This is a genomic window from Marinomonas piezotolerans (genome assembly GCF_003362755.1).
Lineage (GTDB): Bacteria > Pseudomonadota > Gammaproteobacteria > Pseudomonadales > Marinomonadaceae > Marinomonas > Marinomonas piezotolerans.
This window is the reverse complement of sequence record NZ_QKRA01000001.1, coordinates 461,372-519,042: the sequence shown is the minus strand read 5'-3', so window position 1 is coordinate 519,042 and position 57,671 is coordinate 461,372. Positions and strand designations below refer to the sequence as shown.

Sequence of the window (57,671 nt, the reverse complement as noted above, 5' to 3'; positions counted from 1 at the left end):
TGATCGAAGCTGCCACAAGTTTATACTCTTTACTACCCTCGCTTAGATTCAATATTAGTGATTTATCGATTTTGAGTGCAGTGAATGGTAGTTCGCGCAAATAATTGATCGATGTATAACCAGTGCCGAAATCGTCTAATGCGATGCTAGCGCCAAGCTCCGCTAACTTTGATAATATCACCTTTGGAAGCCTCGCGTCGCCCATAAAGGCCGTTTCTGTGACTTCGAACTCTAGCTCCCCTACATTCACGCCCGTTCGCTTTGTTACGTTCTCAAGTGCCTTAAGCACGGTTTCATCCTGAAGATTTTTTACTGACAGATTAACAGAGACTTTAAAAGTCGAAGCAAAGTTCTCTTTAAACGCTACTAAGAAATCGCATGCACGATTAATGACATAGTCTGTCAACGGAGAAATAAGACTGGACTGCTCAACTAACGGAATAAAAATATCGGGGGGTTGCCATTTTTCTAGCTCGGTATCGTACCATCTAATCAGCGCTTCAACTCCTATGATACTTCCGGTATTTAGACAAACTTGTGGCTGAAAATGCATGTCTAGCGCATTACTTTCAAGTGCACTTTTAAATCTTTCGAGTAGCCAGTAAGAATGTTCGGGATCGATACCTTCGCGGTCATTGTAGCGTAGATTATGAATGTTCCTACGGTGAGCCTCATTCGCCGCGACTTGCGCCTTACGTATTAGACCAATTATGTCGGTCTTTGTACTAGATGCGCACAGTCCAATTACCAGCTCAATATCAAGCGCCACATCTTTATAAGTGACAGGCTTACTTAATTCAGAAAAGACGCTTTGAATAAAAGCATCAGGCAACTCTGGTGACCTAGTTGATGTGACAAAACAAAGGTCTAAGGTGTCTAGAGCAATGACACGTTCATCGTCCCATTGAGAGTCAATGGAGCATATGAAGTCATATCGTTTTGCTAGAGCGCTAGTGCGCACATGTATGGTTTTTAACATGTGTTCAGCCGCATCATGCCCAAATGTAGCGATTTGCTTATAGTAGCCAGTAATATGAATGACCACCATGGTCACATGTTGGTTCGGGAGTAAGGAATGTTGCAAACGCCCCCACTCGTGAGTGAGGATTTCCTTTTTCGGTAGCAGTGATAACGGATGATGCGTCGCTTGAAATACCAAATGCCGTTCTGCTTGTTCTCGTTTTCGGGACTCTTCAAGTCCTTGAGAAATCGCTTCTAGTCGCTGACTGCGATCTTTTTGGTTTCTTTCAAACAGCGCCGCTAGCAAAAAGAAAACTTCAAGCGATGATGCTATCACCGCCGCATTGTTAATTGCAGAGCTCGAAGGCAGTACCCCTGAAACACCCAGCGCACTAACAACAATGCCAATCAACATGCAGGACCAGCCAGTTAAAAAGAACCAATCACTTGCATCACGATTTTGATCCACCCAAATGCGACGTGTTGCCAAAATCACAGCGATAACATTGCTGCTTATAATGGTTAGTACTCCAAGCAGTGATAGATATCGGTAGAGCCCAGGAATAAAACTCAATGAGGATAATATCAAGCAATAAGCGACAAATAGGCGCATGTATCGACCAATACGGTCGTTGTACAATTTAAGGTAAAAAGCAATAAAGACAATTTGAGAAGCGGCGGTTAGGAAAATAATGCTCGCAGTGATTGATGCATTGAAACTCGGTGCGTTCGACCACAGCCATTGGAATAAGACTCCCGCTAGCTGTAAATTAAAGCATGCCATAGCGCCTACATACGCAGCATAGAATAAATAGTTTCGATCACGGTAAATGGTACTGACCATGACGCTTATCAAAAACATAAGCATCATAAAACCGGAATAGCCCCCCATCAAAATCGCGGTATATTGTGCGCGCTGATCCTCGACAAAGTGGTTGGACAAATAGAGTGGTACTTTAAGTGTGCCTTCCGATTGGACTCGGATAAGCAATTCAGTCTGCTGGTTACTGAATACAAGTGGGAAAACAAAGCGATCACTGAGATAAGGGCGCTGGTCGAACGGCAACATATCTCCTGTTTCCCATGTTGCAATGAGACGCTCGCCTTCGAATTGGCTAACTGTGACGTGATCCAGTAACCCGTAATCGATAATTAATAGTGGCGAATCTTCAGGGAATGAATCGAAAGATACTTTTAGCCATAATGGTTTGGATTTGTAGCCAAACGCTAAACTGCTGCTGTTTGTTTCATGCCATTGTTTGGGCTGGTCATCTTCTGAAAAAGCATACAACAGAGAACCACTCGATTGCTCTATTGTTTCTAAGGAAGGATAAGAAGATATGGTATTCCAGGCGTAGACAAGTGCCAAAAATAAAATAAAAGCCAATGAACAAATGACACTTTTAGGCGACAACATAATTCCCTTTCCATATTTGTGGCTGCCTTTGCACGCAGCCACATAAGCCTAAGTCAGATTAGATCATAGTAGATTAAACTGAGGTGTCATCATATCATTTACATTTAATCCCAGCATCTGGAATACGCCTTCGACAATCGGCAGCAATTGCTTGTCGATATAGTGCTGATAATCAATTTGCACTAGATCTGACTCATCACGATATGGAACAACACCGGACAGTTGATATAAATAAGCTACCCGTTTTCTACCACGGTTATACTCCGGCGGCAACCCTTGCTTGTGTCGCTCTTCGTCCACCATTTTCGCCGCTCTTACATGTGGCGGTAGTGTTTTGGTGTACTTCGATAATGGGCGCGTCAATTGTTTGGTATATACTAATTCTTGGTCATATTGGCCATCTAACAATGATTGGATAAATTCTGTTACGTACTGCTCTGCATTCCTATCATTGAAGAGGTGCTCAAAAAGTTCAACCTGAAAGCGTTTTGCTAAAGGAGTCCAATCACTCCGTGCAGCTTCGAGGCCTTTAAATACAATCCTACCGTCACTCAAACCAGCATAGCGTTTTTTGGACCCTTCTTCTTGGCCGCGGATGGTAGGCATATAAAACCGCGTATATAAGGTTTCAAACTCGAGCTCTAGGTATGAATGTAATTGTGCATAGTCTCCACACCATTCCTTCAAACATTGGTTGATAACTGTACACAGCTCACTTCCAGAGTCTTTTGCCTGTTGTTCTGATAAGTTATCGTCTAGCGTGATAAATAAGGAATCTGTGTCTCCATATATCACTTTTGCACCTCTTTCCTCCATCCAATCTTTAGTTCGCCCGAGAAGCTCGTGGCCTCGCATGGTGATGGAGCTCGCTAACTCCGAATGATAAAAGCGGCATACTGAGGAACCCAACACGCCATAAAATGAATTCATAATAATTTTAATGGCGTAACTTAGTATTGAATTACCTTCTTTCTTAGCTATTTCACGCGATTGAGCAAGCTCAGTCACTAATTCTGGTAAAATTGCGTATTGTCTTTCAAACGCTGCGCCTCGGTAGCCCGGCACAGATGTATCGTGTTTTAAGGCCTGTGCCACAACGCGGGCTAAAGGGTCAACATAGAATGTTCGTATGATGCTTGGATAAAGGCTTTTGAAATCAAATACTAGTACGTTTTTGTACAGACCAGGGACAGAGGACATAACAAAGCCGCCTGGGCTTGGGACAAACTTCTCGTCTCGCCATGCAGGAGCCACCCACCCTTTTCGATGTAGTCTTGGCAAATAAAGGTTTTCAAACGATGCGACCGACCCTCCGGTTTGCGACAAGGGAATACCGGTTAAGTCCACTCGGGTCTGTTGCAACTCAATGAGCTGGAGCTTTTCAAATATCCGTTCTACGAGAACACAGTCTTGTAGGTTATACGCTACAAATTTGTCTAAGGCTGTTCGATGCATGTGCTCTATTTCTTGCCACCTGTCACCCCCTTCAAGTAACTTGCGCTCGTTGAGCAGTTCACTACTGACGTTATTAAGACTGTAAGAGCTAAAGTGATATCCACCGACTTTTAGCATCGTGATGCCATCAAGAATGACGCGCCCCGCAATATTAGCAAATACTTTCCCAGACTCTTTTGCTTCGCGAATACGCCAAGGCTCGCCTCCTACTCCAATTGCTGGAGAAATTCCGAGCGCCCTAAAGCGTTGATCAAGGAACATAAAATCAAAGCCAATGACATTCCAACCAATAATTATGTCAGGAGCGTGGCGTCGAACAAACTTTATAAAGGCAAGCAGTAGTCGTCGCTCATCTGGGAATGGGTAGACATTCTCAATTGCTACGTCTTGAGGTGTCACAACCAAAACAACACGGCGGTCGCCACTTGTTATTCCGATTGAAAGTAACTCATTTTTAGAGACAGACGTTTCAATATCGAGAGACCATACTTGCCAAGAAGGTCGGTAGTCACTCGGTTTTATTCGCGCATCGGAGAAAATAAGAGAGTCGCCATTACGTATTGCAATAAATTCGACGCTTCCTCGAATCGACCGCTCCATTAAATAACGATCTTCAGGTTTGATATCTTCTTCATAGACATCAAAGCCCTGTTTCTTTACCAGTGCAATCATTTGTCGTTGCAACAAAAGACTCTGACACCGAACGACAGTAACCGGGGAATGAGAAAATGATTTGAGTTGGCTTTCTTCACAGACGACGCCTGTCACATTCGGCTCTATGGCCTCCACAGGTGCATCGGTAAAAAATAGAGTATCTGGATTAGTAATACAGACTTTCGCTGTCCCTAGGTCAGTCTTCACATAATAATGAATGCTTAAGCGACCGGATTCATCATTACTGTGACGACTGACAATGTAACCTTTATGAGTTTCAAACATGTATAGATGTACTTAAATAGACCGTAATAACCGAATGGGCGGCACTTTTAGCACAGCTCGGCTCGCAAATACACCTATAATTGTGACAATTAGCCATCCAGAGAGCGGCCCAAGTAGCCAGAGCATAGGGTGGAAGGTGACCTCCATCTCGAACACAAAGTGCTGCAGGCCGATCAAAGATAACTCTGCTCCAGCAGCGCCTACAATCCCAGAGAACAGCCCAAGTGAACCGAATTCGACCAGTAGAGCTTGTCGAACGATTCCCTTTGTTGCTCCAAGTGTTCTCAAGAGAGCCCCCTCTTCTAAACGTTCATCTAACGTCGAGCGCACACTAGCGATAAGCACGAGCGCCCCAGCTCCTAATATAAACAGTAAGACAATCTGAAGTGCACTTGCGAGCTGCGCAATGATGGCCTGCACTTGTTTCAGCAACTCGCCGATATTAAGCATCGAAACAGTGGGATAATTAGCCATGAACTTGTAAAACTTAGAAGCTGTTTGATCTGTCAGAAATACGCTACTCACGTAATTTGCTTGATAGTCTGATAAAACAGATGAAGGCAAAATAAGGTAGAAGTTTGGCTGCATGCTTTGCCAATTTACTGACCGGATGGAGGTAATCGGTAACGAATAATCAAGACCTCCAATATTGATTGTCAGTTTGTCTCCAAGACCGACATTTGCTTCCTTCGCCGCCTCTTGCTCTATCGACACACCCTCAGCAGAAAAGTCACCGTCTATGAGCTCTGTTCCTTCACCAAGCGTGTCGGCCCAGGTTAGATTTAACTCACGCTCGACGATTTCAGGTTCATTTTGACGGTCTGGAAACAACTCTTCAGATGCGACACCATTGATATGAGTCACGCGGCCTCGTACCATAGGGTACCACTCGGACGCCACAATATTTGAAGTTGATGTAAATTCAGAAATATCGCCTACCTGTGACTCTTGGACATTAAACAGATAATGATTTGGGGTATCGCTAGGGATTTGTGCTTGCCAATCCTTAATCAGGTTGCTTTGAACACCGACTAGCACAAGGCTCAGCATAATAATAAGAGTAAACACCAAAAGCTGAAATAAATTCGCAATAAGCCTGCGATGCAAAGCAGCGAGCCCTAATTGCCAACCGGTGGTGGTTTGCCGAGAGAGCAATCTACTCATTCTAAATAAGCCCCACCCAAGTACAAGTACCAATAATGTAACAGCGCCAAGCGCCACCATCATGATGCTAGGGAGCATCCACCCACCGGCATATACAACCATTAACAAGTACATGCCAATTAAGCCAAATATAAACAACAACGCTGCACTGCCTTTTAGCTCAGCGTTTGGTTGTAGAACTCTGAGTGGTGGCACCTGAATAAGCCTAGCTAACAAGGGCGTGCAGAACGCTAAAACAGATATAACTGCGGTGGCACCGCCAAGCCAAAGTTTCGATAAACTCGGTGCTGGCAGTCCCGATGTCATCAGTGATGCTAGTACTCCAGCGATGGCCTCTTGAACAGCAAGGCCAAGTAAGGAACCAAGAACAATACCTATGAAAGTGATCATTGACACTTGAAATGTCATGAGCCGCACAAGCCTTTTGGGTGTCGCTCCCATCGTTTTCATGACAGCGAACTGTGTTAAATGACGTTTTACGTAACGAGAGGATGCAAGCGCCATCGCTACTCCTGACATGACAACCGCCAAAGTACCGGCTAAAAGCAAAAAAGACTCCGCCCGATTTACGGTATTGCCTATCCGCTCTCCTCGCTCAATTGGCGTGCGAATTCGCTCAGATTCATTTAGCTTTGGCTTGAGCAGCGAATCAAATGCCTCCAGACGCTCGGGTGTGCCGGCATACAGAAATGCATACCGTACTCGAGACCCAGGTATAATGACTTCCGTCGCAGCAAGGTCCGCCTCATTCATGACCGCTCTGGGCGCAATAGAAAACGCTGAGGTAGCACTGCCGGGGTCACGAACCAAATAATTAGACACCGTCAGAGACGCTTCGCCGACACGGACTTGCTGCCCAATACTCACAGATAAAAGACTTGCCAAACGGGAAGACAACCATATCTCTCCTGGCTTTGGGGGAGTAACCGTACTCATGCCACCACCGAACATTGAGTCATCAACTAGGTAGCTTCCTCGCAATGGGTAGTTAGACGTAACAGCAGTAATTTGAGCCAGCTGCAGGCCATCTCCTCCAAATACCATCGAAGAAAATGATGCCGTCTGAGCTACCTCTAGGTCGTCGCTTTTAGCTGCTTCTATCCATTCTGTTGGAATAGGGTCATCGCGACGAACGCTTCTATCGGCGCCAAGTAGATTAGCGGATTGAACCTCAAAAGATTGTTGTAGCCGATCGACGAACAGCCCGATACCCGTGACGGTCGACACTGATACGACGAGTGCGACCAACAATGTGAGGACATCACCCGTTTTAAACTCTCTGAAAAGAAGCCTCCAAGCAAACATCTAAGACTCCTTTATTTCGCCATCGGTGATTTCGATTTGACGGTCGCAGCGCTCTGCGAGTTTGGGATCATGCGTGACGACAACTAAAGTCGTTCCTTCCTCTTTGTTTAAATCAAATAGCAAATCTTCAACCAAACCACCATTTTTACTATCTAGGTTACCCGTAGGCTCATCAGCGAACAGTATTTTAGGAGCTGACGCAAAAGCACGAGCAATTGCTACACGCTGTTGCTCACCACCCGATAGTTGACGCGGGTAGTGACTAAGACGATGCTGCAATCCAACTGCTTCTAACAATTGGTGAGCGCGATCATTGGCAGACCCTTCTCCCTTTAGCTCATTGGGAAGCATCACATTTTCTAATGCTGTGAGACTCGGTAGCAGATGAAAGGACTGGAAGATGAATCCAACAAATTTACCGCGTAAAATCGCTCTGCCTTCTTCGTCTAATGTTTCGAGTTTTTCCCCATAAAGCTCAATGCTGCCGCGAGTGTGCTGATCTAACCCAGCCATCAAGCCTAGCAGTGTAGATTTACCAGAACCTGACGAACCAATAATGGCGACAGACTCGCCATCCTTGATTTCGATGTTAATTCCTTTCAGTATGTCGAGCGTGCCGTTACTTGTCTCAACTGAGTGATCAAGGCCCTTGATGGTTAAAGCTGACTTCATTTCCATATCTTGCATAAATAGGACGCCTATAATGTCAAAAGTATTTATTACATTCGTATTGCTTGCTATGTCATTTGGTCTTCAGGCCAAAACATTGCTTGTACTGGGTGATAGCTTGAGTGCAGCGCATAATCTAAGACAACAAGATGGTTGGGTTAGTTTACTGGCCGAGCAATTAAAAACCTCGCATCCTGCTATTACAGTGGTTAATGCCAGTGCGAGTGGCGAGACGACTCAGGGTGGATTAGCTAGACTCCCTAAACTACTTGAGACCTACTCGCCCGACTGGGTAATACTTGAATTAGGCGCAAATGATGGGCTTCGTGGCTACCCGCTTGACCAAGCCAAGCAGAACCTTGCTCGAATGATCGATCTAACCCAAAAAATCAATGCTGATATACTGCTAATCGGTAACCGACTTCCCAGTAACTATGGTCGTCAATACACCACTCAATTTTTCAATATGTATCAAGAGCTTGCCGAATCTAAAAAACTATCATATGTGCCATTTATGCTCGAAAATATCGCACTTGATGATTCACTCATGCAACGCGATGGTTTACACCCCAATGCTCTTGGTCAACCTATTATCTTAGACAACATTACCCCAACACTTCTGCCGATGTTGCAATAACAAAAGGAAATACGATGAAAGCTGTGTTTTTGGATCGTGGTTCTTTCCCAGAATCTGCGAAGATTTCATTACCAGATTGGATAACGGTCACTGAAAGCTACCATAACTCTACCGAAGAAGAGGTCTATGATCGTATCGCAGACGCAGATATCGTTATGACCAATAAAGTGCCTCTTACAAGAAGGCATTTAGAAAGTGCGCAAAAATTAAAGCTTGTTCAAGTACTTGCAACGGGCGTAAACAACGTAGATGTCTCGGCCTGTAAAGCACTAGATATCGGAGTACGTAATGTAGCAGGATATTCGACTGAGTCTGTGCCAGAACATACCTTCGCATTGATCCTAGAACTTCGTCGTAACATCTCGCGCTACCGTGAAGATGTTAAATTGGGGCGGTGGAGTGAATCGGAGTTTTTTTGTTTCATGGATCACTCTATTGATGACATCGCACACAATACGATCACAATCATTGGAAAAGGCTCCCTTGGAAACCGTGTGGCGAAGATTGCCGAGGCATTTGGCATGTCAGTTTTATATGCCGAACATAAAGGTATTTCAGAGGTACGCACTGGATACACTGAGTTTGAAGAGGCAATTCAACGTGCTGACATTATTTCACTACACTGCCCGCTTACCGACACAACAAAAAACACCATCGATTCATATGAGTTTGAACTTATGAAGCGTACCGCTTTGCTTATCAATACTGGCCGAGGAGGCCTTGTGAATGAGATGGCATTATGTAACGCGCTCACAACAGGACAAATTGCGGGAGCCGGATTTGACGTCGCCTCAATAGAACCTATGCCTATTGATCATCCGTTACAAGAACTAACTCGCTTGCCCAATTTCATTCTAACACCACATGTTGCTTGGGCGAGCAGTAATGCCATTAGTCGTCTTCTTGATCTCGCGAATCAGAGCATTCAAGCTTTTTTTGAGCATGATAATAAATGAAACTAGAGATACTTTATCAAGACGACGCGCTAGTAGTCGTTAATAAGCCCAGTGGCCTGCTCGTTCATAGAACTGACTTGGCAAAGAATGAGCAAGACGCTGTCGTGCAAAGGCTTAATGAACAATTGGGTAAATGGGTATATCCGATTCACCGACTCGATCGAGCAACTTCTGGCGCATTAGTTATGGCCTTTGACAGCGAATCAGCTCAAAAGCTAGGTATTCAGTTTATGGACCGATCTGTTAACAAAGAATACAGAGCGTTAGTGAGAGGGTTTACGGATGCACAAGGTGTCATTGATTACCCGCTTGCCAAACTCAACGAAGAAAAAGGCCGTTCAAGATTCAAGATCGAAGGCACAGAAAAAGACGCAATCAGTCACTACAAAACCTTAGAACAGTATGAACTTCCGATTGCAGTCAGTCGTTACCCGTCTATGCGCTTAAGTCTAGTCAGTGTGGCCCCCGAGCATGGCCGAACACATCAGATTCGTCGGCACTTTAAGCATATTTTCCACCCGCTGATGGGTGATACTCGCTATGGTTGCCGGCATCATAATCAATCGCTACGCGCTAGTGGTTTTGAAGACCTTCGGTTAATGCTTCACTCACACACTCTAACCTTCTCACATCCTGTCAATTTTGAGTCGATAACTGTTTCTGCTCCGCTACCACATGACTTCCAGCTCGTGTTAGATAAAATTAACGATCTTAAGGTTTAGCGACATTCCACCCAATGAGGCATCTATGAAAAACAGACTTGTGTATTCCACAGAGCAAGGACGAATTTGTCCAGATTGTAACCAACCTGTCGGCGATTGTGCATGTGACCAAAACAATGCACTCCTCGGCAGCGGCGACGTTAAAATTATGTTGGAGACAAAAGGCCGTAAAGGAAAAGGCGTCACTATTGTTAAAGATTTAGCAATGACGGCCGATGAGTTAAAAGTTTTAGGTAAAAAAATTAAGAGTCACTGTGGCGTTGGTGGTTCAGTCAAGGACGGAAATATTGAAATCCAAGGCGATCAACGCGATAAGGTTAAGGCATTTTTAGCGTCACTTGATATCAAGTCGAAATTGGCAGGCGGAAAGTAACATTCTGTTACACTACCTAAGCAGATTTTTTTGATACAACTCGAGGCTTTATATATATCTATATATATCAATTACTTTTAGTTTTGTTTTTCTTCAGTAACTGGTAAATTAAATTGAATCATCGTTCATAAATGAGGTTTGAATGCACGCCGATAGTCCACGTCAGGCAAACGCTATATTAAAGAAGGCTGTTCCGCTGATGCGCAAAATGGACGTCGCACCAACCCCTTATAACTATGGCATTTGGTATGAGTACGTACGACAAACCTCCCCGAAGTTGAACCAGTTGGTTGATGCAACAATAGGTCGCCTAGGGAGTTTGCCGAGCTTTGTATCGAAGGAGCTATTTCATCAATTTTTAGTGTCTGAAGAAGCGCGCTTTAACAGCGAACATAAAGACCGCCTCGAAGCGCTGGTACAAGACGTTTCTCTTAGCACCCAAGATATGAAGACTAACCTTCAGAGTTTAGAGTCCGTCGTGAGCAAGAGTAGAAAGGTTTTGTCACGTGCTGACCGAGATAAGCATTTAGATCGGGTTGTGTCTTTTCTAGATCAAGGAACCCAGAAAGCACTTCAAGACGCCGAGCAATTTACAAAAGACATATCACGAGTCAATCGAGAAGTTGCTCAACTTAAAGCAGAGCTTGAGGAAATAAGAAACAACGTCGATTTAGACCCGCTAACTCAGCTGTTTAATCAAAAGGGTCTAGAGCGACAGTTATATAGTCTTATCCCGTCGTCTGAGGACGACCTGTCTCTTTTGATACTCGATATTGATCATCTAAAGAGAATCAACATAAACCACAGTCGTCGAGCTGGTACTGCCCTAATTTGTTACGTTGCTAGAATTCTTCAAAACCGAAAATTAGAGAATGCAACAGTCGCAAGATTAAGTGGTGGAACATTTGCTATCGTTTTACAGGACGCCACTCTAGATTTTGCGATTGAGTATGCCGAGATATTGCGAACTCACCTAAATAAACAAAGACTTAAGAGTCGCAATGGCGCGGGTGTCATTGACAATATTCAGGTATCATTTGGCGTAGCCACGATTATTGGCCAAGAAACACCTGCAAACCTGATTGCTCGTGCAACAGGCTACTTAGATAATGCGAAGCGAGCAGGTCGTAATCGCATAGCAAGCCGCTAATTTACTCCGCAACTTAGAAAGAACTATCAAATGGAACACTTTCCTCACACTTTAGAGATAGACGTAAGAGACTACGAATGTGATATGCAAGGAATCGTTAATAACGCGGTTTACCAGAACTACCTTGAACATGCCCGTCACATGTTCATCAAAAGCAAGGGATTAGATTTTGCTGAGATTACTAATCAGGGAGTACACCTTGTTGTTATGAGAGCGGAACTAGACTACAAAGCCCCATTAAAAAGCGGAATGAAAGCTACCTTAACGACACGCTGCGAGCGAGTTAGCAAATTCAAGATCGCATTCCATCAGCAAATCTTTGTGGGCGACAAACTCTGCATTAACGGGCATTTTATCGTCGCATCAATCAGTGCAGCGGGTCGCCCTCTTGTTTATCAAGATGCTGATAAGCTATTTACATAATTTACGATGTCGAATAGCAGACATAAAAAAACCCGCCATAGGCAGGTTTTTTTATGTAATGGCGGTGAGCAAGAGATTCGAACTCTTGATGCCTTTCGACATACACGCTTTCCAGGCGTGCTCCTTCGGCCACTCGGACAGCTCACCAAAAAAATTTGAATGCTATAACGCAATTCGTGGCGCGTATATTAGTTATGAAGTTGTTGAATTGCAAGCATTTATTTATCAATAAACGTCATTCTTTCGTTGATACCGGTATCTTCTACTCGGGGCGGGATGGCTTTAGGTGTACCCACATATAATAACCCCACAACATGGTGATTTACTTGAAGGTCTAAAAGACTTTTTGCCTCATCGGTAAAGACCGCAGGACCAGTGCGCCAAATTCCACCATACCCTAACGCATCCAATCCTAGGAGTACCTGCTGGGCTGCTGCCGAGGTGGACATAAGTTGTTCAAAATCTGGCACCTTAGGATGGTCCACTATTTCTGCATAAATAAGTAAAATGGTTGGCGCTCGGTAAGCTTTCTTAATAAAGGACTCAGCTTTTTCTTCTGATAATTCAGGAACCTCAGATTTGGCGTGTTGCCAATACAGCTCACCTAATTTTCGACGCCCCTCTCCTTCATAGATTCGAAATCTCCATGGTTTTAGGCCGCCGTGATCTGCCGCTCGACTAGCAGCATCTAATATCTCTAACCACTCGTCTTTGCTTGGCGCTGGCTCTTCGAGTTGGTTTACGGATACACGATCGCGCATGAAACGTAAAAAATCTTTACTCATAAAAATGAATTTTCCGTTAGTATCAAATGTATGTTTAAACATATCGAAAGTGTCATCGAATGTAAATTGAAATGAATCTCATTTAACGGCGGTGAATATGGAAAAATGGATGCTGTGGCTTCTTTTGGAAGCGTCTACGTTGTTACTGTTCGCCTCATTCTTCATATTGTGGCGCATCAGAGTACTTAAAAAAAAGCAACACGATAAAGATGAGGTTGAAGTTGATGCACAGCCGAATAACCCTAACCCTCAATCGACAAAAGATGATGTTGCATCCAAAGCTCAAACACCGAATGAAACACCTTTTAAATCATTCGCGAGCAAATTAGAACAACAAGCCCAATCGGCGGCCGACAAACTGATTGCTTTACGATCAGAAGATGACTTAGAAGAAGTCACTCAATATAAGCTATGGGGAACATTACTCAAAGCTGAGCGAGCCATAGTTCTTAATGATTCATCTGACAGGCCAAAAACCATCTTGAACCGATTCATGGCGAACATTATTGGCACATTGGAAAGTGTTCAAAACAAACGATTAACCCAATCTCAGCTGAGTAAAAGCTTAGAAGAAGTTGATTTAGAATTTCAGCAAGCAAGTGAGATTTTGATTTCTAAAGAAGCCCTTATAGAAAATCAAAAAACACTCCATGATGAGCTACAGCGTAACATTGATGACAGTGCAGCAAAGCTTCTGAAATTAGACCTTAAAAACCGAGAGCTCATCCGCCTGCATAATGAACTTAGTTCGTTAAAAGCCGAAATTCAAAAATTAGAAACTGAACACAACTCCACCTACAAAGTGGAATCCCCCTCCTCTGAAGGCTCCACAGACAAACACCATTCAAGTCGCCATCTGATTCAGCTACAACGATTATCAGAGCGCCAGCAAGCCATCATTGAGCACTTGCAGGAGCAATTAGAGGATAAAGATGGTGATGACATTGAGACAAAAGAGAAGGCTAGAGAAGCGGCGATTTCTCGCATGGAAAGGATGTCCAATGAATCGAACGCCCTAATTGGCCAACTTCAAGCTGAGCTTGAGAATACTAGCCTTACAATTAACGCGTTAAAAGCAGATATTAATACTAAAAATCAGCAGCTTATAGCGCTCGATGAAGAAATAAAAGCTCGTGACGGGGGGGCTTTGGGGGGCTTTATGGCATTACACTCTAATAAACAAAATGCGCTTGAATCGCTAATTGGAAACTTAGCTAATATAAAATCAGATAATGCCATCGACCATGATTTTGAAAGCCAAGAGCAAGAGATAAATAACCTAGAACGCATGCTAAAAGAATCTGAGACCTGTGTGCAATTACTTGCTCAAGAGTTAGAAAGTGCGGAGTTAGAAAACGAGAACTTAAAAGCGGAAGCAGAAGAATTAATCAAAAATAGAGTAACCAGTGCCTCCAGTACAAAAGATCACTACTCCCCTAACTCTCTGGAAGAGCTGAATGCTCAAAGAGAAATTAATAGAAGCCTAGTGGCTGCGGTCAGTGAGATTAAAGAACAGTTGCTCAGCAACCTTTCGAATAATGATGAACGACAATTGCGCAATGAGTACAACCGTAAGAGCCTTGAGCTGGACCGATTACAGTTGGCGTATTCAGACCTTGAACGAAAATACTTGGGGACACTCCGCCAAGACACGTCATCCTAGCGGAGTAGAAATGATTTATTGACGAGTCAGACGATCATTCCCCAATACGATTTCATGAGTCGAACGATATGGGTTGATATCTAATCCGCCGCGACGCACATACCGTGCGTAAACAACCAAGCTTTCAGGTTTGCACTGGGTCATAATATCAATGAAGATGCGTTCAACGCATTGCTCGTGGAAGTCAGTATGCTCGCGAAATGATGCTACATACTTGAGCAAACCCTCATGGCTGATTTGACTACCTCGATAATCAATAAATATAGACCCCCAATCAGGTTGATTAGTAACAGGGCAATTAGACTTAAGTAAATGACTCACTAAACGCTCTTCTACTACAGCCCCCTCTTCAATAGTTAGCAACTGTGCGTTGGGGTGATACTCGTCTACAACGACATCTAGCTCATCAATACAATAGTCAGGTGTCAGGACAACCAATGACTCCATCGCGTCTACGTTTCGTATGATGACTGTAACGGGAGCTCCGGCAGCTTGAGATAGATCCGCTTCCAAAAGCGCCTGAACTTCGTAGGCGTCTTTGTAACGCATTTGGTTGAGCGAATTCAAATATAATTTGAAGGATTTAGACTCTATTATATTTGGAGACGAACAAGGTAAGCGGAATTCAGCCATGGCCACAATTGGCTTACCTTTTTCGTTTAACCAAGACAGTTCATAAGCATTCCAAATATCCTCTCCATGGAAGGGCAAACGCTCAGATTCTATTCCCATATCTTGCCATTTATCCAATCTAGCAATAGGGAAAAGCAACCCTGGATCGTACTCAGAAACATAATCCGTTTTCTGACCTAAGGGTAAAGCACCCATACCACCTACCTTAATTTCTAATACCTCTGCCGCGATTCAGCAGAGTAATTCCTACGTAAGACAACACAACAATGAATACCGAAATAATCACTAGCGCCCAAGTAATATTTATATCCGATACACCTAAAATTCCGTATCTAAAAGCGTTCACCATATACAACACTGGATTTAGCATTGATACGCCCTGCCAAAGATCCGGCAATAAAGAGATTGAATAGAAGACACCACCCAAATAGGTTAACGGGGTCAAGATAAACGTTGGGACAATGGACACATCATCGAACGATCTTGCAAACAAGGCGTTCACAAACCCACCGAGCGAAAACATGATAGCAGTCAGAATTACAACCAATACTGTTAAAAACAGGTTATGAAGATGCAATTTTGTAAAAAACAGCGACAAGATGGTGACCGTTAAACCTACACATAAACCGCGAGCAACACCCCCCAGAACGTAACCCGCCAATATTACCCAATTCGGTGTGGGAGATACCAATAGTTCTTGAATACTGTGCTGAAATTTTGCAGAGAAAAATGACGACGCTACATTCGAGTATGAATTGGTGATAACGGACATCATGATCAAGCCAGGTACGATATACTGCATGTATGAAAAACCGCCCATTTCACCTATTCTGCTACCGATTAAATTACCAAAGATAGCGAAATACAGCGACATAGTAATCGCTGGCGGTAGCAGTGTTTGAGGCCAAATACGCATAAAACGGCGAATCTCTCTACGAAGAATCGTATAAAAGGCTATCCAGATTTCACCTGTAGACATTCTAGTTCCCCTTAATCAGTTTAACGAATAGCTCTTCAAGGCGATTCGATTTATTCCGCATACTCACTACACGAGCATTTTTCGATTCGAGATACGTGAATATGTCATTTAACGCTTGCCCTTTATTGACAGCTACTTCGATAGACGCGCCGTCACTTGCTAGCTTGGTCTCAAATCCATCGATATCTATTTCTGTAACTGGACTGTCTAAATCGAAGATAAATGTTTCACTAGACAAGGTTTTTAGGAGTGCCTTAACGCTTGTATTCTCTACAATTTCCCCTGAATTGATAATCGCAATATTCCTACATAACTGCTCAGCTTCTTCAAGGTAGTGAGTCGTCAGTATTATCGTTGTGCCTTTTTCATTCAGCTGCCTAATAAACTCCCACATAGAGCGGCGCAGTTCGATATCAACACCCGCAGTCGGTTCATCCAATATTAATATTTTGGGCTCGTGTATCAGTGCTCGGGCTATCATCAACCGGCGTTTCATACCTCCCGATAACATACGCGATTGAACATCTTTCTTATCCCAAAGATCTAATTGTTTTAGATACTTTTCAGCGCGAGTTTGAGCGACATCTAAAGGAATTCCGTAAAAACCTGCTTGTGTCACGACAACATTAAACACCGTCTCAAACACGTTGAAGTTGAACTCCTGAGGAACGACTCCCAAATATTGCTTTGCTTTAGCAAAATCTTTATCAATATCCACGCCAAAGATACGTACTTGACCTTCGGATTTATTTACAAGGGAACACAGTATTCCGATGGTCGTAGACTTACCTGCTCCGTTGGGGCCCAACAGTGCGAAAAAATCACCTTCGTCAACATTTAGGTCGATTCCCTTAAGTGCTTCAAATCCATTTTCGTAACGCTTTTTAAGGTCCTTTATTTCGATAGCATATGCCATAATATTCTTTCTGCCTTAAATACTAGAAACCCAAAAAAGGTTCCATCACACGTGAGTTCAAGAATCCAATTTATCGAAAACCTTCTACAAGACCTCAACCAACGAATCACTGAGCATGATCCATTTGACCGCGAAATTTTGGCCGAGGAAGAGCAAGATTTCATAAATAAATGGAATGCCCTGATTGCCAGTGCCGAGACACGTTCATCTGAGTTCTTATTTGATGCCCAAGAACTAATTGCTCGTTTTATCCGCTGTTACCCGAATTTAGTACCACTCATGCGTCGTGAGCTTCTTTATTTCGTGGGTGGAGAATGCTTACACTTCTTAGGAGATGAAGAGCTCGCATTTTACCAAAGTATTGACGAACAGCTTTTTGATTTAGAAAGCACTGGTAAATCAGTGGACATCGCAGAGCTTATAGAACTTAATAGGCCAAACGAAGAGTCAAACACGTTATTGCAATAAGTTTTCTTAGTTAAAAAAAGCGGCTTTGCCGCTTTTATGCTTTTCGAAAAACCAATGTTCCGTTTGTCCCGCCAAAACCAAAAGAGTTATTCAGAACCAGTTCGACTTTGCGCTTCTGCGGAGTCATAGCAACATAGTTTAAATCACAGCCTTCGCTTGGCTCTTCTAAGTTAATCGTTGGAGGTGCCACTTGATCACGAATTGCTAAAATAGAAAAAATCGATTCAACCGCACCTGCTGCGCCAAGTAGGTGCCCTACCATCGACTTGGTTGAGCTAATTGCCACATCTGACGCCGCTTGCCCCATCAGCATTTTTACCGCTTCGGTTTCTGCCAAATCTCCGATAGGAGTAGATGTGCCGTGCGCGTTGATATAATCAATCTCATCAGCGCTTGCTTCAGCATCTTTTAATGCAGCGGACATCGCAGATAACGCCCCTTCTCCATTTTCGGGCGGCGCTGTCATATGAAACGCATCATCACTCATACCGAAACCAGCCAGCTCAGCATAGATAGTAGCACCACGAGCGACAGCGTGTTCGTATTCCTCGAGTACAAGAATACCGGCGCCATCCCCCATTACAAACCCGTCACGGTCTTTATCCCAAGGACGGCTTGCAGTTTTATAGTCATCATTGCGTGTAGACAGCGCCCGAGCGGCACCGAACCCACCAATACCAAGAGGCGTAATAGCCATTTCTGCGCCACCTGCAATCATGACATCTGCATCACCGTAGGAAATCATTCGTCCAGCCATGCCGATATTATGAGTGCCCGTAGTGCAAGCAGTGACGATCGAGATATTTGGTCCTTTAAACCCAAAACGAATGGCAACATGACCAGAGATCATATTAATGATCGCCCCGGGTACAAAAAAAGGAGAAATACGTTTTGGGCCAGATTCGCTTAACAGTGAAACATTCTTCTCAATCATTGGTAGGCCACCAATGCCAGAGCCTATTGCGCATCCTATTCGCTGATAATCAACGCTGTCAGAGTCTAGTCCTGCGTCTTCAATAGCCTGAACTGCCGCTGCGATCCCATACTGAATAAATACATCCATTTTTCGAGCTTCTTTAAAGCTCATGTACTGGGTCGCATCGAAATCTTTAACTTGTGCGGCAAAACGTGTTGAAAACTGAGAGGCGTCGAAGTGTTCAATATCAGACACTCCACTTTTACCTTCTAGTATATTATCCCACGTATCTTTCACATTATTGCCAAGGGGTGTCACCATTCCCATACCGGTGATTACGACCCGACGACGAGACATATGATTCCTCCGAAAACTCCCTGTCACTAGGGGTAAGAATAAGAAAAGCCGCTGTACACAAAATACGAGCGGCTTTTCGGAAACTTAATGCACCAGAGTATTACAAGTTAGCGTTGATGTAGTCAATTGCTGCTTGTACAGTGGTGATTTTTTCAGCTTCTTCGTCAGGAATTTCAGTGTCGAATTCCTCTTCAAGAGCCATAACAAGCTCAACTGTGTCAAGGGAGTCTGCACCCAAGTCATCTACGAAAGATGCTGCTGGTACAACTTCTTCCTCTTTAACACCTAGTTGTTCGCAAACAATTTTTTTAACGCGTTCTTCAATGCTACTCATTAGAAGTTCCTACTCTACTCGTTAATAGCTCATTTTGAGCATATTATGAAATTTGTGACACCCATGTATAGAGGGCGTGATTCTCATCATGAACCGAGACGTATTTTCGTTGAATTCATTACAAAATTCAACTCAAATTATGCCATGTACATGCCACCGTTGACATGCAATGTTTCTCCGGTGATATATCCCGCCGCATCAGACGTTAAGAACGTTACAGCAGCTGCAATTTCTTCAGGCTCGCCTAAGCGTGCAGCAGGGACTTTGGAAACCAATGTTGCTTTGTGATCTTCTGGTAGATCTTTAGTCATATCCGTTGCAATAAACCCAGGCGCGACACAGTTGACTGTTATCCCGCGTGAGCCAATTTCCGCCGCCAACGAACGACTAAAACCTTCTAGTCCGGCTTTCGCAGCTGAATAGTTTGCTTGACCAGCGTTCCCCATTGAGCCGACAACAGAGCTAATGGTTACAATGCGACCAAATTTCGCTTTCGTCATACCACGAAGACACGCCTTTGTAACACGAAATACAGATGTTAGGTTAGTGTTAATCACTTGATCCCACTCATCCATTTTCATGCGCATCATTAAATTATCTCTTGTGATACCGGCGTTATTCACCAAGATTGTCGGCGCGCCGAACTCACTAGTAATTTGTTTTACAACGTCAGCAACAGAATCATCACTGGCAACATCAAGCACTAGGCCCTTGCCGTTAGCTCCCAAGTATTCACTGATACTTGCAGCACCTGACTCACTTGTAGCCGTACCAATAACGGTCACACCGTTTGCTACCAGTGCCTGAGCGATGGCTTTACCTATCCCTCGAGTCGCACCGGTAACTAGCGCAATTTTGCTCATCTACATATCTCCAATTTAATTTGTTAAGCGGATGCAGCGTCGAAACTTGCCACATCACCAATCGCTACCGCATCAAGCCCCTTAACAATACGCTTGTTGAGGCCTGTTAAAACTTTCCCTGGTCCACACTCAATTGTTTTCGTTACGCCAAGATCATTCAGCAAAACAACTGACTGAGTCCACAATACAGGCTCGCTTAGCTGCGATACCAAATTCGACTTAATGACGTCGGCATCAGAGACGGCTTCCGCCGTCACATTTTGTACCAACGTAATATTTGGGGTCTTAAATTCTATTGCATTAAGGCGCTCGGCTAATTTTTCACCTGCTGGGATCATAAGCTTACAATGAGAAGGCACGCTTACTGGCAACGGTAATGCGCGCTTCGCACCCGCTTCTTTTGCATTCGCCATCGCTAACTCTACAGCCGCCTTCTCACCAGCAATAACCACTTGCCCAGGAGAGTTGAAGTTGACAGCACTAACGACCCCTTCGCTAACGGCTTCACACGCTGCCACAACTTTATCATCGGGTAGACCAATGATCGCAGCCATTGCCCCTGCACCTTCAGGAACGGCTTGCTGCATATACTCACCGCGTAGTTTAACGAGCTCAACAGCGTCAGCAAACCCAATAACACCCGCGCAAACTAATGCAGAGTATTCTCCTAGACTATGGCCTGCAACGTATGAAGGCAAAACTCCACCTTGCTGCTCCCACAAACGCCACAAGGCAACACTACTGGTGAGCAGTGCTGGCTGAGTTTTGTCCGTCTGGTTTAACCCTTCGGCGTTGTTTTGAACTAAATCCCATAAGTCGTAGCCAAGCACTTCAGATGCTTCTTTAAATGTTTTTTCAATGATATCGTATTTTTCAGCGATATCTGCAAGCATTCCCAGTTGCTGAGAGCCTTGTCCTGGAAATACAAATGCTGTCGAATTACTCATAACACCCCCTGTTGTAATAACTTTTCTTCAATTTTTCTATGCAGATTTGTGCGAGCTACGTCTACACCATACTCAATCGCACCTATCATCGCTGGCAGATCAGACCGACCATGCCCTTTAACAAGATTACCTTTTATACCCACCAAACAAGCTCCATGACGACTTTCTGCTCGAACTAAATTCTGTATTGCTGATGTATCGATTGAGTGTTTGGACAGTTGGTCAAGCAGGAAAGCGAACAAACCCTCAGATGCTTTTAATACGGCATTGCCTACCATGCCATCACATACAATTACGTTCTTACCGCCATCAAATAACTCAAATCCCTCGGCAAATCCGGTGAAATGAGGCCACTTACGCGTTGAAAGCATTTGATAGCAATCTTTAATTACCGAACTGCCTTTGCTCGTCTCTAAGCCAACGTTAAGCAGAGCCACGTTTGCGCGATCCTTACATCTAGCCTCTAAATAGGCCGAACCAAGTAGCGCGAAACCTGTTAGCATGGGCGCTGGGCAATGTACATTGGCCCCCAGATCCACCAAACATTTTAACGGTTCTGGACGCATCTCCCTTATCAGTGCTGGGTATAATTTTGGGCGCAAAAGGCCGATGATATGGCGTGCAAGTGCGACCATTGCTGCCGTATTACCGAAAGTCACCACAACATCAGCTTGACCATTTGCATGATCTGACATGGCGCGATAGATGCTTGTGTCGCGACGTTTGAAAAGCGAGCGCTCTATTGTTTCGTTGCTGGGCACATGATCTGAGCAAGGTATTAGGTATATGCGATCGAAATTGATATCACTGGGGGGAGAAAACGATACGGAATCGAAATAGAAGAGCACCTCAACATCAGTGGAGGCGGCGATAATCTTTTGAGCTGCTTGAAAAGCAATGCGGGGACCTAAGTCCCCGCCCATAGCGTCAATAGCTACCCTAATCATATTGGGGTATCTAGTTACTCACCTTTCGGTGTAACAACTTGACGGCCACGGTAGAAACCGTCTGCTGAAACATGGTGGCGACGGTGAAGTTCGCCAGTAGTTTGCTCTACAGATAGAGTTGCGCCTGTTAAAGCGTCATGTGAACGGCGCTGGCCGCGGCGTGAACGAGTCACTTTACTTTTTTGTACTGCCATTTTTTGGAGCTCCTAATTTTTCTTGACCTTGAGATCGGCCAATATACTAAATGGATTCGGTTTAATTTCGTCATCCGGTGCGTCATCGGTAGACGATGCATACTTTAGAGCTACTGGGTTGCAACCACTTTCTGGGTGATAGGCAACTATTGGTAAAGCAAGAAGCAACTCTTGCTCAACCATATCAGCGAGAACGACCTCACCATCGGTCATGACAACGGGATCATAGTCGCCAGGTAAATTTTTCGCGTGGTCTTCGTCATAAACGAATCCAATTGATAAATCTATCTCTAGCTCAACAGACGTAGGTTCTAAGCATCGTTGACACTCCACTTGAACCGTCGATTTGATTGAGCCAGTCGCAATGTAGCGCCTATCTTCATCCACTCTAAAGCTTAGATGAACGAACGCATCCCCTTCATTTGACGCCAAAGCAGCGCTCAACTCCGGAAATACACTGAGTAGCATACGCCCCTCGATCGTAACCTCATGGGCTGCGTTTTTACGAGGGTCAAAATATTTGGGTAATGTGTCATTCAACATGGCGGGGAATAATATTGCCAAGTCCTTAGGTTGTCAAAGAATACTGCAGCGTAAATGCGTTTTTTTACGTATTATTTCACTTCTGCATCGCTTTTCATTAACTACCAGTAAATTAAGGCTGTAAAAACACGTCATGTCGACTCAATTAGTGCTTGCGTCCTCCTCCCCGTATCGTAAAAAACTCTTAGAAAGGCTTATGATTCCATTTCAATGTGTAGCGCCAGACATAGACGAATCTGCATACCCTGAAGAAGACATTGAGCACTATATACGCCGAATGACTTTATTCAAAGCAACCGCCGTTGCAGATCAGATTGAAGCCCCGGCAATTATCATAGCTTCGGACCAAAGTGCTTCATTTAATAGACAGATTGTAGGGAAGCCTCATACAAAAGATAAAGCTATAGAACAGCTAATGAGCTTTAGTGGAAATACGGTCTCATTCCTAACAGGTGTTAGCGTACTAAACACTGAAACCAATACGACTGGCTATAAACTGGCAAAATACTGTGTAACATTCAGACAGCTTGAGCGTGCTGACATTGTGCGGTATGTAGATAAAGAACAACCTCTAGACTGTGCGGGCAGCTTTAAATGCGAAGGCCTCGGTGTCTCGTTATTCAAAGCAATGGAAGGAGACGACCCAACCAGCTTGGAAGGGCTTCCTTTAATAGCTACTTGCGAACTTTTAAGAAGAGCGGGACTTGACCCGCTTGCATAACCTCTAATTACGTAGTGCAGAGTATTTGCAACCGATACTCTGCACTACGATCAATCAGTAGAGATTAAGAAACTGGTTACGTAACTCTGAGGACAGTTCAACGCCTAGGCGCTTAGCTACCTTATCCCATGGCTCTTGATAGGGTTGGTAATAGATCGGTTTAAGTTCAGCGAATCGCGTGCTAAGTACCTGCTGCGAATACCCCAAGTGATCTGCTAACCCCAATTGTATCGCTTGTACCCCCGTAAACACCATGCCCGAAAAAATAGTAGGGTCATTTACTAATCTATTACCCCTACCCTCTTTCACGGCGTCAATAAATTGTTGGTGCGTTTCATCCAATACGCTTTGCCAACTTTGCTTAGCTTGATCTGACATCGGAGAAAAAGGATCTAGGAAAGCTTTATTTTCACCCGCGGTAAAAAGGCGTCTTTTAACGCCAATTTTACCCATTAACTCACTTGCCTCAAAACCACCGGATACAACACCAATTGAACCTACTAAGCTTGCTTTATCTACAATTATTTGATCAGCTGCTGACGCAATATAGTAACCACCTGATGCAGCCATATCTTCAACCACCACCACTACCGGAATATCAGGGCGCTTTGAGCGGTAGGCAGTGATAGCATCATGCAAAATACCCGAATGAACAGGACTACCTCCTGGACTGTTCATTTCGATCATAACTGCCCGTGTTGCAGGGTCTGCGTAAACATCATCTAGTAATGATACATAATCATTCGCGTCCACCTCTTGTGAGGCACCAATCGTTCCTTGCATACGTATAACAGCCACAGCATTAGATGTGTGATCTTCATCTAAATCATCATAATAAAAAAGGCCACCTATTATTGTCATAAAGATAGAAAGATAGAGAAACCGAAAAAATATCTTCCATCGTCTTGCCCTACGGCGTTCGACAGTTTGCGTTTGCAGCACTTCTTTTAAGGCAGATATAACACTTTCTTGGCTGTCAAGCTTGTCATTCTCCTTTGGCTTCAATGTCGATGCTACTTCGTTGTCACTTTTTTGCTTATCTTCGTCTTCTGTCCAGGCCATATAGGGTCACCACTGCAACTGATTTTTTAAATCTACTAAATTGGATACGATCGCCAACGGATTGTGGCGTTTTAATCGACTCGCCTCATGTGCTCCATAGTCGACACCAATCGACCTAACTCCAGCTTGAGCTGCCATATCTAAATCGTACTCCGTATCACCCACAACGATCGCTTCACTGGGCTGAACGGATAGCTCATCGAGAATTTCTTGGATCATCGTTGGGTCGGGTTTAGATCTTGTTTCGTCCGCACATCGCGATGTCAGAAACAAACGTTTTGTGTTGGTCAGTGCCATAACGCGATCAAGTCCTCGGCGTGATTTACCTGTCGCGACCGCCATACCTATTTCTTTTGCGTATAACCAGTCTATAAATTCGGCGACACCATCGTATTGTTGTGGAGGTGTCTGATCTGATGCGACATAAAACGTTTTGTATTGCTCGACGATGTCTGCAATGACATCATCGGGCTCTTCTGGCCAAACCGTACGAACAGCTATATCTAGCGAAAGACCAATAATGTTTTTAACATCGTCATGTGTTTTAGTTGCTGCGCCTGCTGAGTTACCAGCTTGAAGCATGGCGTCGCATATTCGATCAATAGAGTTATAAAGAGTCCCATCCCAATCAAAGATTACCAGCTTTATCATGCCATCCCCTTAAGAAAATGATCGCTGGAGTGTACCATACGGGAAAATCGACAAATAAGGATGAAAGCGTGAGCTATTCTTTTGAAGACCTAACGGTAGGCTTAACCGAAAAAACGACTAACATTGTCACCGAAGATGATGTTCATACTTTTGCAGGTGTAACAGGAGATACGAACCCTGTCCACCTTGATGCAGACTATGCAGCAACCACTAGCTTTGAAAAACCAATTGCTCACGGGATGTTAGCCGCGGGTTTTATCTCAGCCGCCATAGGTACTAAATTACCAGGAGCAGGCTGTATCTATTTAGAGCAAAGTCTTAAATTTCGCGCCCCAGTATTTATTGGTGCGGAAGTAACGACAACTGTAACCGTCAAAGACCTCAATGAACGTCGCCGTAGAGCTACAATCGAAACAGTATGCACGGTAGACGGCAAAAAAGTCGTGACAGGGGAAGCGTTAATAATGATTCCATAGAAAAGGGGCTAAACGCCCCTTTTCTTTCGCTAGGTCGGTAAAGAACCAAACTTAGTATTTTTTGGGCAACCCTTCCATTGCAGCTTTCCACCCACTGTCTATGGGTGCCTCTAAGACAAGTTTTTCACCATTGTGTACTAATTCAAGTTTTGCAGCATGCAAACATAGCCGCTTTAGACCTAGCACTTTGGCTTTTGCATTAAGCTCATTGGGCGCATATTTATCGTCCCCTACTATCGGATAGCCTGCAAACTGTGCATGAACTCGAATCTGGTGTGTTCGACCAGTCACGGGCTCGCACTCCACTAAGCTGAACTCATCAAAAAAGCGCACGACGTTAAAGCGTGTTAAAGATTCTTTCCCATCGGTGTGGACTTTTACAATACGCTCTCCAGATTTAAGCTCATTCTTTAGTAGCGGCGCATTCACTTGAAGCTTACGTTTTGGCCAACTTCCAAAAACCAGAGCGTGATAGGTTTTCTGTATGCCTGTTTTTTCCCTCAATGACTCATGCAAGGCTCGCAAAACGCTGCGTTTCTTAGCAATCATAATCAACCCAGAGGTATCCCTATCAAGTCGATGAACAAGCTCAATGAATTTTTCCTGAGGACGCATCTGGCGCACAACCTCAACCAACCCGAAGTTAAGTCCGCTGCCACCATGAACAGCAAGCCCAGAGGGCTTATTAACCACGATCAAGCCCTTATCTTCAAAAATAATTCTAGCTTCAATCTCAGCTTTAAGCCCTTCAGACACGATTGGCTTATCACTGGTGGGCGTTACCACGATTGGAGCGATGCGGATAATATCCTCGACCGATAACTTGTAATCAGGCTTAGTACGCTTTTTATTGACCCGTATTTCACCCTTACGGAGCAGATTGTAAATCTTCCCTTTAGGCACCCCTTTCAGAAACGTCATAAGAAAATTATCGATACGCTGCCCGTCATGGCTATCATCAATCGTGACAAATCGTACTTGCGGACGCTCATTTTGAGGGTTATTTTCGCTTACTGCCAAAAGAATGGTTTCCTATGTAATTGAAGCACTTAGATTTTACTGTTATATTCAAATCCGTAGAGGGTAAGAGGCAACAAAACGCCTCGAAGAAGTAATTGTAACGAATGAGAAGCCATTACCAAAGCGACACTTTGGATCTTTCTTACCTCTAACGACAAGTTAAATTTTTTATAATAAACCGCATGGGTCAGTTAGCCGATTCATGGGTGTAATAGTTTATGACTGGATACGCTTTCAAGATCCGCACCGTTCTCGTTGACAGATATTTGAAACACATTAAGCATCAACACAGAAAAGAGCTCTATCACCACCATTTATTCGGTCATGTGAAGAGCCTATAAATCGTGTTCAATTTTGATGACGTATTCCGAAAAATCTTTATACCTTATGAAGTTAAGGCTCGCTGACTCATTTAATAGAGTCACAATTAATGATTAGAATGTTAATAAACGCAACTCAACAAGAAGAGTTGCGCGTTGCACTGGTAGACGGGCAGCGTCTTTACGATCTTGATATCGAGTCAGGTTCACGCGAACAAAAAAAAGCCAACATTTATAAAGGTAAGATTACACGGATTGAACCAAGCTTAGAAGCTGCCTTTGTTGATTACGGTGCGGATCGCCATGGCTTTCTCCCTCTCAAAGAAATCTCTAAAACCTACTTTTCCAAGAAATCGCACACTGATGGCCGCATAAACATCAAAGATGTTTTAACCGAGGGTCAAGAAGTTATTGTTCAGGTTGATAAAGAAGAGCGTGGTAATAAAGGCGCGGCATTAACAACTTTTGTCAGCTTAGCAGGACGTTACTTAGTTTTAATGCCTAACAACCCTCGTGCTGGCGGTATATCGCGACGTATTGATGGCGATGATCGTTCACAACTTAAAGAAGCGATGTCAGGACTAGAAGTTCCTGATAATGGCGGCTTAATCGTTCGTACAGCAGGTGTAGGCCGCTCTACTGAAGAATTGCAGTGGGACTTAGATTACCTACAAACTCTTTGGAGCTCTATAACCAAGGCTGCTGCAGAACGCCCAGCTCCATTCCTCATATACCAAGAGAGCAATATCGTAATTCGTGCGATTCGCGACTATTTACGCGAAGATATTGGCGAAGTGTTAATTGATGAAAAATCGGTATACCAAGATGCAATGAATTTTGTCATGCAGGTTATGCCTCATTTCAAAAATCGCATCAAGCTTTATACCGACTCAACCCCCCTATTCAACCGTTTTCAAATTGAGACGCAAATTGAAACTGCGTTCCAGCGTGAAGTACGACTGCCATCAGGCGGATCAATCGTTATCGACCCGACGGAAGCCCTTGTATCAATTGATATAAACTCGGCACGAGCGACGAAAGGCGGAGATATCGAAGAAACAGCACTTCAAACCAACTTAGAGGCCGCCGATGAAATCGCTAGGCAACTGCGTCTACGAGATATAGGTGGTTTGGTTGTCATCGACTTCATTGATATGACGCCCGTGCGCAATCAAAAAGAAGTAGAAAATCGTATGAAGGCCGCTTTGGAAGCCGATCGTGCTCGTGTTCAAATCGGTCGAATTTCACGCTTCGGCTTACTTGAAATGTCTCGCCAGCGCCTACGTCCATCATTAGGTGAAACGAGCGGTATTGTTTGTCCTCGCTGTAATGGCCAAGGCTTTATTCGTGACGTCGAATCACTGGCGTTATCTGTACTCCGCTTGATTGAGGAAGAGTGCGCCAAAGAACGTACAGCGCAGATTCGAGCTATTTTGCCAGTATCTGTCGCAACGTTCCTACTAAATGAGAAGCGTACTAATATTGCGAAAATCGAGAAGCGCAATGATGCTCACATCATCCTTGTGCCGAATCCTCATATGGAAACGCCTCACTTCCAAGTTGAGCGCATTCGCGATGATAATTCTATTATTTCCCAAGATGACAGCAGCTACACTTTGGTAGAAACGCCAGAGCAAGCACCTTATGAGCCTCGTCAAGTAAACGAGAACGCACGCCCACAGGCAGCAGTTACGAGCATTGCTCCCGCTTCACCAGCACCTGCCCGAGCGGAAGAAAAACCAACAGAAACGAAAAAGCCAGGGATTTTTAGTCGGTTAATAAGTGCTCTATTTGGTGCTCAAACCGACTCATCTAAAGAGACTGCAGCGAAAGAGAAGAAACCGTCGACTCAGCAGCATTCTGACAAGAAATCACATCAGGACGATAAAAAGCCTTCCAGAGAAAATCGCAATAGACGCCCAGCGAAAAGCAAAGGTCAATCTCACAGCAAAGACGACTCTGCTAATAGCGAACAGCAAAAGCAGAAGTCAACGCGCCAGTCACGTCGCGCTCAAGCTGAGGCTAAGAAAACTACTAATGATAGCTCTCATTCAGGTGCTACCAACAAGACCAGCGCGAATCGTAACAAACAAGACAAAAACAAAGATACTCGTGATGATCAAAGTAAGGGCAATACTTCCAATAGTTCACCTAAAGTAAAAGCTCGCCGCCCAGAGCCTCAGATCGAAGAGCGTAAGCGCGAGCCAAATGACAATAAACGTCGTAATGGCAAATTTAAAGAAGAGATGGAGCTTGCACAGGAGAAACAACAAAAAGCGGACGTAGAGGCGAAACAAGCATTAGATGCAGCTAAGCAAGCACAGCAGCAACCAGCTAAGGATGAGAACGGTAACGATGTTCCTGCAGAGCGTAAACCACGTCGCTCCCGCCGGTCTCGCCGCCCTCAGAAGGAAGAAGTAAATACTGAGACTGCAGAAACGTTAGAATCAGAATCTACTGACACCGAAACACAAAAGCAGGTTGCTACCCCTTCATTGACTCAAGAAGACAGTGCGTCGAAAGACAACGAAAAGCCAGAGGTTAGTACTCAGCAGACATCTGCTGACGAAACTCCAACAGCCGACGTTAAGGCAAGCAAACCAAAAATGACGGCCAAAGCTGGTATGAGTCATGCTGATTCGAATAACAACGTTGCAGAATCAATCAGCAGCAACAATGAGCTCGATTCTCCGACCTCGAAAGATCAAGACGTTGCGACGGACGACCAACCTAATCGTGAAAGCGAAGTCCAACAAAACACGTCTGAACCAGAAGCTGATCAAGACAGCCCGGAAGTGGTCGCAGAGGAAAAGCAGCAAGCAAGTACTGACGCTAAAGAAGAGCCGCAGATTCAAGTGCCGGCTGCAGATGCTGAATCGAATGAAGTAGCTCAATTTGATGCTAACGAAACGGCTCAACAAGCATCAGAAGCTGAAGAACCCAATGGTGATGGCGATGTTAGTGCTACGAAGGAAACTGACGTTGCGCTTGATACAAAAGACTCAGCTACAGAGGACACTTCGACGACTGAGGCTACTAGCGAGAGCGACGAAGCAAGCAATTCGAATGAGACTGACAATAAGAAGATTCGTCAGCCTCGCCAGGTTCGCGGCCGCTCTAAAACAAAGGCGTCAACTACACCTAAAAAGCCAATAGAACTTCCTCAAGCTCTTTTAGAGCAGCAGGAAAAAGCAAAAGAAGAGCTTCAAGCAAAACGAGATCAAGCGGCACAGGAACGACGTAAACGTCGGTCTGGTCGCGTGAAGAATGATCCTCGTTTACAACGAGATGCTTCAGAGGAAACGGTTGATGCCGAATAGCATTTAGCGGCATCTGTTACAAAAAAAACCGCCTTTTGGCGGTTTTTTTTGTAACTACTTTTTTATATATCAACGTAGCAAGGGTTTTCTTTCATCCTAATATGGGACAACCAGTAACTCATCGCAACTATAGACTCTGACGAACCATTGCTCTGGATTGTAAGTACTACTTCCCTATCCTGCCCTAAAGGGCTTTTATATAGAGAGAGTATTCGCTCAACTTGAGCGGCGACGCCTTTGCTTGGCTCAACAATTTCCATAGAGTTAGGAGATAATGATCGCTCAAAATATTGACGTATTAAAGGGTAATGCGTACAAGCCAACACTAGTGCTGATGATTGGTGCTGCACCACAAGTTGACAAATATGCTCTACCTCTTTCTCTAACTCCACTGCAGACTTGGGCATATGGTCAATCAATTGGGCTAACACTGAGCTAGATAAAATTTCAACAATTGAATCCCCTCGCCACTCACTTATAAGCGCATTAAGGCGCTCACTATTTGCTGTCACTGGGGTAGCTAACACACTAACGCGTCGAGCTTGTAACCCTTTGCAAGCAGGCTTAACAGCTGGCTCTACCCCTACAACTGGGATATTTAATTTCTCTCTAAGGGCTTTAATACCAACTACTGTGGCGGTGTTGCATGCAACAACCATTACATCGCAAAGCTGCTGTTCGAAGTACAGCCCTACAGTTAATAGTCGCTCAACAATTTTCTCGGCGGGCAAATTGCCATAAGGGGAATATTTCTGATCTGCAAAATAGATCATATCAGCGTAACGTATGCGATCTTGAATGGCTTTAAAAATGGTTAAACCACCAACACCAGAGTCCATAACACCGATTTTAAGCACTGATATTTGTTCCTATTAGAACAGGCTCACGTTCGAGCGTGATGCCAAAAAGGCTATAAATTGAGTTTTTAATATTCTGCTCCAGAAATAAGAGACCTTCTGCATTATCATCTGTATAGTTGACCAGCACTAGGGCTTGTTTATCATACACACCCACTCCCCCTGAGCGAATTCCTTTCCAACCAGCGTGTTCATTTAGCCAACCAGCTGCTACTTTCCAGCGCTCCCCTACTTTGAAAGAAACTAATTCTGGATAGGTTTCTTTTAGGCTGCTATGTTGCTGATCATCAATAAGAGGGTTTTTAAAGTAACTGCCAGCATTTCCTACCACGTTAGGATCAGGCAATTTACTTTGGCGTATTTCACACACGTGCTCAAATACATCTCGCAGTGAAGCACTATTACTTAATACTTTGCCCAATCCACCGTAGCTCAGTTTTGGGGACGCTGATTTTGATAGTTCCAGATCAATACTTAGGATAATGTAGCGCCCCGACCAATCTCCTTTGAAGTGCGATTCACGATAGCCAAAGCCGCATTCTTCCGCTGAAATATCCTTGATCTCGAGCGAAAACCTATCGATTACCTTAACAGCCTTAAGCGTATCAACAATTTCAACACCATAGGCGCCAATATTCTGTACGGGGGCAGCACCAGCAGTACCTGGTATTAACGCCAAGTTTTCAATGCCGCTATAATTTTGTTTTACCGCCCATTCAACACAGTGGTGCCAGACCTCACCGCCTGAAAAACGAACGACCGCGCTCAAATCACTTTCATGTAATACTTGAATGCCTAGCATCCGATTTATTACAACCAGTCCGCTTAAGTCGGAGCAGATCAACAGATTGCTTCCACCACCAAACACATGGGTATTCAATTGATTAGCATCCGCCCACGTCAGCACTTGAACAAGATGATCTATATCGCAAACTTCTACTAAATATCGTGCTTTATAGGCGAAGTGAAATGTGTTGTAAGGTTTTAAGTCTACGTTCGACCTTATGCTGAAAGGTAAGGATGCTTCATTCATATGTTATTTAGGTGCTCAACAAAGTCTTTAGATATCGTTATCAGATGCTGGCGCATCTCGATAAACCCGTCGTCACTTCCGTAATATGGGTCGCGAACCTCTCCATAATTTCTATTAGATTCGAATGCACCAAACATCACCACCTGAGCTGCCGAATCTTTTGGCGCCATCTTTTTAAGGCTTGCTAGGTTGCTGGAGTCCATTGCCACAATCCATTCAAAAGTATAAAAGTCTTTTAATTGCACTTGGCGAGCGGTCTGATTCGAAATATCAATGCCTAATTGAGCCAATGATTCCTGCGAACGGATATCGGGTGGCTTCCCTATATGGTACGCAGCCGTACCTGCTGAATCTACTTGTAGCGCCAGCCTTTGCTCATTTGCAATATATTCAAGGATGCCTTGAGCGGCAGGTGATCGACAAATATTTCCTAGGCAAACAGTTAATACTCGCACTATTTTTTTCCGTTATCTAAACGCTCTTCCGAAGTGAGCGTTCGTGCCTCTGTTTCTAGCAAAACAGGAATGCCATCTCGAATCGGGTATGCCACACCTCCGACTTTACTAATCAACTCAGAGCCTTCTTCATTTAATGTCAATGGTGCTTTGGTGATAGGACACACCAAGATATCTAATAATGCTTTGTTCATATTAATGTTTCTCACTTAAAATGCGCTTTAGTTTCGCCTCAAACTTGGCTTGAAATTCCTTTGGTAACATCAATCCCACCTCTGAATACCACCAATTATCGCTCTCTAAAGCAAACTGTTCGACTTTGACAGCATCTTTCTCTGTCATAATGACGCGCCGATTTGATGGCATATCATTTCGAGTGTAGGCATGATGGTCTGGAAAAAATAGATGCTTAGTAGCATTAGGCAAGCCGTGTGCAATCAATGACTTCTTAAAGCGTGATGGATTGCCAATCCCGGCCACTACGACCCACTCATCCTGCTTTAATGAATCCAAAGGCAGTGCTGTTAAACCATTTACAGATTTTATCGAGGCGAGTTCTAACAAGCCACGCGTCACAGAACATGGCAACGACGCTTCTTTGATTTCACCTATTGAAAAGCAGAAATCTACGGATTTTAGACGACTCGGCCACTCACGTAGCGGGCCAACGGGTAATAACATTTTGTTGCCCAGCTTGCGCTGCGCATCAATCATTACGATCTCGATGTCTCGTTCCATGCGATAGTGCTGCAAACCGTCGTCACTGATAATAATATCAACGGCATTTGATGACTCCAGTGCCCGTATAGCTTCTACTCGTTGCTCACACACTGCGACAGGGCAGCCAGTACGACGATAAAGCATCAAAGGCTCATCGCCAACTTCCGACGAGTTAGAGTCTGTTGTTACAATAGTTGTTCCGGTTGCCTGCCTTTTATGTCCACGACTTACAATACCTGGTTTAAACCCCATCTCTACTAATTTCTTGGCCAATGCAATGACCATGGGAGACTTTCCTGTACCGCCGATGGTGATGTTACCAACGACAATGACTGGCAAGGTAGATCGGTACACGGTGTGCTTTTTACGCAAATATCTATGCCGCTTTAAATACACAAACGGCGCAGTCAGAAGTAGCAAAGGGGCTAATAGCCAAGTCCAGCCTAATTTTCGATACCATGACTGCGTGACTAGTGTTTCAATACTCACTGAGACACTTCTTTTTGAGCAGTATGAGCCAATTTGGTAATACCTAACTGTGCTGCGGCGTCGTAAACACGCATTACCATTTCATATGGTGCATTAGCGTCTGCTGTAATGATAAGTGGTCGCTCAAAATTACCATTGAAAATCTCTTTCAGCCCCTGAACCAAGGTATCAACGTGTTGATTAATCAATGTTTGGTTATTAATAGAAAACTGACCATCTTGGGTGATTAGTATCTCTACGGGTTCTTGAGATTGTAAGGATGGCGCAGAAGATGAAGCGGTCGGCAAATCAATAACCAACTCAGTCGTCTGCTTGAACGTTGTACTAACCATGAAAAATATTAGAAGCAAGAACACCACATCAATTAGTGGCGTTAGGTTGATCTGAACATCTTCTAACTTTTGTCTACGAAACTTCATTCTGAGACTCCAGTTAGCGTGCGCTTCCGTCTGAACTTAGAATATCAATCAGCTTTGTAGATTGCTGCTCCATATTCACGACTAGGTTATCTATACGGCGACTAAAATACCTATGAAACACTAGGGAAGGAATCGCGACGGCTAAGCCGGCCGCAGTAGTTAGTAATGCCTCTGAGATTCCCCCAGCCAATAACTGAGTGTTTCCAGCACCTTCAGTCATCAAAACATTAAAAACCTTAATCATACCGACTACCGTTCCGAGTAGCCCTAATAAGGGTGAAATAGCGGCTATGGTACCTAACGTACTCATAAAGCGCTCTAGCTCGTGAATAACATGATTAGCCGCTTCTTGAATGCTTTCTTTCATTGCGCGTCGACCATGCTTAGAGTTTAGTAGCCCCGAAGCAAAGATAAAACTCAGCCCTGATTGAGCCTGCATAGTACGAATATAGTCCAATGTAACCCTATCCTCGCGTAAATGCGTCATAACATCGGATAACAGCGCTTTCGGTGCAACACGCGCGTTACGCAATGTCCAAAACCGTTCTAAAATAATTGCTAAGGCTAAAATTGAACAGAACAAAAGCGGCCACATAAATACGCCGCCTGATTTAAAAAACTCTAACACCGAAACCTCCTGTTGAAATCACGTCTAATTTAACACACTCTCGAGAATTTCTGCATGCTCACAACCATCTGTTTTCAAAAGATTTAACAGGTTCAGACACGCTGATGAACGTACGCTGTAACGATCATGATCAAGATATACTAGAAGGTGCTCGTCGTCCTGCAAAATTATTGTCGCAACCGATAGTGCCTTTAGAAGTTCTATCGTATTGCGGTCGTTAGACGTTATCACAACTGACCAGTCTTGTTTGATAATTTGATTAGGCAGTTTTGACGAATGTTCAATAACAGTCGTTGTTCTTGGATCAAATACATCACCACGCTGCGTACCATATACTCCCGATTGTTCCACTGCTATTCGGCCGTGATCATTTGATACTTTATAGTTATAGGGGGTTGAGAACATTTTCGAGACTAACAGCATAAACACGCCTGCGAGCATTAGCTTTCCTCGCGATGCTGGGAGCCATACGATGGCCAAATAGGCTAATACGACCAGAAGTGCTTTTTGCCCTAGCCACGCGGGAGAGCTCAACATTATTTCCGGAAATGCCTCTATCGCCCACGCTAAATAACCATAGACCGCAACCAGTACGTAATCTAACACCGTGTAAATGGCACTATGATTAAATAACGAGAACTCGACTGCCGCTATGAGCGTCGTAGGAAACCAAATAAACGCGACAAAAGGAATCATTATTAGATTTGCGATGATTGTTAAACTACTTATTGACGATTGCCACCCCCATGTAAGTAATAAAGCAAAAACCGATAGTAAACACTGAATGAAGAAAAATCGGCCATATTTCGGCGTCTTTTTTATACCCCAAACAAGTAACAAAACAAACCCAAATGATAGCCAATATGAAGCATCAAGAACTCGGCCCGGCCAGAGCAACAGCATTCCCCATGCGCAAAGCGCCAGAATGTCGAATGATGCTCGGTACCTATATAGCGCTCTGAGAACAAGAAACAAAAACGCCATTACAGACGCTCTTATCACAGGCTCACCTGCACCGCTCCAACTCGCATAAACCACACTAAATAGTGTCGCCAAAACCAAATCACACCAACGTCTTGACGTAATATTTATCGTGCTAGCAAAACCACATTTAATAAACATACGCCAAGCAAATTTGGACATGAACAAAGCTAAAATACACACAAAGCCCACATGAAGCCCTGAAACAACAAAAAGGTGAGTGAGCCCTAGGTAGTTAATGAGCCATTTGTCCCGCTCATCCCATAATGCTTTGTCTCCTTTCACCAATGATAAGCTATAACGCCAGCTTGTGAACTGTTCAAAGTATAAGTTAAAAGACGAAGAGTCAGTTGACCTTAGATCAATCTCATCGGGTATATAGGATACGGCACCAATGGCTTTGCTGTAGGCGTAGCGAGCTAACCAGCCGCCGTGATGGGCGGAAACAATAAGCTTTATTGGTGTTTTTACTTCTGAGCTGTAGTGTCGATGAAGGCAAGGCTCAACGTACAAACGCACGTTATTCTGAATAGCCAAGACATCAGGTCTTACAAGAGGTGTATCAACAATATAACATTGAGCTTGCTCAACCCACAGTGCTTTCTTATGTTTGGGCGCTATACCGACGTCTGACCAAACACCAGCGTAGACTAACGCAATTAAGGAAAAACCGATAAACGTCAAGCCACGCCAATTTTGTGACAGTATTTGGTAGAGACATAGTAAAGCTATATGAGTAGAATACAGCCACCAGAGCGAAGGTGGCGTTATGATAGCGCTGACTAATACGCAAATATTTACAAGCAGCATTGGACCTCCATGTCCGTGCGTAGCCTAAGTAGTTGTCTATGCCAAAGCGTTACCTAAAGAAACTTATTCCACACCCTGAGAAGCTGAAGCAAAATAAAGCACTAGGTGTGCTCGGCTCACAAATATATGAGGCTGAGCTTTGGCATTTGACGCGTCGTTCTGTCGCTAAAGCATTTTTGAATGGTCTATTTTGGGCCGCCCTTCCGATGCCTTTTCAAATGGTCGCCGCAGCGCTTTTCGCTATCCCCCTTAGAGCAAATATACCTTTATCCATTGCACTAGTATGGGTCACGAATCCATTGACTATGCCCATCGTATTTTATGTGAATTACCGCATTGGCAAATGGATAACAGGTACTGGCATTGATTCTGAATTTCATCTCTCTGTTGAATGGATTTGGTCGCAAATAGAGCACATATGGATTCCTTTGTATGTTGGGTCAGCTGTTGCAGGAGTGTTGCTTGGCGGACTATCTTACTTTCTTGTGCTTATCTTATGGCGCTTACATGTGATCAAGCGTTGGCAAAATAGAAAAAGACGATAAGCCCTTTTCTATTTTCCAGAGAAACCAAATTCACACAGCCATGGGGACCAGCGTTTTATCACTCAGTCTGTATGCCCTATCCATCCAACTTAGCATTTTCTCATCATGCGTTACGATTAGAAACGCCATGTTTTTTTCTTTCTTAAGAGCAATTATAAGCTGCTGAATTTCCTTAGAAGTCCCTTCGTCTAAGTTGCCTGTTGGTTCATCCATCAGCACACAAACTGGATCATTGGCAAGCGCTCTCGCAATCGCAACGCGTTGGCGCTCACCACCGGATAATTGGGACGGTCGATGATTAATACGCTCACCTAGCCCGACATCCTTCAGTAACGTATTTGCTTTTGTCCGAGCGTGCTTATTTTCTACGCCCGCAATAAGCATCGGCATCATGACATTCTCAAGCGCTGAAAATTCTGGCAGCAAATGATGAAACTGATATACAAACCCCAACGTACGATTACGCAGTTTTGAACGCTTCGCATCCGTTAACGATTGCCAATCTTGGCCATCAATTGCCACACTCCCAAGGCTAGCGCGATCCAAACCAGCCAGCAGGTTTAACATAGTTGTTTTGCCCGACCCTGAACTCCCTACTATCGCTACTGCTTCTGCAGCGTTTAGTACAAAGTTAATGTCCTCGAATACCACAACATTGTTTTTCCCATCTTGATAGGTCTTTGATAAATTTTCACTCACTAATACTGGCTTATTCATATCGTAATGCCTCTGCCGGCTCGACTTTTGATGCGCGCCAAGCTGGATACAATGTTGCAAGAACGGTCATTGAGAACGCGACAACAACAATAAAGCTCACATCACTCCATTCAAGTTGAGAAGGCAAGTAGTTTATAAAATACACATCCCCACTAAGGAATTGAGTCCCTAGAAAGCGTTCTAGCCACGCAATAGCATCACTAACATTCAAGGCAGCAGTAACACCTAATATAAGGCCAATAACTGTACCCAAGAAACCAATAAAGATACCTTGAACAACGAATACACAGAGGACTTGAGTAGAGGTCAGCCCCATTGTCCTAAGTATGGCGATATCTGTACGCTTATCAGTCACGACCATTACCAACGTAGATACGATGTTAAACGCCGCCACTGCCACGATTAACAACAGCAATAACCCAATCATGGTTTTTTCCATTTTGATTGCTTGAAACAGGTTTCCATGAGTGCGTGTCCAATCACTGACCTTATTTTGGCCGGGCACCGCCCGAGCGATATCCCAAATCAAATCTGGCGCTTTAAATAAGTCATAGAAAGAAATCCTAAGTGCTTCGACTGCCTCTGGGTCATATCGCTTCAAACGAGCTGCATCTTTAATATTTATATATGCAAGACTACTGTCTAACTCAGCACCTACTTTAAAAGTACCAACTAACGTAAAGCGCTTTAATGTTGGAGTAATACCTGCTATTGAAACGGTTGCCTTAGGCAATAACGCAGTGACCTTATCGCCTATTCTTACCCCCAAGCGACGAGCAAGCTGTTCGCCGAGAACGATACCAAACTTGCCAGGCACCAAGTCCTCTAGTCGGCCACTGGTCATATGGTTATTAATAATCGAGACTTTGTTTTCTGCAGCGGGTTCTATTCCGTTAAGTAGCGCACCATGAACACCTTTATCAGATTGGAACATAACCTGAGCCTGAATATGTGGGGCTACAGCCTTTACACCTTCCATTTCAGTTACTAAATCCGCCGAGTTGCGCCAATCAACTAAGGTTGGGTCTCCCCATAATGTTGCATGCGGCACCATGCCTAAAATTCGCTGACGCAACTCTCTATCGAATCCATTCATGACGGAAAGCACTGTTATTAACACAGCGACTCCCAACGCTATTCCTGCAATAGAAGAGAAACTTATAAACGATATGAAATGATTTGCACGTTTAGCTCGGGCGTAACGTAAACCAATCTTAACCGGTAGTAGGTTCATTAGATAATGCCATCCTAAAGCAAAAGAAGGGGCCGAGGCCCCTTCTATAAATCATTAAATATTACGCATCAAAGTCAATACCAATACGGCGACCCACATCTTCGTATGCCTCAATGACACCACCAAGACCTTGACGGAAGCGATCTTTGTCAAGTTTCTCTTTAGTCTCGGAGTCCCACAGACGACAGCCATCTGGAGAGAACTCGTCTCCCAACACAACTTCACCTTTAAATAGGCCGAACTCGAGTTTGTAGTCGACAAGAATCATGCCCCCTTCGGCAAATAGTGCCTTAAGAACATCATTTACTTGATAGGTTAATTCTTTCGCTTTTGCTAAATGCTCAGGATTCGCCCAGCCAAATGATTCCACATGTGATTCGTTTATCATTGGATCACCTAAAGCGTCATTCTTGAGGAATAGCTCAAAAGTAGGTGGATTAAGCTCTAAGCCTTCCTCTACACCTAGACGGCGGCACAAGCTGCCCGCAGCCACATTACGCACGACACATTCGATTGGCATCATATCTAAACACTTAACTAGGCACTCTGTATCACTTAGTAGCGCCTCAAAGTGTGTAGGTATGCCGGCTGCCTGCAATTTGCTCATAATAAATGCGTTGAATTTATTGTTCACCATGCCTTTACGATCTAACTGCTCTACTTTTTTGCCATCGAAAGCAGACGTGTCATCGCGAAATACCAGAACCATTTTGTCAGGATCATCGGTACGAAACACCGATTTTGCCTTACCTGCATATAGCTCTTGTCGTTTTTCCATTGGAAGGTCTCCGATAAATACTGTGAGGAAATTAGTTTAATTAATCAACATTGAAAGTAAGCGATAGGACATTAACCCGGGTAGCTCTAAAGCCGATGTGTCTACAACAAGAAAATAACCTTCCTTCTGTTTTACTACTTCATAAGGATAGCTGCGCTTAGTCCATTCAACGTCATCTAGATTTCGGCGGTAGACGTTAAAAAGCTTCATTTGCTTGCTTCCGCTTTGAGCCTTAACAGGAACTGTGAATTCAACAACGTCACCCACTCTAGCGACTTCCTCTGAAGGCACCACAGCTAAACCTTTTTGAGGCTCTTCAACCAAGTAAAACTCTGGTTGAGACCTGATAAAGCTATCTATTTCAGAAGGGTCAAATTGCTTTCCTAGGTAATATGCATACAAGCCCTTTTGATTGACCCATAAAGCAGATTGAGAAAGGTCGATTTTACCTTGATTTGAAAGAAGGACACTATCTTCACTGACTTTACGCGCCATATAGTTCCATGCTTCTAAGACAAGTGCAGTAGGCTCTGCGTCTTCATCAAGGTCAATCGGCTCCCTAGCGTCATTTTCCTGAGTAAATCCCTCAATAGTGATCACAGAACCTGAGCCACTTTCAGAAAGAGAAAACTCGAATTGGTAAGTCGGCGGGTACAATCGAGTGATGGAACTCCAAGTCCTACGCCAAAAGCCTTGTTTCTCTAGTTGAATGGGTTTACTGATAATAAGTTCGTCACCGCTGGATTGAACGACATCCAACATATCTTCCGTTGCTAGGGTTGCTAAATACGATGTGACCAGAGACTTAGCACGTAACATATCGGAAGGCAATTCAAGGCGTGCGGTCGTTCCATTTAATATCAAAGGTACGTCAGCAATTGGTTGATATAAAAATGGCGCTCGTGGTGCTTCAAACTCTCCAGTTGGATCAAGATTCAACACTTGATCTTCATTCGGAATCACGAGGCGGTCTTCAACAGGCTCATGCCCCTCAGGTAAATCTAGCGGTTTATCAACGGCCTTAGCAGTCTGATAATCTAAACCATGATCTTTTACAATGCTGGAACACCCACTTATAACCAACGTCATAAAAGCTATAGTAGTAACGGCATATTTTCTCATTGACTAATCCCTGATGCGATCAAAGCGTCTAAAACTTGCTTTTGGTACGGTTCAGATAAGCTAGTCATTGGTAAACGGATACTATTTTCGCAAAGTCCGAGCTGAGCGGCTGCCCATTTAACAGGGATCGGATTAGGCTCTACAAACAACGCTTTATGCAGCGGAGCAATTCCAGCATCCACATCACGAGCATTTTCTGCATCGCCCTCTAATGCAAGCTCTGCTACCTTTGCTACGGCACTCGGAGCAACATTGGCAGTGACTGATATGTTGCCTTTTCCTCCCAATAGCATAAGACCTAGTGCAGTTGGGTCGTCTCCAGAATAGACAGCGAAGTCAGTAGGCGTTGACTCAATCAGCTCTTTACCACGAGCCAAATCACCTGTCGCATCTTTTATACCTATTATATTAGGCAACGCAGCAAGCTTGATAACCGTCTCATTCAGCATGTCACAGGCCGTCCGACCTGGTACATTGTAAAGAATCTGTGGAATATCTACTGCTTCTGAAATCGCTTTAAAATGTAGATACATTCCTTCTTGAGTGGGTCGATTGTAATAAGGGACCACTAGTAGACAAGCATCAGCGCCAGCTTCCTTAGCTCGTTGTGTCAAATCAATCGCCTCATGGGTTGAGTTCGCTCCAGTCCCTGCAATGACTGGAACACGACCTTTGACTTTATCTACGACTTGCCTAATTACATTTGCGTGCTCATCGTAGGTTAACGTAGCAGATTCACCTGTCGTTCCGACGGCTACAATGCCATGAGTCCCAGCCGATATATGATACTCTATGAGCTCATCTAGCTTCTGCTTATCGATACTCCCATCCAGTTTCATTGGCGTGATAAGCGCGACTAGGCTTCCAGTGATCATTCTTGAATCTCCACATTCATTTAAGCGTGCATAGTCTACCGCTCACGTTATTGCTATACAACACGACAACTGTGTTACACAGTAATATTTAGGTTAGTTTAGAGATCCAGTAAACTATGTTTGTCGTAAAACCTACGGTTTTGCATAAAGCTGTCAAAAAATAATGTAATGGAGCGCAATATGAGCGTAGAAGTTGGCCAACAAGCACCGGACTTTGAAGCAAAAAACGAAAACGGAGAACTTATCAAACTGAGTGACTACCGCGGTAAAAAGGTCGTACTGTATTTTTATCCGAAAGATTCGACTCCAGGCTGTACAGCTCAAGCCTGTGATCTTCGAGATCACATTGGCGAACTTAAAGATTCAGGCTATGAAGTGATTGGAGTTAGCCCAGACTCTCAGAAGCGGCACCAAAATTTTATCGCAAAGTACGATCTTCCTTTCACGCTGATTTCTGACGAAGAAAAGGAAGTTCATGAACTTTATGGAACATGGCAACTTAAAAAATTCATGGGTAAAGAATATATGGGGACCGTTAGAACAACCTTCATCATTGACGAAGATGGTAACATCGCAGACATAATCAAAAAAGTTAAAACGAAAGAGCATGCTGCACAAATTCTTACTTGATGCAGAGCGCCCGGAGACTTTCCTCGTCCGGGCGCTATCCTGACCTATTTTTTATTCGAAGGAAGCATTGGCTGTGCATAAGCTCTCGGCCATGCGTTAATAATCGCCTTAACGAGAGTTGCTAGAGGAATCGCAAAAAATACCCCCCAAAAACCCCATATACCACCAAAAAACAATACGGCTACGATTATTGCGACAGGGTGTAAATTAACCGCCTCTGAGAATAACAACGGCACTAGAACGTTTCCATCAAGAGCCTGCACAACAACGTAAGCGATAAACACGTACCAAAACTCATTCGTTGCACCGAACTGGTAGAACGCCACCAAAACCACCGGAATAGTCACGGCTGCGGCACCAATATAAGGTATTAGAACAGACAACCCAACTAACAATGCAAGTAACGCGGAATAGCGAAGATCGAAAACCCAAAACACGACAAAAGTAACCGCGCCAACAACGACCATCTCGATAACCTTACCGCGGATATAATTCGCAATTTGCTCATTCATTTCATGAGAAATACTACGAATCATTTTCCGCTCTTTTGGAAGCCACGATGTCATATAAGCGATGATTTTCTCTTGATCTTTTAAAATAAAGAACATCACTAACGGCACCAACACAAGGTACAGCGCAAGAGAAAACACAGAAGGAATACTAGAAAGTGAGTACGAAACCAACCACTGACCTGCGCTACCGAGCTCCGCCGCCAAAAGATTTACCACTTCGTCCACTGCAGCTTGGCTAACATACGCGGAGTGCTCAGCACTAAGAGACTGAACAAATTGTTGAAAGTCACCAAACATCCTAGGTAGGTCGTTAATAAATCTAACAGCCTGTTTCCATATGATTGGCACCATTATCCCGATAAATGCTCCTAAGACGGCAACAAATGCAAAGAACACAATGGTCACTGTAATGTTGTGGCTAACACCGAGTCGCTTGATTGCGTTTATGACACCTTGAAGCAGAAATGCAAACACAACCGCTATAAATACGGGCGCTAATATCCCGCCCCAGAACGCTACAACAGCCAAGACCAACGCCAATAAAAGTATAAAAATTACAACTTCTTCATTGGATAAGTAGCGTTTTATTAAATTATCAACTATTCGAAACATTTATTGGCCACCTTTTGCCACAATGAAATAAAAGCTACCGTCTGGCTTAGTACCACTTTCTTTCAACTCTACACCTACCATTGAGAGGTAATGGGGAATATCTTTACGCGAGCCTTCATCTGTTGCAAGTACACACAGCAATTGATCCTCATCCATTTTGCTTAAAGCTAATTTCATCTTTAAAAGCGGCATCGGACATCGCTCTTCTCTTGCATCTAGGATTACGTCATACTGCTTCGTACCGTGCATAGTATCAATTCCAATATTTCAATTAGGCCACTATGAGACAATTTTTCTCTCAAATCAGCAAGTCAGTCTTTGTGCTTATAATGATATTGCTTTACCAAGCCCCGTCATTTGCTGAAAATTCGCTACCGGATCTCGTCAACAATCAAGACGAACGCTCCCTATCAAATCCAAGCTACGTGCTAGGTCAATATTGGTTTAGGAAACTCAATGGAAGCACTGGTCTGATTGAGTTTCCACCTGCCTACAACTACTTACAACAAGCACTTTCTCAAATCGTGCCGAGCACTGATTTATACAATAAAACGATTGATATCGCGCTGCTAAATAGCAGTCAAACAAACGCTTTTGTCATACCTGGAAATCACCTTTTTATCTATTCTGACATTCTTCGTATCATTCAAGATGAAACTAGCTTTCTTGCTTTACTGGGCCATGAAATTGCGCACCTTGAGCTTAATCATTACGAACGCTCGCTAGAGCTACAAAAAAATGAAACGAGCAAAACTCTAATGTTATTACTAGCGGGAGTTGCCGCTGCATCAGCAGGAAACGGCGAAGCTACCTCTGCTCTTTGGCTAGGCGGCATTGCCAATCAGCAAGAAAACCTTCTCAAGTACTCTAGATCTCAAGAACAGGAAGCGGATAGAAGAGGCCGAGAACTATTGATTGATTCAGGCCTTCCTGTTAGTGGAATGAACACGCTATTAACGGCACTATTCAAACAATCTATGGGGGCAAATCGCATAGAGTTTTTGTCAACTCACCCCCTTCCTAAAACACGTATCAGCGACGCTTTCACAATTGATCAACCTAGGTCCGTGGTATTTGAGCCCTCATCGGATCACTTTCTATATTTTAGGGCAACGTTACTGGCTTATCGCTCAGTTATGGAGGGTGATCAATATCGTTCTTTTCTCAATCAACATATTTCTGATGAGCAGCAGCGAATCTATGCATACGCATTATCAGAATTATTAACGCAGCACACAAATAAAGCGACAACCACCCTGACTGACTTAGACCGAAAGCTTACCAATCAATTTATTGAATACTTACGTTCAATTGTAGCGATCGCACATAATGATCATGCTAAAGCAGCTAAAATTATTGAAAGTAGATTAACTTTAGCACCGAATGATTTAGCCTTTCGTTATCTAGAATCTCAGTCAGGAGCGCACTTCTCTTTCCTCAAATCTGCGCAAGATGCTTTAGGCTATGAAAAAAGGATGGTCTATCGAAATAATATCGCTACCGCTAGACGACAAGGTAACTTAGCCTCAGCGCTTTACTATAAAGGCCAATTGGAGTTTGCGAGAGGCAACGAACATATTGCAATGAATTTAATTAATCGTGCAATTAGAATGACCGCAGATAAACATGAAACTCAATTTCTGCGTACAAAAGAAGAATTCAGCAGCATAATCAGCGCCGAACGAGACCAAAATCTAAACTAATAGACACAAAAAAAGCAGCTTATTTAGCTGCTTTTTTCACTCTGAGCGTCACGACTTATTGAAGTCTAGCATTCTATGTAATGGCTTCAATGCCCCTACACGTACCTTCTCATCGACAAATATTTCTCCAGAACTGTCGCGCAATGCATTGCGCAATAGTTCCAATGAGTTTAAGGCCATCCAAGGACAATGCGCACAGCTTCTACACGTCGCTCCGGAGCCGGCTGTTGGAGCCTCTACAAAACGTTTATTCGGAGAAGCTTGCTTCATTTTATAGAAGATTCCGCGATCCGTCGCAACGATAAATGTATCATTGGGCATTTGCTTGGATGCATTCAGCAACTGTGATGTTGAACCCACCACATCAGCAATTTGAGTGACGGATTCTGGTGACTCGGGATGAACCAGAACAGCCGCATCAGGGTAGATTGTTTTTAGATCCGAAATGCCTTTTGCTTTGAACTCTTCATGTACTATACACGCACCATCCCACAGTAGCATGTCGGCACCTGTCTGGGCCTGCACATAGCGCCCTAGATGTTGATCTGGCGCCCAAATAATTTTTTCTCCGCGATCTGATAGAAACTGCACAACGTCAAGTGCGATCGCAGAAGTTACAACCCAGTCTGCACGCGCCTTCACCGCAGCAGATGTGTTTGCATAAACCACTACTGTTCGATCGGGGTTTGCATCACAAAAAGCACTGAATTCATCCTCAGGGCAACCTATATCTAAAGAACAAGTCGCTTCTAAAGTAGGCATCAGAACGGTTTTTTCTGGGCTAAGAATCTTGGAGGTTTCTCCCATAAATTTCACGCCAGCAACAACCAAAGTCTTTGCAGAGTGTTCGGCACCGAACCGAGCCATTTCCAGAGAATCGGCAATGATACCACCGGTTTCTTCAGCCAATTCTTGGATAGCATCTTCTGTGTAATAGTGCGCAACCAGAACCGCGTCTTTCTCTATTAGCAGCGATTTAATTTCGTCACGCAATTCTCTATTATCCAGTACAGGCTTCTTGAGTGATTCTTCGGCTTCAGACAGATATTTTTGAACGGTATCTCGTAGCGCTACTTTATCGATTAATTCAGACATTGAGTAACCCCTTGGAAATGGGCAGGTCATGGTGTGATGGTGGGTCGTACTGGATTCGAACCAGTGACCAATTGATTAAAAGTCAACTGCTCTACCAACTGAGCTAACGACCCATCACGGAAAAAGAAGAGTTGGTGGGTCGTACTGGATTCGAACCAGTGACCAATTGATTAAAAGTCAACTGCTCTACCAACTGAGCTAACGACCCAACGGGCGCGTATACTACAGCAGCTGACATAGAAAACAAACAATTATTTCATATTATTCAAATAATTAGTTGAAAGCTTTGCTGCATTAGCGTTTGAAAACTCATTGATAACTTGCTGTAGATAGGTCTTCGCCAACGCTTGATTCCCCATTTGGTCATTTACGATACCAAGCTTATAAACTGCATCAGGTACTTTAGGATGGCCAGGGAACGAGTCCACTACTGATTTGAATTGAACAAGTGCTTCGCCTTGGTTTCCCAGAACCAACGCTAGTTCACCAAGCCAATAATGAGCATTTCCGGTTAATTGGTTATTAGGATATTGACTAACAAAAGATCGAAACTTACTGCGTGCTTGTTCAAATTCTTTCTGCTTTATCAGCTGATATGCCGAATCGTAGGCTTGTTTAGCTGATTCAGAAGGCGATGAATATGTTTCAGCTTTAATTTGAGCTGTTGGAACAGCGACAGCGACTGGAGTACTTGAAGTCGAATTGTTACTGTCTTGGCCAGCTGAAGCTACTGAAGGTTGAACACTAACTTGATCACGTGATACAGACATCGCCGCGGATATTCGCTTATCGAGATCAATATATCGATCCTTTTGCAATGCTTTCATTTTGCGAAGTTCGTGCTCTTGCTCTTCTAACTTACCCCTCAACTGAGACACTTCAAATTGAAGCGTTTCTAACTGATACAGTAAGTCCGCGGCAACACTGGCTGATATGCCTCTCTGTTCATTATCGGCCGCCATTGCGATTGGTGCTGACAAGGTCAGCACCAATGCAACGGAGCTTATCGTGAGTCGATTACTCATTACTCGTAGCGAACCTCAACACGACGATTAAGCTGCCATGATGCGTCATCATGACCAAATGCTACAGGGACCTCTTCGCCAAAGCTCACAGTTTCAATTTGAGATGCTGCAACACCTTGAATGGTCAAGTAACGCATAACAGCTTTCGCACGACGCTCGCCAAGGGCCATATTGTATTCACGAGTTCCGCGTTCGTCCGCGTGTCCTTCTAATACAATGCGAGCATCAGGATTATTAATTAAAAAGTCAGCATGTTTCGCCAATGCTTCACGTGCTGCAGGACGTACAATGGATTTATCAAAGTCGAAGTAGAAAACTGTAGAAACGCCTGCTAGAGGGTCTACATCCTGCATTTGTGCTGCCATCGCTTCTTCATCTTCCACGATAACACTGGAAACTGCACCATCTTCGCCTGCTGCATAAGTCGCATCGTCAGAAGCAGCCATGTCATCAGCGGATTCAGTTGTTTCTGTTGCTGCACCTTCTTCAGCGACTGCTGAGTTATCTGATTCTGTTGCTGTTGTGCTACAACCTGCCAACCATGCGGCTGAAAGACCCACTACCGCGAACTTACCTAATTTACTTACACTCATTGTTAGCTCCTTAAAGTGTGCTATTTAAAATACGGAGACCAAGCAGGCTCTCGTACATCCCCGTCTGCAGATGGTAACTTATATTTAACAAGCCCATCAACGGAAACAACAGCCAAGATTCCTTTACTGTTCTCGGTTGTTGCGTACATCACCATGCTGCCATTCGGCGCAATGCTTGGCGATTCATCTAGATAGGTTTGAGTTAATACTTGTACCCTACCCGTCTTCATATCCTGTAATGCGATATGATAATTTCCATCATTTTTCTGTACTGTGACCAAATAACGTCCATCAGGTGTTAAACGCGCCCTGGTGTTCAACTCACCCTCAAATGTTACACGTTCTACTGATTTGCTTTTTACATCAAGACGATAGATTTGGGGATTCCCACCTCTATCAGAGGTAAAAATGATACCGTTTCCGTCAGGCTCCCAGCTCGGCTCAGTATCAATTGAATAGTGATTGGTCATGCGCTCTAACTTTTTAGTAGCAATATCAAGCGTATAAATCTCTGGGTTATTATCTTTAGACAGAACCAAAGCGAGTTTCTTGCCATCTGGCGACCAAGCTGGCGCTCCATTTAACCCTCTAAACTGTGCAAGCTGTTGTTGCTTTCCTGTCGCCAACTCTTGAATAAAAATATTTGGCCTGCGGTTCCTGAACATAACATAAGCTATATAGCGTCCGTCTGCACTCCAAGAAGGCGATAAAATTGGCTCCTGAGAACTGACAACAACTTGAGGACGATATCCGTCTGCATCAGCTACTTGCAACTTAAACGTAGGTGCAGCTTTGTTGCCTTCTGCAGTAACATAAAGAATGCGAGTACTAAATGCCCCACGAATCCCCGTCAACTGTTCGTATATTTTATCACTAATAAAATGGGCAGCATCTCGGAAATTACTAGGCTTAACATCGAGCGCTTCTTTATTGCCAACCCTTTTTTGCGTCAGTACATTAACCAATTCATAGGTTATTCGATAGGTACCGTTAGCATTCGCATCAACATTTCCTACTAGCACATAATCAGCTTTTAGAAGTCGCCAATCTCGATAGAAGACATCTTTAGCCGAGGTCGGCAAGCTCAGCATATTTTCCCGCGGTATTGCTTGAAAAACACCACTGCGCAGCAAGTCACTCTGAACAATACCGGCGACATCCTCAGGCAATGGGGTTGAGCCAGTGTAGCCAAATGGTACGACTGCAACGGGTAGCAGCTGGTCGGCCCCACTGGTTATTTCAATTACCAATTGCGCTCTTGCTGGAATCGATAACGTAAGCAAGGCCATTAAAACGACTAAAACAAATTTACTTTTCATTAATTTCTCAGATCTTGTGGGTTAAACAACAACTCAATTTGCCTAAAATTACGTTCAAATATTGCATAATCAACATCGGCTAACTCTTCAACCCTGCCCATTTTGACAACAGCGTCTTTAGCACGTTGGTCAAACAATGAGTCTCCGCTGCTTTCTAAAACATCTACAGTACTCACTTCCCCACTCGGGAGAAAACCTATACGTAACTTTGTTTTCATGCCATTTCTAGCATTTGGCGGCCTAATCCATACTGATGCAATTCTATCCATTATCAAGCTACTGATTGATTGAACAGCTTGACCCTCTTCGATTCGCAACTGTTTCGCTTCTTCCTCGGCTATCGCTTTTTGTACTTCAGCTTCTGCTTGTCTCCGACGAGCCTCCTCCGCTTCAGCTATAGCTTTGGCTTCTAGTTGACGCTGACGCTCAAGTTCTTTTGCTCTTTCTTGTTCTTGCCGCTTACGTTTTTCTTCTTCAGCTCGCTTCTTTTCTTCCAAGCGCTTTTTTTGCTCTGCCTCTTGCTGAGCCTTTTCTTTTTTAGCCTGTTCTTGCTGGGCTTTCTTTTTTGCTGCTTCCGCTTTGCGCGCTTTTTCTGCCTTTTCCCGCTCTAACAAAGCCCTTCTATCAGCCTCTGCTTTCCGCTCAGCAGCTTCACGTTTCTTCTGAGCGGCTTGTGCTTGGCGTCTTTGCTTTTCCAACGCTTCTCGTTCAGCTTTTTTTCGAGCCGCCTCTTTAGCTTTCTTCTGGGCTTCTTGTTGAGCTTGAGCAGCAGCTTGACGCAGCTCAGCCTCACGCTTACCAATAATCGTATCGGATACATCGACAATCGTTGCATTCACTATGGGAGGGCGCTTGGGAGCAGGAGGTTCATCGTCGCCCAACACCAACCCAACTGAACCGCCAACCAATATTATGACGTGCAAACCTATAGCCAAAACAACGGGTAACGAGTAACTTTCCTTATCAGTCCAACGCATGAACTATTCTGGCTCCGTTACTAGGCCCACGTTAGGTGCCCCTGCACCTTGGAGAGCAACCATCAAACCAACCACCTGACCGTAGGAAACATTAGTATCTCCTCGCACCAATACAGGCAATCTAGGATTTTGACTTAGAACTTTTTTCACTTGGATTTTAAGCTCATCCAAAGTCACAGAATTTTGCTCGCCACCTAGATCAATAAAATAATTCCCATCTTTATCTACGGATGCAATCAGTACATCGGATTCATTGTTTTCCATAGGCGCTGCATTCGCGTTAGGGAGCTCAACATCCACTCCCTGGGTTAGCATAGGCGCGGTAATCATAAAGATCACTAACAACACCAACATTACATCGATATAGGGTACGACATTGATTTCCGCAACCGGCTTACGGCGCTTGCTTCGCCTTCTTACACCTGCCATGTATCAGTTCCCGTCACTAGCATGAACTTTGCGGTGTAACACACTACTAAACTCATCCGCAAAATTATCATAGCTTGACGCTAATGATTCAGCGTTTGCAGAGAATCGGTTGTATGCAACCACGGCAGGAATCGCTGCCGCCAGACCAATAGCCGTTGCAATAAGCGCCTCAGCGATACCGGGAGCGACCGTTGCTAGTGTCGCTTGCTGCACCTCAGCAAGCCCCATAAATGAGTGCATGATACCCCAAACTGTACCAAATAGGCCCACGTACGGACTAATGGAACCAACAGTTGCCAAAAATGGTAAATGCATATCTAGCTTCTCTTCTTCTCGATAGAGAGCCACGCGCATTGCCCGCTCTACCCCTTCCATTACTGCGTCAGGGTCTACATTCTGGTGCTGTCGTAAACGCGTAAATTCCTTTATGCCAGCGGTAAAAATATTCTCTATCCCTTCAACTTTCCTACCTTCCATGGTTAGCATTCGATATAACTTACTAAGATCAATACCTGACCAAAACTGGTCTTCGAATTGCCTGCGAATGGTCTTAGCTTTTTTAAGCACTCTAATGCGCTGAAATATAACGACCCATGAAAAAAGAGACGCTAGTAGTAGCGTCAACATAACTAATTGCACGACAACGCTCGCGCTGGCAATTAAGCCCCAAATGGACATGTGTTTTCCTCTATTCCAAATCTTGAGGGAGTTGATAATTAAAATGTTCATAAGCTCGTTTCGTTACTTGGCGCCCACGTGAGGTTCTAATCACGAAACCCTGCTGTATCAAAAACGGCTCTATCACATCTTCAATCGTATCTTTATCTTCACCTACTGCGGCAGCAATACTATCCAAACCAACCGGACGACCGTCAAACTTTTCTATCATAGTCAACAACATACGTCTGTCTAGATGGTCAAACCCTTGATTATCTACACTTAACATATCCAGGGCACGTTGAGCAACTTTTTGTCCCACAAGCTTGTCCCCACCTACTTGAGCAACATCACGGACGCGCCGTAAAAGTCGGTTTGCGATACGAGGAGTTCCGCGAGAACGCCTAGCAACTTCAAAGCATCCCTCATCATCCAATTCGATGCCTAACTTTTTCGAAGACCGACGTACGATTGTAGTCAGAGATTGGACATCATAAAACTCTAAACGTTGCACGATTCCGAAACGATCACGTAAAGGTGACGTAAGCAAGCCTGCTCGGGTCGTTGCTCCTACCAACGTAAATGGTGGAATATCAATTTTAATCGATCGAGCAGCAGGACCCTCGCCAATCATGATATCGATCTGATAGTCCTCCATAGCTGGGTATAACACCTCTTCTATGGCTGGGCTTAGTCGATGAATTTCATCAATGAATAACACATCACCTTCTTCCAGATTTGTTAGCAGCGCAGCGAGATCTCCAGCTCTTTCTAGTACAGGCCCCGAGGTTGTTTTTATCTCGGCACCCATTTCGTTAGCAATGATATTAGCAAGCGTCGTTTTACCAAGCCCGGGTGGACCAAATATTAGCGAGTGATCCAATGGCTCACCACGTTGTCGCGCTGCCTGAATGAAGATATCCATTTGCTCTTTGACAACAGGCTGCCCTATGTACTCAGCGAGACTCTGAGGACGTATTGCGCGGTCTACCTGTCCGTCACTCCCCCTCACCTGAGGGGAAATGATCCGATCATGTTCTATCATAATTACTTCAACATACCTTTTAGCGCAGCTTTAATTAGTGACTCACTATTGGATTCATCTTTTGGTAATTTCGCTATCATACGTGCCGCCTCTTGCGGTTTGTACCCTAATGAGATCAATGCTGCCTCAGCCTCTTGGCGCGGATCAGCTTGAACCTTGGCTACAACAGAGCGCTCGGTAAACAAATCTTGTTTAGCTGCACTACCAAGTTTATCACGTAGTTCAACAATCAGTCGCTCAGCAGTCCTCTTGCCAACACCAGGTACCTTTGTAAGATTATCGACTTGCGACTCCTGAACAGCCGTAATCAGCTCTTGTGGGTTCATGCTCGATAATACTGACAACGCCATCTTAGGGCCTATGCCATTTACCTTAATTAAGATTCTAAACAGAGCTCGTTCATCTTTCGTTACAAAGCCATATAATGATTGAGCGTCTTCTTTAACTTGAAAGTGTGTATGCAACACTACAGGCTGGCCTACCTGAGGTAAGTCGTAAATTGTGCTCATCGACGCCAGTACTTCATAACCAATTCCACCGACATCCACCAACAACTCTGGAGGCGCTTTCTCAATTAAAGTTCCCGAAATTCGACCTATCATTTTTTCACCCTCAAATCTGTCATTTGCCACCGCTTCGAAGATCGACCTGCCCGCTTCCCTACCCCATACTCAAGTCCGTCTGATGTCCGGGTGTTAGCATGGCATAGCCCAATCGCCAATGCATCGGCGGCATCGGCCTGAGGCGTAGATTCCAGCTTAAGTAAAAATTGAACCATAGACTGCACTTGCTCTTTATCAGCATTGCCATTACCGACCACAGATTGCTTCACGCGCCGCGCGGCATATTCATAAACAGGCAAATCCGCCATAGCAGCGGCCACAATCGCAGCTCCACGAGCCTGGCCAAGCTTCAAAGCTGAGTTAGCATTTTTTGCTAAAAACACTTCCTCGATCGCAAATTCAGTTGGACTGAATTCATATATAACCTCGCCAACGCACTCAAAGATACGCTTTAATCTGACTGCGAGATTCTCGTCAGGTAATTTTATGCAACCACTACTAACGTAGTTCACTTTTCCGTTAAGTACTTCGAGCACTCCAAACCCTGTAACTCTTGATCCAGGGTCAATTGCTAGTATTCGCGCCAATCTAACACCTTTATTAATCTCACCCTCGAAATACTGTATATTTCAACAGCATAAAGAAAACAATGCAAGGCAATAAAAAAGGGCCATTAGTTGGCCCTTTATATAATGCATCGTTAATAAGCTTGATCTTTACTCTACTACTGGCTTACGTACGCGAATGCTCAGCTCTTTTAGCTGCTTTTCACTCACTTCGCCAGGAGCTTGAGTCAATAGACATGTAGCGCTTTGAGTTTTAGGAAATGCGATAACGTCTCGAATCGAAGCAGAACCAGTCATAAGCATAACCAAGCGATCAAGACCAAACGCCAATCCTCCGTGCGGCGGCGCACCGAACTTCAACGCATCCAACAGGAAGCCAAATTTCTCTTCTTGCTCTTCTGCTGAGATATTCAATAGCTCAAATACGGTTTCTTGCATCTCAGATTGGTGAATACGAATAGAACCACCACCCAATTCAGTGCCGTTAAGCACCATATCGTACGCTTGTGATAAGGCAGTCAAAGGATTTTCTTTTAATTCCTCAGGAGAACAAGATGGTGCAGTAAATGGATGGTGTATCGCCGTAATACCGCCATCTGATGTTTGCTCAAACATTGGGAAATCTACAACCCAAAGCGGCGCCCACTCACAAGTATATAGATCAAGATCAGCGCCTAACTTACAACGAAGTGCGCCAAGTGCTTCATTTACGATGCTTGTCTGATCAGCTCCAAAGAAGATCAAATCACCGTCTTGTGCCTCAACACGGTCCAGCAAAGCCTTGCGAACATCTACTGGTAAAAACTTAACGATCGGTGACTGTAAACCTTCTTCAAGGTCTGATTTGTCGTTAACCTTAATGTAGGCAAGGCCTTTAGCACCGTAGATCCCAACAAATTTAGTATATTCGTCGATCTGTTTACGTGTTAAGGAATTACCACCAGGCACTTTAAGCGCCGCAACACGACCTTTATCGTCCTTTGCTGGTCCTGAAAAAACCTTGAAGTCTACATCTGTCATCAAATCCGAAACGGTTTCAATCGTTAGAGGTATACGAAGGTCCGGCTTATCGGAGCCGTATTTCTCCATCGCCTCAGAGTAAGGCATACGCGGGAAATCACCCAGGTCTATGTCTTTTACTTCTTTGAACAGGTTAGTAATCATTCCTTCCGTAAGAGACATTATTGCTTCCTGCCCCAAGAATGACGTTTCCAAGTCTATTTGAGTAAACTCTGGCTGACGGTCTGCTCGCAAATCCTCATCACGGAAACATTTAGCAATTTGGTAGTAACGATCAAAACCAGACACCATCAACAACTGCTTAAACAACTGTGGCGACTGGGGCAAAGCGAAGAAACTACCTTGATGAGTACGACTAGGGACCAAGTAATCTCGCGCACCTTCAGGTGTAGCACGAGTAAGGATAGGAGTCTCTATATCAAGAAAGCCATTATCGTCAAGATAACTACGCAGAATAGAAGTGACTTTAGAACGAATACGAAGTTTTTGCTGGATCTCTGGACGACGCAGATCCAAAAAGCGATTTTTTAAACGAATGTCTTCGCCAACAGCTTGATGTTCATCCAACTGGAACGGTGGTGTCGCGGCACGGTTCAAAATTTCGATTTCATGACCAAGAATTTCGATTTCACCTGTGTTCATGTTTGGGTTAACAGTACCTTCTGGACGCGCTCGCACCAAGCCTTTAACTTGAACCACAAACTCACTGCGGCAGCTGTCCGCCAAAGCAAAGCTCTCCGCTCTATCTGGATCAAATACGACTTGAGTTACACCTTCGCGATCTCGAAGGTCTAGAAAAATTACTCCACCGTGATCTCGACGACGGTGAACCCATCCACAAAGAGTGACTACTTCTGAAATGTTTTTTGCTGTTAACTCGCCGCAATAATGGCTGCGCATAATTCTGTCCTATTACCGTCTCGTGTTGAGCGTTAATGATGTTCTTTGTTCCCGTTGTTGAGCATTTCCTCAACCACCAGAACGTCGTAAGTCTATTTTGAAGGCTCAGCATTATATGCCAAGCGCCAAACACTCTCTAGAGGATGACTCAATTTTCTAAACATGAGCACTAAAAATCCGATCAATCTCGGCAAAAATCTCAACACCTCGACTTTTCATGATGATTTCATCCCCCTCTTCTTTTGTTAACAACGACTTACCGAGGGGGGTATTCGGAGTAACAATCAAAGCTTTTTGATCACCCACACGAAATTCTGCGCCGCCACAATGAGCCGCCAGAATGACGATACGTCGCCAACCATCTTGGCGCACCAACAATAAAGCAGAACCTAAGGCGACTGTATCTGATTCAGAAAAGCGAAATTTGCGAAAATAGGCCATATCGGATTCGCATTCGACTAGGCGCATAGCTTGACCATGCGCAAGATAGGAGTTTTCTAGGCCAAATGTGTCCCACTTAGTTTCTGCGACACTTTCTGTGCCTGTAGCCGCCTCTTTTGCCTGATTGGCAGCGTCACTAACAATATCAACGCGATCAGCCATATAGAGAAGTAACTGCTGATAAAGAAAATCTAATGACATAACCGACCACACACACAAAAGCCACTGTAAAACAGTGGCTTTTATACACGATTTAGCGAGTAATTACAGGCTTACAACCGATAAAACCTGCTCCACTAGATCATCAACACTACCGTCCGATAATTGAATGTCTGCCAACTCCGCATTGGCGACAATGACAACAACTCCAGTCTGCTTAAGCAGCTCCGCTTCTACAAGACTCGCATCCAGCTTAGCAAGAGAGACCACGCCACGGCGCAGCAACCCACGTTCTAACTGCTTAACATCAACATTAGTTCCCTCTGCCAAAGCCACTACAGCTGGTTTTTGACCTAAACGCGCAGCACGTTCTTCCGCCGTCACGACAGTGTCTTGATCCAAATCACCAAAAGTTTCTTCCACCATCCCGGCACCGACCGTGACGTTAGATAAACGATCAATGATAATCAGTGCACCTGTTAATGGGCTGTTCTGATAGTCATCAAATGCCACTGGCGCATCAAAGCTGATGACGCAATCTGCAATAACGTTAAGCTCAACTTGATCCACTGCTATATGCTCAAGCGTGTTGACGTCTACTCGGTGGTTAATGTGGTGAACTTTACCTGGTACAGTTTGCGTACCTAACTTGAAATTATAAAGCTTACCTGGCACTAATGGTTGCTCTGCCATCCAAACGACGGAAGCACGAAGATTGGAACTAATTTCAGGCTCATGACCAGGGTGAACAATCATATCACCACGACTTATGTCGATCTCATCCTCAAGCGTCAACGTGATCGCCTGACCCTTTTTGGCCACATCTAGGCTTCCATCATAGGTGACAATTTCAGCCACTTTCGATTTTTTACCTGAAGGCAAGGCTATAATTTCATCGCCTGGCTTAACAAGGCCGGCTGCAACCGTTCCTGCAAAACCACGAAAATCTAGGTTAGGACGATTGACATATTGGACAGGGAAGCGGAAAGCATCGCTTTTCACATCACGATTAATCTGTACCGACTCTAGAATCTGCATCAAAGGACCACCTTGATACCAAGGCGTATTTTCCGAAGCGTTCACCACATTATCGCCTTGCAGAGCCGACATTGGCACGAAGTAAACGTCCTCTGGCTTGCGGTTTCCAAGCTGCTCAATGAACTGCAAGTAATCAGCCCGGATTTCATTATATTTTTCTTCAGAGAAATCAACCAAATCCATTTTATTCACAGCAACAACAACATGCTTAATACCCAGTAGAGAAGCAATAAAGCTGTGACGGCGAGTTTGCGTCTGTACACCGTAGCGGGCGTCAATCAATATAATCGCTAGATCACAAGAAGAAGCGCCTGTGGCCATATTACGGGTGTACTGTTCATGTCCAGGGGTGTCCGCAATGATGAATTTACGCTTCTCAGTCGAGAAATAGCGGTACGCAACATCAATAGTGATGCCCTGCTCACGCTCCGCTTGAAGA

Annotated in this window: 60 protein-coding genes and 3 tRNA genes (2 of these 63 running past the window's edge); 14 read left to right on the top strand and 49 right to left on the bottom strand. The window is 44.2% G+C overall.

Annotated elements, in window-relative coordinates; genetic code table 11:
* From DN730_RS02425 to DN730_RS02410, 4 genes are all read right to left on the bottom strand, one after another.
* A protein-coding gene (locus DN730_RS02425) for an EAL domain-containing protein (RefSeq protein ID WP_115466512.1) crosses the window boundary here: on the bottom strand, window positions 1-2,377 show its 5' portion. Its footprint begins 185 nt before the window's first position; the window shows 2,377 of its 2,562 coding nt (coding positions 1-2,377); its start codon is at window positions 2,375-2,377; the stop codon falls past the left edge of the window.
* A 63-nt stretch (window positions 2,378-2,440) separates the two neighbouring features.
* On the bottom strand, window positions 2,441-4,771 hold the full coding sequence (locus DN730_RS02420; protein ID WP_115466511.1) for a DNA polymerase II: 2,331 nt from the start codon (window positions 4,769-4,771) through the stop codon (window positions 2,441-2,443).
* A gap of 12 nt (window positions 4,772-4,783) precedes the next feature.
* A complete protein-coding gene (locus tag DN730_RS02415) occupies window positions 4,784-7,240 on the bottom strand; it encodes an ABC transporter permease (RefSeq protein ID WP_115466510.1) in 2,457 nt (818 codons plus the stop codon).
* The gene (locus tag DN730_RS02410) at window positions 7,241-7,918 is read right to left on the bottom strand and encodes an ABC transporter ATP-binding protein (RefSeq protein WP_115466806.1); all 678 of its coding nucleotides are present in this window, start codon (window positions 7,916-7,918) and stop codon (window positions 7,241-7,243) included.
* 25 nt (window positions 7,919-7,943) lie between these two features.
* On the opposite strand from DN730_RS02410, the gene DN730_RS02405 reads away from it, so the two are divergent.
* From DN730_RS02405 to DN730_RS02380, 6 genes are all read left to right on the top strand, one after another.
* Window positions 7,944-8,546, top strand: a complete 603-nt coding sequence (locus tag DN730_RS02405) for an arylesterase (RefSeq protein ID WP_115466509.1) — start codon at window positions 7,944-7,946, stop codon at window positions 8,544-8,546.
* A 14-nt stretch (window positions 8,547-8,560) separates the two neighbouring features.
* Entirely contained in the window at window positions 8,561-9,502 is a 942-nt protein-coding gene (locus tag DN730_RS02400) for a D-2-hydroxyacid dehydrogenase (RefSeq protein WP_115466508.1), read from the top strand.
* A complete protein-coding gene (locus tag DN730_RS02395; protein WP_115466507.1) occupies window positions 9,499-10,224 on the top strand; it encodes a pseudouridine synthase in 726 nt (241 codons plus the stop codon). Before DN730_RS02400 ends, DN730_RS02395 begins: the two co-directional genes overlap by 4 nt.
* Before the next feature lie 25 nt (window positions 10,225-10,249).
* A complete protein-coding gene (locus tag DN730_RS02390; RefSeq protein WP_115466506.1) occupies window positions 10,250-10,597 on the top strand; it encodes an SUI1 family translation initiation factor in 348 nt (115 codons plus the stop codon).
* A gap of 142 nt (window positions 10,598-10,739) precedes the next feature.
* Window positions 10,740-11,747 carry a GGDEF domain-containing protein gene (locus DN730_RS02385; RefSeq protein ID WP_115466505.1) on the top strand — a complete coding sequence of 336 codons (1,008 nt, stop codon included), beginning with the start codon at window positions 10,740-10,742 and terminating at the stop codon, window positions 11,745-11,747.
* A 30-nt stretch (window positions 11,748-11,777) separates the two neighbouring features.
* Window positions 11,778-12,170, top strand: a complete 393-nt coding sequence (locus DN730_RS02380; RefSeq protein WP_115466504.1) for an acyl-CoA thioesterase — start codon at window positions 11,778-11,780, stop codon at window positions 12,168-12,170.
* 59 nt (window positions 12,171-12,229) lie between these two features.
* On the opposite strand, the gene DN730_RS02375 is transcribed toward DN730_RS02380, so the two are convergent.
* Window positions 12,230-12,317 (bottom strand) — tRNA-Ser (locus tag DN730_RS02375).
* Between the two features lie 71 nt (window positions 12,318-12,388).
* A complete protein-coding gene (locus DN730_RS02370; protein ID WP_115466503.1) occupies window positions 12,389-12,955 on the bottom strand; it encodes a nitroreductase family protein in 567 nt (188 codons plus the stop codon).
* A 109-nt stretch (window positions 12,956-13,064) separates the two neighbouring features.
* On the opposite strand from DN730_RS02370, the gene DN730_RS02365 reads away from it, so the two are divergent.
* Window positions 13,065-14,618 (top strand): coiled-coil domain-containing protein, encoded by a 1,554-nt coding sequence (locus DN730_RS02365; RefSeq protein ID WP_115466502.1) that lies wholly within the window; start codon window positions 13,065-13,067, stop codon window positions 14,616-14,618.
* A 15-nt stretch (window positions 14,619-14,633) separates the two neighbouring features.
* On the opposite strand, the gene queF is transcribed toward DN730_RS02365, so the two are convergent.
* From queF to DN730_RS02350, 3 genes are read right to left on the bottom strand one after another with little or no spacing between them, the layout of a single operon-like run.
* Window positions 14,634-15,446 carry an NADPH-dependent 7-cyano-7-deazaguanine reductase QueF gene (queF, locus tag DN730_RS02360; RefSeq protein WP_115466501.1) on the bottom strand — a complete coding sequence of 271 codons (813 nt, stop codon included), beginning with the start codon at window positions 15,444-15,446 and terminating at the stop codon, window positions 14,634-14,636.
* 10 nt (window positions 15,447-15,456) lie between these two features.
* On the bottom strand, window positions 15,457-16,230 hold the full coding sequence (locus DN730_RS02355; protein WP_115466500.1) for an ABC transporter permease: 774 nt from the start codon (window positions 16,228-16,230) through the stop codon (window positions 15,457-15,459).
* A 1-nt stretch (window position 16,231) separates the two neighbouring features.
* Window positions 16,232-17,146 carry an ABC transporter ATP-binding protein gene (locus DN730_RS02350; protein WP_115466499.1) on the bottom strand — a complete coding sequence of 305 codons (915 nt, stop codon included), beginning with the start codon at window positions 17,144-17,146 and terminating at the stop codon, window positions 16,232-16,234.
* A 51-nt stretch (window positions 17,147-17,197) separates the two neighbouring features.
* Between DN730_RS02350 and DN730_RS02345 the strand changes: the two genes are divergently transcribed.
* On the top strand, window positions 17,198-17,614 hold the full coding sequence (locus tag DN730_RS02345) for a PA2817 family protein (protein ID WP_115466498.1): 417 nt from the start codon (window positions 17,198-17,200) through the stop codon (window positions 17,612-17,614).
* A gap of 34 nt (window positions 17,615-17,648) precedes the next feature.
* Here DN730_RS02345 and fabF read toward each other — a convergent pair whose 3' ends face one another.
* From fabF to DN730_RS02310, 7 genes are all read right to left on the bottom strand, one after another.
* A complete protein-coding gene (gene fabF, locus DN730_RS02340; RefSeq protein WP_115466497.1) occupies window positions 17,649-18,887 on the bottom strand; it encodes a beta-ketoacyl-ACP synthase II in 1,239 nt (412 codons plus the stop codon).
* Window positions 18,888-18,987: 100 nt separating this feature from the next.
* Window positions 18,988-19,221: an acyl carrier protein gene (acpP, locus tag DN730_RS02335; RefSeq protein WP_055462884.1), complete on the bottom strand. Its 234-nt coding sequence runs from the start codon at window positions 19,219-19,221 to the stop codon at window positions 18,988-18,990.
* A 137-nt stretch (window positions 19,222-19,358) separates the two neighbouring features.
* The gene (gene fabG / locus DN730_RS02330; RefSeq protein ID WP_115466496.1) at window positions 19,359-20,084 is read right to left on the bottom strand and encodes a 3-oxoacyl-ACP reductase FabG; all 726 of its coding nucleotides are present in this window, start codon (window positions 20,082-20,084) and stop codon (window positions 19,359-19,361) included.
* 23 nt (window positions 20,085-20,107) lie between these two features.
* A complete protein-coding gene (fabD, locus tag DN730_RS02325) occupies window positions 20,108-21,031 on the bottom strand; it encodes an ACP S-malonyltransferase (RefSeq protein ID WP_115466495.1) in 924 nt (307 codons plus the stop codon).
* A complete protein-coding gene (locus DN730_RS02320; protein ID WP_115466494.1) occupies window positions 21,028-21,978 on the bottom strand; it encodes a fatty acid synthesis protein in 951 nt (316 codons plus the stop codon). The genes fabD and DN730_RS02320 overlap by 4 nt, the downstream gene beginning before the upstream one ends.
* A gap of 14 nt (window positions 21,979-21,992) precedes the next feature.
* Window positions 21,993-22,172 carry a 50S ribosomal protein L32 gene (rpmF, locus tag DN730_RS02315; RefSeq protein ID WP_115466493.1) on the bottom strand — a complete coding sequence of 60 codons (180 nt, stop codon included), beginning with the start codon at window positions 22,170-22,172 and terminating at the stop codon, window positions 21,993-21,995.
* 12 nt (window positions 22,173-22,184) lie between these two features.
* Window positions 22,185-22,640: a YceD family protein gene (locus DN730_RS02310; protein WP_245957871.1), complete on the bottom strand. Its 456-nt coding sequence runs from the start codon at window positions 22,638-22,640 to the stop codon at window positions 22,185-22,187.
* A 208-nt stretch (window positions 22,641-22,848) separates the two neighbouring features.
* On the opposite strand from DN730_RS02310, the gene DN730_RS02305 reads away from it, so the two are divergent.
* Complete coding sequence (locus DN730_RS02305) at window positions 22,849-23,436, top strand: Maf family protein (protein ID WP_115466491.1); 588 nt, start codon at window positions 22,849-22,851, stop codon at window positions 23,434-23,436.
* A 54-nt stretch (window positions 23,437-23,490) separates the two neighbouring features.
* Here the strand turns inward: DN730_RS02305 and DN730_RS02300 are convergent, their stop codons facing one another.
* Both DN730_RS02300 and DN730_RS02295 read right to left on the bottom strand, forming a co-directional pair.
* The gene (locus DN730_RS02300; protein ID WP_115466490.1) at window positions 23,491-24,498 is read right to left on the bottom strand and encodes a S49 family peptidase; all 1,008 of its coding nucleotides are present in this window, start codon (window positions 24,496-24,498) and stop codon (window positions 23,491-23,493) included.
* 6 nt (window positions 24,499-24,504) lie between these two features.
* Window positions 24,505-25,149, bottom strand: coding sequence for an HAD-IA family hydrolase (locus tag DN730_RS02295; RefSeq protein WP_115466489.1), 645 nt, complete (start codon window positions 25,147-25,149; stop codon window positions 24,505-24,507).
* Window positions 25,150-25,217: 68 nt separating this feature from the next.
* Here DN730_RS02295 and DN730_RS02290 point away from each other — a divergent pair, with 68 nt between their 5' ends.
* Complete coding sequence (locus tag DN730_RS02290) at window positions 25,218-25,625, top strand: MaoC family dehydratase (RefSeq protein ID WP_245957870.1); 408 nt, start codon at window positions 25,218-25,220, stop codon at window positions 25,623-25,625.
* 51 nt (window positions 25,626-25,676) lie between these two features.
* On the opposite strand, the gene rluC is transcribed toward DN730_RS02290, so the two are convergent.
* Window positions 25,677-26,645: a 23S rRNA pseudouridine(955/2504/2580) synthase RluC gene (gene rluC, locus DN730_RS02285; protein WP_115466487.1), complete on the bottom strand. Its 969-nt coding sequence runs from the start codon at window positions 26,643-26,645 to the stop codon at window positions 25,677-25,679.
* A gap of 430 nt (window positions 26,646-27,075) precedes the next feature.
* On the opposite strand from rluC, the gene rne reads away from it, so the two are divergent.
* Window positions 27,076-30,285, top strand: a complete 3,210-nt coding sequence (rne, locus tag DN730_RS02280; RefSeq protein WP_115466486.1) for a ribonuclease E — start codon at window positions 27,076-27,078, stop codon at window positions 30,283-30,285.
* Between the two features lie 62 nt (window positions 30,286-30,347).
* On the opposite strand, the gene murI is transcribed toward rne, so the two are convergent.
* The 8 genes from murI to DN730_RS02240 are packed head-to-tail and all read right to left on the bottom strand — an operon-like array spanning window position 30,348 to window position 36,677.
* Complete coding sequence (gene murI / locus DN730_RS02275) at window positions 30,348-31,142, bottom strand: glutamate racemase (protein ID WP_115466485.1); 795 nt, start codon at window positions 31,140-31,142, stop codon at window positions 30,348-30,350.
* Window positions 31,135-32,175, bottom strand: a complete 1,041-nt coding sequence (gene murB, locus DN730_RS02270) for a UDP-N-acetylmuramate dehydrogenase (protein ID WP_115466484.1) — start codon at window positions 32,173-32,175, stop codon at window positions 31,135-31,137. Before murB ends, murI begins: the two co-directional genes overlap by 8 nt.
* Complete coding sequence (locus DN730_RS02265; RefSeq protein ID WP_115466483.1) at window positions 32,172-32,630, bottom strand: low molecular weight protein-tyrosine-phosphatase; 459 nt, start codon at window positions 32,628-32,630, stop codon at window positions 32,172-32,174. The genes murB and DN730_RS02265 overlap by 4 nt, the downstream gene beginning before the upstream one ends.
* Window positions 32,630-32,824 carry a Trm112 family protein gene (locus DN730_RS02260; protein ID WP_115466482.1) on the bottom strand — a complete coding sequence of 65 codons (195 nt, stop codon included), beginning with the start codon at window positions 32,822-32,824 and terminating at the stop codon, window positions 32,630-32,632. The genes DN730_RS02265 and DN730_RS02260 overlap by 1 nt, the downstream gene beginning before the upstream one ends.
* Before the next feature lies 1 nt (window position 32,825).
* Window positions 32,826-33,839 carry a tetraacyldisaccharide 4'-kinase gene (lpxK, locus tag DN730_RS02255; RefSeq protein ID WP_115466481.1) on the bottom strand — a complete coding sequence of 338 codons (1,014 nt, stop codon included), beginning with the start codon at window positions 33,837-33,839 and terminating at the stop codon, window positions 32,826-32,828.
* On the bottom strand, window positions 33,836-34,258 hold the full coding sequence (locus DN730_RS02250; RefSeq protein WP_115466480.1) for an ExbD/TolR family protein: 423 nt from the start codon (window positions 34,256-34,258) through the stop codon (window positions 33,836-33,838). Before DN730_RS02250 ends, lpxK begins: the two co-directional genes overlap by 4 nt.
* Window positions 34,259-34,271: 13 nt before the next feature.
* The gene (locus DN730_RS02245) at window positions 34,272-34,886 is read right to left on the bottom strand and encodes a MotA/TolQ/ExbB proton channel family protein (protein ID WP_115466479.1); all 615 of its coding nucleotides are present in this window, start codon (window positions 34,884-34,886) and stop codon (window positions 34,272-34,274) included.
* A 24-nt stretch (window positions 34,887-34,910) separates the two neighbouring features.
* Window positions 34,911-36,677, bottom strand: coding sequence for a ComEC/Rec2 family competence protein (locus DN730_RS02240; protein WP_115466478.1), 1,767 nt, complete (start codon window positions 36,675-36,677; stop codon window positions 34,911-34,913).
* A gap of 38 nt (window positions 36,678-36,715) precedes the next feature.
* On the opposite strand from DN730_RS02240, the gene DN730_RS02235 reads away from it, so the two are divergent.
* Entirely contained in the window at window positions 36,716-37,222 is a 507-nt protein-coding gene (locus tag DN730_RS02235; RefSeq protein ID WP_115466477.1) for a DUF2062 domain-containing protein, read from the top strand.
* Window positions 37,223-37,252: 30 nt separating this feature from the next.
* Here DN730_RS02235 and DN730_RS02230 read toward each other — a convergent pair whose 3' ends face one another.
* The 5 genes from DN730_RS02230 to dapA all read right to left on the bottom strand — a co-directional run bounded on the left by DN730_RS02230 (window position 37,253) and on the right by dapA (window position 41,948).
* Window positions 37,253-37,939, bottom strand: coding sequence for an ABC transporter ATP-binding protein (locus DN730_RS02230; RefSeq protein WP_115466476.1), 687 nt, complete (start codon window positions 37,937-37,939; stop codon window positions 37,253-37,255).
* The gene (locus tag DN730_RS02225; protein ID WP_115466475.1) at window positions 37,932-39,173 is read right to left on the bottom strand and encodes a lipoprotein-releasing ABC transporter permease subunit; all 1,242 of its coding nucleotides are present in this window, start codon (window positions 39,171-39,173) and stop codon (window positions 37,932-37,934) included. Before DN730_RS02225 ends, DN730_RS02230 begins: the two co-directional genes overlap by 8 nt.
* A gap of 61 nt (window positions 39,174-39,234) precedes the next feature.
* Window positions 39,235-39,951 carry a phosphoribosylaminoimidazolesuccinocarboxamide synthase gene (gene purC, locus DN730_RS02220; protein WP_115466474.1) on the bottom strand — a complete coding sequence of 239 codons (717 nt, stop codon included), beginning with the start codon at window positions 39,949-39,951 and terminating at the stop codon, window positions 39,235-39,237.
* Between the two features lie 36 nt (window positions 39,952-39,987).
* Window positions 39,988-41,073 carry a hypothetical protein gene (locus DN730_RS02215; protein WP_115466473.1) on the bottom strand — a complete coding sequence of 362 codons (1,086 nt, stop codon included), beginning with the start codon at window positions 41,071-41,073 and terminating at the stop codon, window positions 39,988-39,990.
* Window positions 41,070-41,948 (bottom strand): 4-hydroxy-tetrahydrodipicolinate synthase, encoded by an 879-nt coding sequence (gene dapA / locus DN730_RS02210; protein WP_115466472.1) that lies wholly within the window; start codon window positions 41,946-41,948, stop codon window positions 41,070-41,072. Before dapA ends, DN730_RS02215 begins: the two co-directional genes overlap by 4 nt.
* 180 nt (window positions 41,949-42,128) lie before the next feature.
* Here dapA and bcp point away from each other — a divergent pair, with 180 nt between their 5' ends.
* On the top strand, window positions 42,129-42,578 hold the full coding sequence (gene bcp, locus DN730_RS02205) for a thioredoxin-dependent thiol peroxidase (protein ID WP_115466471.1): 450 nt from the start codon (window positions 42,129-42,131) through the stop codon (window positions 42,576-42,578).
* A gap of 44 nt (window positions 42,579-42,622) precedes the next feature.
* Here the strand turns inward: bcp and DN730_RS02200 are convergent, their stop codons facing one another.
* Window positions 42,623-43,702 carry an AI-2E family transporter gene (locus DN730_RS02200; protein ID WP_115466470.1) on the bottom strand — a complete coding sequence of 360 codons (1,080 nt, stop codon included), beginning with the start codon at window positions 43,700-43,702 and terminating at the stop codon, window positions 42,623-42,625.
* Entirely contained in the window at window positions 43,703-43,951 is a 249-nt protein-coding gene (locus DN730_RS02195; RefSeq protein WP_115466469.1) for a sulfurtransferase TusA family protein, read from the bottom strand.
* Window positions 43,952-44,031: 80 nt separating this feature from the next.
* On the opposite strand from DN730_RS02195, the gene DN730_RS02190 reads away from it, so the two are divergent.
* Entirely contained in the window at window positions 44,032-45,405 is a 1,374-nt protein-coding gene (locus DN730_RS02190) for a M48 family metalloprotease (RefSeq protein WP_158541163.1), read from the top strand.
* 48 nt (window positions 45,406-45,453) lie between these two features.
* Here the strand turns inward: DN730_RS02190 and nadA are convergent, their stop codons facing one another.
* The 15 genes from nadA to cysN all read right to left on the bottom strand — a co-directional run.
* Window positions 45,454-46,500 carry a quinolinate synthase NadA gene (gene nadA / locus DN730_RS02185; protein WP_115466467.1) on the bottom strand — a complete coding sequence of 349 codons (1,047 nt, stop codon included), beginning with the start codon at window positions 46,498-46,500 and terminating at the stop codon, window positions 45,454-45,456.
* A 37-nt stretch (window positions 46,501-46,537) separates the two neighbouring features.
* Window positions 46,538-46,613 (bottom strand) — tRNA-Lys (locus DN730_RS02180).
* Between the two features lie 19 nt (window positions 46,614-46,632).
* Window positions 46,633-46,708 (bottom strand) — tRNA-Lys (locus DN730_RS02175).
* Window positions 46,709-46,751: 43 nt separating this feature from the next.
* Window positions 46,752-47,525 (bottom strand): tol-pal system protein YbgF, encoded by a 774-nt coding sequence (gene ybgF / locus DN730_RS02170; protein ID WP_115466466.1) that lies wholly within the window; start codon window positions 47,523-47,525, stop codon window positions 46,752-46,754.
* Window positions 47,525-48,118 carry a peptidoglycan-associated lipoprotein Pal gene (gene pal / locus DN730_RS02165; RefSeq protein WP_115466465.1) on the bottom strand — a complete coding sequence of 198 codons (594 nt, stop codon included), beginning with the start codon at window positions 48,116-48,118 and terminating at the stop codon, window positions 47,525-47,527. Before pal ends, ybgF begins: the two co-directional genes overlap by 1 nt.
* 20 nt (window positions 48,119-48,138) lie before the next feature.
* Entirely contained in the window at window positions 48,139-49,437 is a 1,299-nt protein-coding gene (tolB, locus tag DN730_RS02160; protein WP_115466464.1) for a Tol-Pal system beta propeller repeat protein TolB, read from the bottom strand.
* Complete coding sequence (locus tag DN730_RS02155; RefSeq protein ID WP_115466463.1) at window positions 49,437-50,414, bottom strand: energy transducer TonB family protein; 978 nt, start codon at window positions 50,412-50,414, stop codon at window positions 49,437-49,439. Before DN730_RS02155 ends, tolB begins: the two co-directional genes overlap by 1 nt.
* A gap of 3 nt (window positions 50,415-50,417) precedes the next feature.
* The gene (gene tolR / locus DN730_RS02150; RefSeq protein ID WP_115466462.1) at window positions 50,418-50,843 is read right to left on the bottom strand and encodes a protein TolR; all 426 of its coding nucleotides are present in this window, start codon (window positions 50,841-50,843) and stop codon (window positions 50,418-50,420) included.
* A 3-nt stretch (window positions 50,844-50,846) separates the two neighbouring features.
* Window positions 50,847-51,521, bottom strand: coding sequence for a protein TolQ (gene tolQ / locus DN730_RS02145; protein ID WP_115466461.1), 675 nt, complete (start codon window positions 51,519-51,521; stop codon window positions 50,847-50,849).
* A 10-nt stretch (window positions 51,522-51,531) separates the two neighbouring features.
* On the bottom strand, window positions 51,532-52,545 hold the full coding sequence (ruvB, locus tag DN730_RS02140) for a Holliday junction branch migration DNA helicase RuvB (protein ID WP_115466460.1): 1,014 nt from the start codon (window positions 52,543-52,545) through the stop codon (window positions 51,532-51,534).
* A gap of 2 nt (window positions 52,546-52,547) precedes the next feature.
* The gene (ruvA, locus tag DN730_RS02135) at window positions 52,548-53,147 is read right to left on the bottom strand and encodes a Holliday junction branch migration protein RuvA (RefSeq protein ID WP_115466459.1); all 600 of its coding nucleotides are present in this window, start codon (window positions 53,145-53,147) and stop codon (window positions 52,548-52,550) included.
* Window positions 53,144-53,695, bottom strand: a complete 552-nt coding sequence (ruvC, locus tag DN730_RS02130) for a crossover junction endodeoxyribonuclease RuvC (protein WP_115466458.1) — start codon at window positions 53,693-53,695, stop codon at window positions 53,144-53,146. The genes ruvA and ruvC overlap by 4 nt, the downstream gene beginning before the upstream one ends.
* 129 nt (window positions 53,696-53,824) lie before the next feature.
* Window positions 53,825-55,594, bottom strand: a complete 1,770-nt coding sequence (gene aspS / locus DN730_RS02125; protein WP_115466457.1) for an aspartate--tRNA ligase — start codon at window positions 55,592-55,594, stop codon at window positions 53,825-53,827.
* Between the two features lie 156 nt (window positions 55,595-55,750).
* Window positions 55,751-56,236 carry a hypothetical protein gene (locus tag DN730_RS02120; protein ID WP_115466456.1) on the bottom strand — a complete coding sequence of 162 codons (486 nt, stop codon included), beginning with the start codon at window positions 56,234-56,236 and terminating at the stop codon, window positions 55,751-55,753.
* Between the two features lie 63 nt (window positions 56,237-56,299).
* Window positions 56,300-57,671, bottom strand: partial view of a sulfate adenylyltransferase subunit CysN gene (gene cysN / locus DN730_RS02115; RefSeq protein ID WP_115466455.1) — the 3' portion only. It continues 242 nt past the right edge of the window; the window shows 1,372 of its 1,614 coding nt (coding positions 243-1,614); its start codon lies off the right edge, out of view; its stop codon occupies window positions 56,300-56,302.

Bases quoted from the DNA above. Each gene is read 5' to 3' on its own strand.
- DN730_RS02420 (WP_115466511.1), bottom strand. From the start codon at position 4,771: ATGTTTGAAACTCATAAAGGTTACATTGTCAGTCGTCACAGTAATGAT.
- DN730_RS02415 (WP_115466510.1), bottom strand. From the start codon at position 7,240: ATGTTTGCTTGGAGGCTTCTTTTCAGAGAGTTTAAAACGGGTGATGTC.
- DN730_RS02410 (WP_115466806.1), bottom strand. From the start codon at position 7,918: ATGGAAATGAAGTCAGCTTTAACCATCAAGGGCCTTGATCACTCAGTT.
- DN730_RS02405 (WP_115466509.1), top strand. From the start codon at position 7,944: ATGTCAAAAGTATTTATTACATTCGTATTGCTTGCTATGTCATTTGGT.
- DN730_RS02400 (WP_115466508.1), top strand. From the start codon at position 8,561: ATGAAAGCTGTGTTTTTGGATCGTGGTTCTTTCCCAGAATCTGCGAAG.
- DN730_RS02395 (WP_115466507.1), top strand. From the start codon at position 9,499: ATGAAACTAGAGATACTTTATCAAGACGACGCGCTAGTAGTCGTTAAT.
- DN730_RS02390 (WP_115466506.1), top strand. From the start codon at position 10,250: ATGAAAAACAGACTTGTGTATTCCACAGAGCAAGGACGAATTTGTCCA.
- DN730_RS02385 (WP_115466505.1), top strand. From the start codon at position 10,740: ATGCACGCCGATAGTCCACGTCAGGCAAACGCTATATTAAAGAAGGCT.
- DN730_RS02380 (WP_115466504.1), top strand. From the start codon at position 11,778: ATGGAACACTTTCCTCACACTTTAGAGATAGACGTAAGAGACTACGAA.
- DN730_RS02370 (WP_115466503.1), bottom strand. From the start codon at position 12,955: ATGAGTAAAGATTTTTTACGTTTCATGCGCGATCGTGTATCCGTAAAC.
- DN730_RS02365 (WP_115466502.1), top strand. From the start codon at position 13,065: ATGCTGTGGCTTCTTTTGGAAGCGTCTACGTTGTTACTGTTCGCCTCA.
- queF (WP_115466501.1), bottom strand. From the start codon at position 15,446: ATGGGTGCTTTACCCTTAGGTCAGAAAACGGATTATGTTTCTGAGTAC.
- DN730_RS02355 (WP_115466500.1), bottom strand. From the start codon at position 16,230: ATGTCTACAGGTGAAATCTGGATAGCCTTTTATACGATTCTTCGTAGA.
- DN730_RS02350 (WP_115466499.1), bottom strand. From the start codon at position 17,146: ATGGCATATGCTATCGAAATAAAGGACCTTAAAAAGCGTTACGAAAAT.
- fabF (WP_115466497.1), bottom strand. From the start codon at position 18,887: ATGTCTCGTCGTCGGGTCGTAATCACCGGTATGGGAATGGTGACACCC.
- acpP (WP_055462884.1), bottom strand. From the start codon at position 19,221: ATGAGTAGCATTGAAGAACGCGTTAAAAAAATTGTTTGCGAACAACTA.
- fabG (WP_115466496.1), bottom strand. From the start codon at position 20,084: ATGAGCAAAATTGCGCTAGTTACCGGTGCGACTCGAGGGATAGGTAAA.
- fabD (WP_115466495.1), bottom strand. From the start codon at position 21,031: ATGAGTAATTCGACAGCATTTGTATTTCCAGGACAAGGCTCTCAGCAA.
- DN730_RS02320 (WP_115466494.1), bottom strand. From the start codon at position 21,978: ATGATTAGGGTAGCTATTGACGCTATGGGCGGGGACTTAGGTCCCCGC.
- rpmF (WP_115466493.1), bottom strand. From the start codon at position 22,172: ATGGCAGTACAAAAAAGTAAAGTGACTCGTTCACGCCGCGGCCAGCGC.
- DN730_RS02310 (WP_245957871.1), bottom strand. From the start codon at position 22,640: ATGCTACTCAGTGTATTTCCGGAGTTGAGCGCTGCTTTGGCGTCAAAT.
- DN730_RS02305 (WP_115466491.1), top strand. From the start codon at position 22,849: ATGTCGACTCAATTAGTGCTTGCGTCCTCCTCCCCGTATCGTAAAAAA.
- DN730_RS02300 (WP_115466490.1), bottom strand. From the start codon at position 24,498: ATGGCCTGGACAGAAGACGAAGATAAGCAAAAAAGTGACAACGAAGTA.
- DN730_RS02295 (WP_115466489.1), bottom strand. From the start codon at position 25,149: ATGATAAAGCTGGTAATCTTTGATTGGGATGGGACTCTTTATAACTCT.
- rne (WP_115466486.1), top strand. From the start codon at position 27,076: ATGATTAGAATGTTAATAAACGCAACTCAACAAGAAGAGTTGCGCGTT.
- murB (WP_115466484.1), bottom strand. From the start codon at position 32,175: ATGAATGAAGCATCCTTACCTTTCAGCATAAGGTCGAACGTAGACTTA.
- DN730_RS02260 (WP_115466482.1), bottom strand. From the start codon at position 32,824: ATGAACAAAGCATTATTAGATATCTTGGTGTGTCCTATCACCAAAGCA.
- DN730_RS02250 (WP_115466480.1), bottom strand. From the start codon at position 34,258: ATGAAGTTTCGTAGACAAAAGTTAGAAGATGTTCAGATCAACCTAACG.
- DN730_RS02240 (WP_115466478.1), bottom strand. From the start codon at position 36,677: ATGCTGCTTGTAAATATTTGCGTATTAGTCAGCGCTATCATAACGCCA.
- DN730_RS02235 (WP_115466477.1), top strand. From the start codon at position 36,716: ATGCCAAAGCGTTACCTAAAGAAACTTATTCCACACCCTGAGAAGCTG.
- DN730_RS02230 (WP_115466476.1), bottom strand. From the start codon at position 37,939: ATGAATAAGCCAGTATTAGTGAGTGAAAATTTATCAAAGACCTATCAA.
- DN730_RS02225 (WP_115466475.1), bottom strand. From the start codon at position 39,173: ATGAACCTACTACCGGTTAAGATTGGTTTACGTTACGCCCGAGCTAAA.
- purC (WP_115466474.1), bottom strand. From the start codon at position 39,951: ATGGAAAAACGACAAGAGCTATATGCAGGTAAGGCAAAATCGGTGTTT.
- DN730_RS02215 (WP_115466473.1), bottom strand. From the start codon at position 41,073: ATGAGAAAATATGCCGTTACTACTATAGCTTTTATGACGTTGGTTATA.
- dapA (WP_115466472.1), bottom strand. From the start codon at position 41,948: ATGATCACTGGAAGCCTAGTCGCGCTTATCACGCCAATGAAACTGGAT.
- bcp (WP_115466471.1), top strand. From the start codon at position 42,129: ATGAGCGTAGAAGTTGGCCAACAAGCACCGGACTTTGAAGCAAAAAAC.
- DN730_RS02200 (WP_115466470.1), bottom strand. From the start codon at position 43,702: ATGTTTCGAATAGTTGATAATTTAATAAAACGCTACTTATCCAATGAA.
- DN730_RS02195 (WP_115466469.1), bottom strand. From the start codon at position 43,951: ATGCACGGTACGAAGCAGTATGACGTAATCCTAGATGCAAGAGAAGAG.
- DN730_RS02190 (WP_158541163.1), top strand. From the start codon at position 44,032: ATGATATTGCTTTACCAAGCCCCGTCATTTGCTGAAAATTCGCTACCG.
- nadA (WP_115466467.1), bottom strand. From the start codon at position 46,500: ATGTCTGAATTAATCGATAAAGTAGCGCTACGAGATACCGTTCAAAAA.
- ybgF (WP_115466466.1), bottom strand. From the start codon at position 47,525: ATGAGTAATCGACTCACGATAAGCTCCGTTGCATTGGTGCTGACCTTG.
- pal (WP_115466465.1), bottom strand. From the start codon at position 48,118: ATGAGTGTAAGTAAATTAGGTAAGTTCGCGGTAGTGGGTCTTTCAGCC.
- tolB (WP_115466464.1), bottom strand. From the start codon at position 49,437: ATGAAAAGTAAATTTGTTTTAGTCGTTTTAATGGCCTTGCTTACGTTA.
- DN730_RS02155 (WP_115466463.1), bottom strand. From the start codon at position 50,414: ATGCGTTGGACTGATAAGGAAAGTTACTCGTTACCCGTTGTTTTGGCT.
- tolR (WP_115466462.1), bottom strand. From the start codon at position 50,843: ATGGCAGGTGTAAGAAGGCGAAGCAAGCGCCGTAAGCCGGTTGCGGAA.
- tolQ (WP_115466461.1), bottom strand. From the start codon at position 51,521: ATGTCCATTTGGGGCTTAATTGCCAGCGCGAGCGTTGTCGTGCAATTA.
- ruvB (WP_115466460.1), bottom strand. From the start codon at position 52,545: ATGATAGAACATGATCGGATCATTTCCCCTCAGGTGAGGGGGAGTGAC.
- ruvA (WP_115466459.1), bottom strand. From the start codon at position 53,147: ATGATAGGTCGAATTTCGGGAACTTTAATTGAGAAAGCGCCTCCAGAG.
- aspS (WP_115466457.1), bottom strand. From the start codon at position 55,594: ATGCGCAGCCATTATTGCGGCGAGTTAACAGCAAAAAACATTTCAGAA.
- DN730_RS02120 (WP_115466456.1), bottom strand. From the start codon at position 56,236: ATGTCATTAGATTTTCTTTATCAGCAGTTACTTCTCTATATGGCTGAT.